This is a genomic window from Ruegeria sp. CL6, from assembly GCF_056536465.1.
This window is the reverse complement of record NZ_JBQFPR010000011.1, coordinates 1-57,671: the sequence shown is the minus strand read 5'-3', so window position 1 is coordinate 57,671 and position 57,671 is coordinate 1. Positions and strand designations below refer to the sequence as shown.

At 55.6% G+C, this 57,671-nt stretch carries 47 protein-coding genes and 1 tRNA gene (1 of these 48 running past the window's edge); 27 read left to right on the top strand and 21 right to left on the bottom strand.

Annotated elements, in window-relative coordinates; all coding sequences use genetic code 11:
* From ACR0LH_RS20475 to ACR0LH_RS20455, 5 genes are all read right to left on the bottom strand, one after another.
* Positions 1–33, bottom strand: the start of a protein-coding gene (locus tag ACR0LH_RS20475; RefSeq protein WP_170355771.1) for an amino acid ABC transporter permease. It extends 828 nt beyond the left edge of the window; 33 of the gene's 861 nt are visible here — the first part of the coding sequence; its start codon is at positions 31–33; its stop codon lies off the left edge, out of view.
* Entirely contained in the window at positions 34–858 is an 825-nt protein-coding gene (locus ACR0LH_RS20470; RefSeq protein WP_480722264.1) for an ABC transporter substrate-binding protein, read from the bottom strand.
* 435 nt (positions 859–1,293) lie between these two features.
* Positions 1,294–2,397, bottom strand: a complete 1,104-nt coding sequence (locus ACR0LH_RS20465; RefSeq protein ID WP_480722263.1) for a GFA family protein — start codon at positions 2,395–2,397, stop codon at positions 1,294–1,296.
* Between the two features lie 411 nt (positions 2,398–2,808).
* Entirely contained in the window at positions 2,809–3,012 is a 204-nt protein-coding gene (locus ACR0LH_RS20460) for a hypothetical protein (protein WP_058283652.1), read from the bottom strand.
* A 236-nt stretch (positions 3,013–3,248) separates the two neighbouring features.
* Positions 3,249–4,016, bottom strand: coding sequence for a helix-turn-helix transcriptional regulator (locus ACR0LH_RS20455; RefSeq protein WP_480722261.1), 768 nt, complete (start codon positions 4,014–4,016; stop codon positions 3,249–3,251).
* A 153-nt stretch (positions 4,017–4,169) separates the two neighbouring features.
* On the opposite strand from ACR0LH_RS20455, the gene ACR0LH_RS20450 reads away from it, so the two are divergent.
* The 5 genes from ACR0LH_RS20450 to ACR0LH_RS20430 are packed head-to-tail and all read left to right on the top strand — an operon-like array spanning position 4,170 to position 8,964.
* Positions 4,170–5,270 carry an ABC transporter ATP-binding protein gene (locus tag ACR0LH_RS20450; protein ID WP_480722260.1) on the top strand — a complete coding sequence of 367 codons (1,101 nt, stop codon included), beginning with the start codon at positions 4,170–4,172 and terminating at the stop codon, positions 5,268–5,270.
* 34 nt (positions 5,271–5,304) lie between these two features.
* Entirely contained in the window at positions 5,305–6,468 is a 1,164-nt protein-coding gene (locus ACR0LH_RS20445; RefSeq protein ID WP_480722259.1) for an ABC transporter substrate-binding protein, read from the top strand.
* Positions 6,469–6,506: 38 nt separating this feature from the next.
* A complete protein-coding gene (locus ACR0LH_RS20440) occupies positions 6,507–7,358 on the top strand; it encodes an ABC transporter permease (RefSeq protein ID WP_480722258.1) in 852 nt (283 codons plus the stop codon).
* Between the two features lie 7 nt (positions 7,359–7,365).
* Positions 7,366–8,187, top strand: a complete 822-nt coding sequence (locus ACR0LH_RS20435) for an ABC transporter permease (RefSeq protein ID WP_170355768.1) — start codon at positions 7,366–7,368, stop codon at positions 8,185–8,187.
* Positions 8,188–8,205: 18 nt separating this feature from the next.
* Positions 8,206–8,964 carry an SDR family NAD(P)-dependent oxidoreductase gene (locus ACR0LH_RS20430; RefSeq protein ID WP_480722257.1) on the top strand — a complete coding sequence of 253 codons (759 nt, stop codon included), beginning with the start codon at positions 8,206–8,208 and terminating at the stop codon, positions 8,962–8,964.
* A 457-nt stretch (positions 8,965–9,421) separates the two neighbouring features.
* Here the strand turns inward: ACR0LH_RS20430 and ACR0LH_RS20425 are convergent, their stop codons facing one another.
* Positions 9,422–11,218, bottom strand: a complete 1,797-nt coding sequence (locus ACR0LH_RS20425) for a tetratricopeptide repeat protein (protein ID WP_480722256.1) — start codon at positions 11,216–11,218, stop codon at positions 9,422–9,424.
* Between the two features lie 218 nt (positions 11,219–11,436).
* Between ACR0LH_RS20425 and ACR0LH_RS20420 the strand changes: the two genes are divergently transcribed.
* The 4 genes from ACR0LH_RS20420 (at position 11,437) to ACR0LH_RS20405 (ending at position 14,562) form a co-directional block, all read left to right on the top strand.
* The gene (locus ACR0LH_RS20420; RefSeq protein WP_480722255.1) at positions 11,437–11,715 is read left to right on the top strand and encodes a hypothetical protein; all 279 of its coding nucleotides are present in this window, start codon (positions 11,437–11,439) and stop codon (positions 11,713–11,715) included.
* 75 nt (positions 11,716–11,790) lie between these two features.
* Positions 11,791–12,384: a hypothetical protein gene (locus tag ACR0LH_RS20415; protein ID WP_480722254.1), complete on the top strand. Its 594-nt coding sequence runs from the start codon at positions 11,791–11,793 to the stop codon at positions 12,382–12,384.
* A 98-nt stretch (positions 12,385–12,482) separates the two neighbouring features.
* Positions 12,483–13,643 carry an MBL fold metallo-hydrolase gene (locus tag ACR0LH_RS20410; RefSeq protein WP_170486630.1) on the top strand — a complete coding sequence of 387 codons (1,161 nt, stop codon included), beginning with the start codon at positions 12,483–12,485 and terminating at the stop codon, positions 13,641–13,643.
* Positions 13,644–13,740: 97 nt separating this feature from the next.
* Entirely contained in the window at positions 13,741–14,562 is an 822-nt protein-coding gene (locus ACR0LH_RS20405; RefSeq protein WP_480722253.1) for an HD domain-containing protein, read from the top strand.
* Positions 14,563–15,510: 948 nt separating this feature from the next.
* On the opposite strand, the gene ACR0LH_RS20400 is transcribed toward ACR0LH_RS20405, so the two are convergent.
* Positions 15,511–17,937 (bottom strand): VCBS domain-containing protein, encoded by a 2,427-nt coding sequence (locus ACR0LH_RS20400; RefSeq protein WP_480722252.1) that lies wholly within the window; start codon positions 17,935–17,937, stop codon positions 15,511–15,513.
* 808 nt (positions 17,938–18,745) lie between these two features.
* Between ACR0LH_RS20400 and ACR0LH_RS20395 the strand changes: the two genes are divergently transcribed.
* On the top strand, positions 18,746–19,510 hold the full coding sequence (locus tag ACR0LH_RS20395; RefSeq protein ID WP_480722251.1) for an 8-oxoguanine DNA glycosylase OGG fold protein: 765 nt from the start codon (positions 18,746–18,748) through the stop codon (positions 19,508–19,510).
* Between the two features lie 474 nt (positions 19,511–19,984).
* Here ACR0LH_RS20395 and ACR0LH_RS20390 read toward each other — a convergent pair whose 3' ends face one another.
* The 4 genes from ACR0LH_RS20390 to ACR0LH_RS20375 all read right to left on the bottom strand — a co-directional run bounded on the left by ACR0LH_RS20390 (position 19,985) and on the right by ACR0LH_RS20375 (position 23,790).
* A complete protein-coding gene (locus tag ACR0LH_RS20390; RefSeq protein WP_480722250.1) occupies positions 19,985–20,659 on the bottom strand; it encodes a recombinase family protein in 675 nt (224 codons plus the stop codon).
* Positions 20,660–21,040: 381 nt separating this feature from the next.
* Complete coding sequence (locus ACR0LH_RS20385) at positions 21,041–22,105, bottom strand: AAA family ATPase (RefSeq protein ID WP_480722249.1); 1,065 nt, start codon at positions 22,103–22,105, stop codon at positions 21,041–21,043.
* Positions 22,106–22,198: 93 nt separating this feature from the next.
* Positions 22,199–23,623, bottom strand: coding sequence for a DUF6538 domain-containing protein (locus tag ACR0LH_RS20380; protein WP_480722247.1), 1,425 nt, complete (start codon positions 23,621–23,623; stop codon positions 22,199–22,201).
* 80 nt (positions 23,624–23,703) lie between these two features.
* A tRNA-Leu gene (locus tag ACR0LH_RS20375) sits at positions 23,704–23,790 on the bottom strand.
* Between the two features lie 197 nt (positions 23,791–23,987).
* Here ACR0LH_RS20375 and ACR0LH_RS20370 point away from each other — a divergent pair.
* A complete protein-coding gene (locus ACR0LH_RS20370) occupies positions 23,988–24,971 on the top strand; it encodes a complex I NDUFA9 subunit family protein (protein WP_480722245.1) in 984 nt (327 codons plus the stop codon).
* Here ACR0LH_RS20370 and ACR0LH_RS20365 read toward each other — a convergent pair whose 3' ends face one another.
* Positions 24,972–25,775: an undecaprenyl-diphosphate phosphatase gene (locus ACR0LH_RS20365; protein WP_480722244.1), complete on the bottom strand. Its 804-nt coding sequence runs from the start codon at positions 25,773–25,775 to the stop codon at positions 24,972–24,974.
* Between the two features lie 230 nt (positions 25,776–26,005).
* Here ACR0LH_RS20365 and ACR0LH_RS20360 point away from each other — a divergent pair, with 230 nt between their 5' ends.
* The 8 genes from ACR0LH_RS20360 to ACR0LH_RS20325 all read left to right on the top strand — a co-directional run bounded on the left by ACR0LH_RS20360 (position 26,006) and on the right by ACR0LH_RS20325 (position 38,246).
* Complete coding sequence (locus ACR0LH_RS20360) at positions 26,006–27,439, top strand: NAD(P)-dependent oxidoreductase (protein ID WP_170803157.1); 1,434 nt, start codon at positions 26,006–26,008, stop codon at positions 27,437–27,439.
* 23 nt (positions 27,440–27,462) lie between these two features.
* Positions 27,463–27,900 carry a GFA family protein gene (locus tag ACR0LH_RS20355; protein ID WP_170699573.1) on the top strand — a complete coding sequence of 146 codons (438 nt, stop codon included), beginning with the start codon at positions 27,463–27,465 and terminating at the stop codon, positions 27,898–27,900.
* The gene (gene gltB, locus ACR0LH_RS20350) at positions 27,897–32,429 is read left to right on the top strand and encodes a glutamate synthase large subunit (protein ID WP_480722242.1); all 4,533 of its coding nucleotides are present in this window, start codon (positions 27,897–27,899) and stop codon (positions 32,427–32,429) included. Before ACR0LH_RS20355 ends, gltB begins: the two co-directional genes overlap by 4 nt.
* Positions 32,430–32,612: 183 nt before the next feature.
* Positions 32,613–33,563 carry a Hint domain-containing protein gene (locus tag ACR0LH_RS20345; RefSeq protein ID WP_480722240.1) on the top strand — a complete coding sequence of 317 codons (951 nt, stop codon included), beginning with the start codon at positions 32,613–32,615 and terminating at the stop codon, positions 33,561–33,563.
* A gap of 39 nt (positions 33,564–33,602) precedes the next feature.
* Complete coding sequence (gene mtgA / locus ACR0LH_RS20340) at positions 33,603–34,337, top strand: monofunctional biosynthetic peptidoglycan transglycosylase (RefSeq protein WP_480722239.1); 735 nt, start codon at positions 33,603–33,605, stop codon at positions 34,335–34,337.
* 58 nt (positions 34,338–34,395) lie between these two features.
* A complete protein-coding gene (gene fzlA / locus ACR0LH_RS20335; RefSeq protein ID WP_170386802.1) occupies positions 34,396–35,061 on the top strand; it encodes an FtsZ-binding protein FzlA in 666 nt (221 codons plus the stop codon).
* A gap of 71 nt (positions 35,062–35,132) precedes the next feature.
* Entirely contained in the window at positions 35,133–36,170 is a 1,038-nt protein-coding gene (queG, locus tag ACR0LH_RS20330; RefSeq protein ID WP_480722238.1) for a tRNA epoxyqueuosine(34) reductase QueG, read from the top strand.
* Positions 36,171–36,242: 72 nt separating this feature from the next.
* Entirely contained in the window at positions 36,243–38,246 is a 2,004-nt protein-coding gene (locus tag ACR0LH_RS20325) for a hydantoinase/oxoprolinase family protein (RefSeq protein WP_480722237.1), read from the top strand.
* A 20-nt stretch (positions 38,247–38,266) separates the two neighbouring features.
* Here ACR0LH_RS20325 and msrA read toward each other — a convergent pair whose 3' ends face one another.
* The 3 genes from msrA to ACR0LH_RS20310 form a co-directional block, all read right to left on the bottom strand.
* Positions 38,267–38,776, bottom strand: coding sequence for a peptide-methionine (S)-S-oxide reductase MsrA (gene msrA, locus ACR0LH_RS20320; protein WP_170777077.1), 510 nt, complete (start codon positions 38,774–38,776; stop codon positions 38,267–38,269).
* Positions 38,773–39,222 carry a peptide-methionine (R)-S-oxide reductase MsrB gene (gene msrB, locus ACR0LH_RS20315; RefSeq protein WP_170564689.1) on the bottom strand — a complete coding sequence of 150 codons (450 nt, stop codon included), beginning with the start codon at positions 39,220–39,222 and terminating at the stop codon, positions 38,773–38,775. The genes msrA and msrB overlap by 4 nt, the downstream gene beginning before the upstream one ends.
* Before the next feature lie 99 nt (positions 39,223–39,321).
* On the bottom strand, positions 39,322–40,200 hold the full coding sequence (locus ACR0LH_RS20310) for a DMT family transporter (protein WP_480722236.1): 879 nt from the start codon (positions 40,198–40,200) through the stop codon (positions 39,322–39,324).
* A 180-nt stretch (positions 40,201–40,380) separates the two neighbouring features.
* Here ACR0LH_RS20310 and ACR0LH_RS20305 point away from each other — a divergent pair, with 180 nt between their 5' ends.
* The gene (locus tag ACR0LH_RS20305; RefSeq protein ID WP_480722235.1) at positions 40,381–41,589 is read left to right on the top strand and encodes a BCCT family transporter; all 1,209 of its coding nucleotides are present in this window, start codon (positions 40,381–40,383) and stop codon (positions 41,587–41,589) included.
* Between the two features lie 152 nt (positions 41,590–41,741).
* Here the strand turns inward: ACR0LH_RS20305 and ACR0LH_RS20300 are convergent, their stop codons facing one another.
* From ACR0LH_RS20300 to ACR0LH_RS20285, 4 genes are all read right to left on the bottom strand, one after another.
* Positions 41,742–42,029 (bottom strand): HU family DNA-binding protein, encoded by a 288-nt coding sequence (locus ACR0LH_RS20300; protein WP_068341148.1) that lies wholly within the window; start codon positions 42,027–42,029, stop codon positions 41,742–41,744.
* A 130-nt stretch (positions 42,030–42,159) separates the two neighbouring features.
* Complete coding sequence (locus ACR0LH_RS20295; RefSeq protein WP_170386791.1) at positions 42,160–43,623, bottom strand: AMP nucleosidase; 1,464 nt, start codon at positions 43,621–43,623, stop codon at positions 42,160–42,162.
* Positions 43,620–45,422 carry an adenine deaminase gene (gene ade, locus ACR0LH_RS20290; RefSeq protein ID WP_480722234.1) on the bottom strand — a complete coding sequence of 601 codons (1,803 nt, stop codon included), beginning with the start codon at positions 45,420–45,422 and terminating at the stop codon, positions 43,620–43,622. The genes ACR0LH_RS20295 and ade overlap by 4 nt, the downstream gene beginning before the upstream one ends.
* A 142-nt stretch (positions 45,423–45,564) precedes the next feature.
* Positions 45,565–46,440: a LysR family transcriptional regulator gene (locus ACR0LH_RS20285; RefSeq protein ID WP_480722233.1), complete on the bottom strand. Its 876-nt coding sequence runs from the start codon at positions 46,438–46,440 to the stop codon at positions 45,565–45,567.
* A gap of 116 nt (positions 46,441–46,556) precedes the next feature.
* Here ACR0LH_RS20285 and ACR0LH_RS20280 point away from each other — a divergent pair, with 116 nt between their 5' ends.
* Both ACR0LH_RS20280 and ACR0LH_RS20275 read left to right on the top strand, forming a co-directional pair.
* The gene (locus ACR0LH_RS20280) at positions 46,557–47,312 is read left to right on the top strand and encodes a class II aldolase and adducin N-terminal domain-containing protein (protein ID WP_480722231.1); all 756 of its coding nucleotides are present in this window, start codon (positions 46,557–46,559) and stop codon (positions 47,310–47,312) included.
* A gap of 13 nt (positions 47,313–47,325) precedes the next feature.
* Positions 47,326–48,315, top strand: coding sequence for a sterol desaturase family protein (locus ACR0LH_RS20275; RefSeq protein ID WP_480722230.1), 990 nt, complete (start codon positions 47,326–47,328; stop codon positions 48,313–48,315).
* Here the strand turns inward: ACR0LH_RS20275 and ACR0LH_RS20270 are convergent.
* Positions 48,312–49,253: a GlxA family transcriptional regulator gene (locus tag ACR0LH_RS20270; protein ID WP_480722229.1), complete on the bottom strand. Its 942-nt coding sequence runs from the start codon at positions 49,251–49,253 to the stop codon at positions 48,312–48,314. The genes ACR0LH_RS20275 and ACR0LH_RS20270 overlap by 4 nt on opposite strands.
* A gap of 77 nt (positions 49,254–49,330) precedes the next feature.
* On the opposite strand from ACR0LH_RS20270, the gene ACR0LH_RS20265 reads away from it, so the two are divergent.
* Genes ACR0LH_RS20265 through ACR0LH_RS20255 form a run of 3 tightly spaced genes read left to right on the top strand, consistent with a single transcriptional unit; the run spans position 49,331 to position 53,282 of the window.
* Positions 49,331–50,491: an acyl-CoA dehydrogenase family protein gene (locus ACR0LH_RS20265; protein WP_480722227.1), complete on the top strand. Its 1,161-nt coding sequence runs from the start codon at positions 49,331–49,333 to the stop codon at positions 50,489–50,491.
* The gene (locus tag ACR0LH_RS20260) at positions 50,488–52,506 is read left to right on the top strand and encodes an acetate--CoA ligase family protein (protein ID WP_480722225.1); all 2,019 of its coding nucleotides are present in this window, start codon (positions 50,488–50,490) and stop codon (positions 52,504–52,506) included. The genes ACR0LH_RS20265 and ACR0LH_RS20260 overlap by 4 nt, the downstream gene beginning before the upstream one ends.
* Positions 52,503–53,282 carry a carnitinyl-CoA dehydratase gene (locus tag ACR0LH_RS20255; protein ID WP_480722224.1) on the top strand — a complete coding sequence of 260 codons (780 nt, stop codon included), beginning with the start codon at positions 52,503–52,505 and terminating at the stop codon, positions 53,280–53,282. The genes ACR0LH_RS20260 and ACR0LH_RS20255 overlap by 4 nt, the downstream gene beginning before the upstream one ends.
* Here ACR0LH_RS20255 and ACR0LH_RS20250 read toward each other — a convergent pair.
* Entirely contained in the window at positions 53,279–53,911 is a 633-nt protein-coding gene (locus ACR0LH_RS20250; protein ID WP_480722223.1) for a class I SAM-dependent DNA methyltransferase, read from the bottom strand. The two genes, ACR0LH_RS20255 and ACR0LH_RS20250, sit on opposite strands and share 4 nt — an antisense overlap.
* 90 nt (positions 53,912–54,001) lie before the next feature.
* On the opposite strand from ACR0LH_RS20250, the gene ACR0LH_RS20245 reads away from it, so the two are divergent.
* Positions 54,002–54,847 carry an SDR family oxidoreductase gene (locus ACR0LH_RS20245; RefSeq protein WP_480722222.1) on the top strand — a complete coding sequence of 282 codons (846 nt, stop codon included), beginning with the start codon at positions 54,002–54,004 and terminating at the stop codon, positions 54,845–54,847.
* Between the two features lie 248 nt (positions 54,848–55,095).
* Positions 55,096–57,297: a catalase/peroxidase HPI gene (katG, locus tag ACR0LH_RS20240; RefSeq protein WP_480722220.1), complete on the top strand. Its 2,202-nt coding sequence runs from the start codon at positions 55,096–55,098 to the stop codon at positions 57,295–57,297.
* Positions 57,298–57,671: the final 374 nt, after the last annotated feature.

Genomic DNA, 57,671 nt, shown 5'->3' with positions numbered 1-57,671 from the left:
GGCCGGTCTGTTCTGCACCGATGTTTCGTCCATTTATTTAATGACCGGAACACCTGTGGCCTCGGCCAGCCACTGGGTCTCAATCGCGGCAAGTTCACCGCTTTCGGTCAGTTCCGAGATAGCAGCGTCGACACACTCCTTTAGCGGGTTGCCCTCTTCCATCAGAAGGCCGAATTGGTCGGGGCTATCTGATTGCTCCGGCGGGAATTGGCCCAGCAGCACACCGCCTTCTACAACCACTGCCGACAGATAGAGTGCAGTGGGTAAATCATAAAGAGCAGCGTCGATCTGACCGGCCATGATTGCAGCATTCACGTCGGCATTGTCGTTATAAAGTAAGGGGTCACTTGCTGGCTGAATCACATCGTTGAGTATTGGAAGCGCAGTGGTGGTGGCCACGGCCCCCCAATTCAATCCCTTGAGACTATCCAGCGTCGCCTCGGCCCCAGCATCGACCACATTTTGGGTTGTCAACACCGCCATGGCAGAGCTGTAGTATGGCAGACTGAAATCAACCATTTCCTCCCGTTCGGGGGTAATAGAGTACTGCTGGATGTTAAAGTCAAAGTTCTTTGCACCCGGTTGTATCGCTTCATCAAAGCTCGTGCGTACCCAAGTGACATTGTCCGAACTGAATCCCATTTTATCAGCGATGGCATAGGCTACCGCAGCTTCGAACCCCTCGCCGCTTTCGGGCGCGTCGTCCATTACCCACGGATAGTAGGCTGGGTTGCCTGTGGCGATGGTCAGAGTTCCTTCTACAAGGGTCTTGTCCGCCGCGCAGGCCCCATGGCCCGCGGCGTGTGCCATCGTCGCAGAGACAATCAAGGCCAGAGCTGTGCTGGAAAGCAGTTTCATCAAAGCGTCTCCCTGTTTTCTGATTGGCGACAGGTTCCTATGGGTGAAGAGATTTGTCTAGTGTGAGGACAAGTTGGACAGGGTGCCTGCGAAACTCGCGCCCGTATATCTTCGCAAATTCGTCAAAAACAAGCTCTCGCCGCTGCTGCGCGCTCTGCCATAGAACGCCGGGGGTTTGATGCCCGCCAAGCGGCTGGCGTTCTACGTAGACGAACCATGTCCACTGAGCGCATATGACTTGATCTGTTCGACCAGGAATGAAAATCCAATACGAAACCAACCTCACGTGGGAAGTGTCAGATGAAAAATCTTGTTCTAGCGTGCTGCTTTGGAACCATTTCCCTAGCGTTCATAGCGTTTCCGTCGGTCGCACAGCCTAGGTTAGGCTGGGCGGATCATACGGTAGCAAGGTGGGCAATGCGGACAAACCTGCCGTTACTCATTGTTCTTTGCTGGACCAATCGTCTTTCCCTCTAGCCTGTTAGCAACGCGATCCTCCGAAAAAGGTGGAGTAGGTCCGGAACTTGGCTCGCCCACAGCAACCCAGCGAGATGCCATGCGCGGATCTTCTTCTGTTCTAATTCTGGGTAAGTCGTCGTGTATGTCGACCCAAGGGATTTGACTTTCGACACCATAGTGAAGCTCAGGCGGAAAATCAGCTGGATTGTCGAGCGTCCCCACACGGATCGAATAGTATCCGATATCTTTGATGTCGGTATAAATGCTCGTCCCGCAATTTTTGCAAAATGCGCGCTCAGAAAGCTTTGAGGAAGCGTACAAACCCGGTTCTTCGCCTTCGAATGTCACATTTTGCTTCTCAAAAATTGCCCATGCATTCAATGGTGAACCAAGAGCCAGCTGACAGTGTCTGCAATGGCAAAAGCCAACTGCAACTGGCTGAGACCAAACCTGGTATCGAGTGGCTCCGCAAAGACATCCACCTGCAGTGATCGGTTCACGTTTTGCAGCTGTGAGGAACGGCCAGCCAATCGGCTTGGTCTCTTCACCTGCAGCCGTCAAAGTCGAACGATAAGCTCGGACAGGCTGAACAATGTTTTTTAACTTTCGATGACCTAGGTCTACAAAGGGATGCTCAATTTTGTCTTTGACCTGATCAAACACGCTGCCCGAGATGCAAAGCTCACCTGGTTTGGCAATTTCTTGAAGGCGTGACGCCTGATTCACGCCGTCCCCAAAAATGTCTTCTCCAATGACAACAATGTCGCCAATGTTTACACCGATGCGAAAAGTTATTTTCAAGTCGTCGGTGAAGCCGGCTTCCCGTTCCGCGATGACTTTTTGGATTTCCAACGAGCAGGCAACCGCATCTGCTGCCGTAGGAAACTCAATCAATAGGCCGTCACCCATTGATTTGACGACACGCCCGTGATGCGCTGCGACCCGGCGCGAAGCGATGCCGTCGAAGCACACTCCGAGCCGCGCAAGAGTTCCCTCTTCATCAATTTGCATGAGACGAGAGTAGCCAACGACATCGACCGAAACGATGGCAGCAAGCTTTCTGATCTTCGGCTTTGGCATTTCGGCAAGTTACGTCAGATTAGAGAAGTCGCATAGTGTGCATCGTTAATTCTAGCGATGAAACGCTTGTAAAGCTGTTTGACCTAGCCATCCAAAAAGCCATGACCGCTTATCGACCCCAAAGTAAAAGAGATCTCCCGACTGCTTTGGGCTCGGTGCGGTCATTCGCCGAAATGTCGCGAGCGACCGCTGTGCGGACAAAGCGGTCTATGGTTCACCAAACAAATCGGTTAACCTTGGGTTTACAGTACACGTTTGTGGAGAGTGAGAAGGATTAGTTGTCTTCACTTCCGGAAGTATAGTGTCTCAATTGGCACCGTTATTGTATGCTGAGCAGGACGTTATGGCTCACGGGCGTCCAGATACCCTCCGGTTTAGCCCTTTTGCGTGTCAGATGGTATCGTCCCAAAATTAGGTTGTTGGTTGCTCGGGTGCATCACCCAAAGCCAGCAGCAAAAGGATAGCCAAAAGGGGTGATCCAACCAGACCGATCAGGAACCAGATCAAACCGGATCGGTTGCGCCGCCCTGCCATCGTGATTGGCAGGATATAAAGCCAGATCACGACAACCAGCAAGATGAGCATAAAAATCAACTGGATAACTGGTGCGTCCATGAAATTTTGCCTTTCGTATCTTGACGCCATTTTTAAAACGGCTGATCCGGTTAGGTAGACGATGGCCCGAAAGCGTTTTCGGGTATTAATTTAGCCCAACATGGGTTCCGGGCGTCCCAACCCTCTCCCTTTGGGTTCCTTGGCTATCAGACAGTGCCGTCCAAATGTTTGGTGTTTTCCGGGTCACAAGGTAGCAAGGTCGGCAAAACGGATAAAGTGGGTGTTCAAGGAGCCTTTTAAAGCGCCTTTTCAATGAACTTTGAAAAAAGCTCACCCTGCGAGTTGATCCTAAGTTTCGCGTAAATGTTGCGTCTGTGGATGCGGACTGTGCCTGGAGAGATGCCGAGAATTGTGCCAACAGCTTCTGCCGAATGGCCCTTCAATGTGAACTCAACGACTTCTCGTTCTCGTGGCGTCAGAACGCCATCGCCAAATGCCTGGAATGCTAGATCGACGCGACGACTAACGCCATTCGCTGCGGCGCCGCGGGCCATCGTTGGAAAGTCACTCCAATGTTTGCAACAGGCTGCCCGAACGAGCGGCCATAGAGCGAGCAAATGACGAATTTCCTTGGCGGAAAAAGGCTTCTCTGCTCGCATGAGCGAGACCACAACCATCCCAGCGCCTGGGATATCGATAAAGTAGCCAATCTCCTCTGCTAACCCAGTCCTTTTGTAATAGCTGCGATAGTATTCGCCCTGATAGAACCTGTCCGGTGCGATATCGCGCATGCGGTACAGACCCGGTGTTATTGGTTTTGTCGCGGCCAAAAAAAATGGATCAAGTACGTAGGGCCCGGCTTGGTAATCCTCAACAAATATACGCCGTTTGCTTTTGGGGAAATCGTCGTGAAGGTCTATTGGTGCTTCGGTTCCGACATGGCCAAACACCACCGTAAAATCAAATGGTGCGACCTGCCGTAAGCCATCTGCCAAAGCACATGGAAACTCTGGGGTTCCGATCTTCTCCACGACCCTGCCGGCCTCTTCCATCCAATCGTACACACGCCGCTCCAGATCTTCGAAAAGAACCTCTATACCCCAATTGTGGTATATACAGTTATTCCGAGTTATTGTTACTTTTTCCTTGTTTGAGTGGTATGCCAACAAATGCCAAAAAATCAAGCAGAAGGAACACGGCAGTATATGAGCTTTGACATGAGCGTCACCATGCAGACGATTGCGGAACTCCGAGGAGTGACCAAGACCTTCGGGAATGTGGTCGCTGCCAAAGACCTGAATCTTTCCATTGGGAAAGGAGAGTTCCTGTCATTTTTGGGCCCATCTGGTTGCGGCAAAACCACTGCGCTTAGAATGTTGGCGGGTTTCGAGAAGCCAACCGAAGGTCAGGTTTTGCTCGATGGAGAAGTCGTCAACGACTTGGATGCGCACCATCGCCCAGTCAATATGGTGTTTCAGCAGTACGCTCTTTTTCCTCACCTGAGCGTGTTCGACAACATCGCGTACGGCCTGCGCCAACAACGACCGCGCGTAGACAAACAAACAATCGCGACAAAGGTTAAGCAGGCGCTGGAAACTGTCCGTCTTGGTGGATTTGGCCCACGTCGCATCTGGGAGATGTCTGGTGGTCAGCAGCAACGCGTCGCTTTGGCGCGTGCGATCGTAAACGAGCCCAAGCTTTTGCTGCTCGATGAGCCAATGGCTGCTCTGGATCGAAAGCTTCGAAAAGAAATGCAGTTTGAACTGCAGAACCTGCAACGACAACTGGGAATAACTTTTGTCCTCGTCACGCACGACCAAGAAGAAGCGCTTTCAATGTCCGACCGAATTTGTGTGATGGAAGGCGGCAGTATTGTGCAGGTAGGCAGCCCACGCGAACTCTATGACATGCCCCGCAGCCGTTACGTGGCTGGATTTGTAGGCACCTCGAATTTCTTTGATGCAACTGTAACAGACTCAGCAGCTGACCAAATCACTGTGCGTTTAGCGAGTGGCCAAAAGGCGCACGGAACTCCGGAGATTCCAATAGATGCAGGGCAGGAAGTGTGCGTTAGTATCCGTCCTGAACAGATCACGCTGACCCGCGCGCTACCCGCAGCTGAAATCGCTCTGCCAGTTACCATTCAAAATCGGATCTTCCTTGGGGAGCACACAGAATACCTTGCGCGCAACGAAGCACTGGGTGATTTCCACGTACTTGTGCCAAGGCAAGCGGAATTGAACGAGGGGACGTTCAATGCAGGAGAGCAGGCCTTTGTTTCATGGGGCGAAGGCGCACTGCTGATCCTGGAAAAATAACAAATCCCGCAATCCAACAACAGAGAGGTTCACGATGACCAAGGATAATGGGACTATTTCCAAGCAGAAGTTCATGGAAGAGCTTCGCCGGTACCAAAAGGGTTCGGTTACACGGCGACATTTCTTAGGCGTGACAGGTCTTGGGATGGCAACGGCCGTTCTAGGCACGGCCATGCCTGGGTTGCGTCCACGCCCGGCATTTGCTGCCGGAGACATTGGCGACCGAGTGATCCTCGCCACATGGCCGAACTACCATGACGAAATGAACTTTGAAGCTTTCACGGAAGCCACTGGCGCCCATGTTCAGGTCAATGTTTTTGGTTCGAACGAAGAGATGTTGGCAAAATTACAGGCTGGAGGGTCTGGCTGGGACGTTTTCGTTCCAACCAACTACACGATCACTACGTATGTGGGTGAAGATCTGATCATTCCGCTCGATACGTCCAAACTGCCAAACTACGACGCAGGTTCATTCGAACAGCGCTTTTCCGATGCCGGTTCTGTCGATGGCCAGCTTTACGCGGTCCCAAAAAACTGGGGCACGACCGGCTTTGCAGTGAATACTAGCAAGCTTGACGGCGCTCCGACTCCAACCACATGGAAAGAGTTCTGGGACCTTACTATGGAAGGTTACTCAGGTCGGACAATGGTGCATGATTACCAACTCACCACCATCGGTAATGCCCTGAAATACTTCGGCTATTCCTTCAACTCGGTCGATGAGAAAGAACTGGCGGATGCAGAGAAATTGTTGCTGGATGCTAAACCGCATCTGTTTGCAATCTCGTCGGATTATCAGCCACCGATGCGTAACGGTGACGCCTGGATGACGATGTGCTGGACAGGTGACGGCAAGCAGATGAATGTCGACATGCCTGAAATCGCCTACGTTCTGGGAACTGAGGGCGGTGAACTCTGGTCCGACTACTACGCTATTCCTAAAGGCGCACCCCATATGGATGCCGCTTATGCCTTGATCGACTTTCTGCTGAACCCGGAAGTTAATGCGAAGGAAGTCCTCGCTCATGGCTATCCATCGGCTGATGCTCGCACCAATGCGTTGCTGCCGAAGGAACTGCTGGAAGATCCGATCCTTTATCCGGCAGCTGACCTTCTGAGTGCGCTCGAGTTCGGCGCGGCGGCTACGCTAACCGATCCAAACCGCGCCGAGTTGCTCGCCCGCTTCAAGTCGGCCTAAGCGGCAAGGCCGCCAATATCGGAAAAGACGAGGACAATATGACCGAACGAGGCAGAAAAGCACTGTTGCTGGCACCGGCAGGAATATGGCTTTTGGTAATGCTTGCCCTTCCTCTGCTGGTCGTCTTCGTCTTTTCCTTTGGCGAACGGGGTGCCGCCGGAGGCTATGTTCCAGCGTTCACGTTGGAACAATATGCCAACCTTCCTGCGCGATGGACGGCGTTTAAGAACACATTGATCCTCGCACCTCTGGGGACTATCGCTGCGTTGGTAATTGCCTATCCGCTCGCCTACTTTCTTGCGGTGCGTTGTTCACCAAAGTGGAGAACTTCGCTGTTGATCCTAGTGATCGTGCCGTTCTGGACATCGATCCTGATCCGGTCATACGCATGGATTTTCATCCTTGGGGGGCGTGGCTTGCCCGCTTTTCTGGAGTCGATCGGCATCGATGATATCCGCCTGATAAATACGCCGTTCGCTGTGCTTGTCGGGATTGTATATGGGTATCTACCTTTGATGGTTTTCCCGATTTTTGTAAGCTTGGACAAACTGGATAAACGCCTTCTGGAAGCATCGGCTGATCTCGGCTCTACCCCATGGCGTACGTTCCGTCAGGTGACACTTCCTCTGTCGGTACCTGGTATCGCAACTGGCTGCATGCTGGTCTTCATCTTGCTGATGGGCGAATTTCTGATCCCAGCGATCTTGGGCGGCGGAAAGGTCTTTTTCGTCGGAAATGCGCTGGTGGACCTGTTCCTGCAGTCTCGGAACTGGGCGTACGGATCGGCGGTCGCAATGACTCTGGTTGTCGTAATGCTTGTCACTGTATCAATTTACATGAAATTCATCTCGCGCCTGGGCGGCCAGCGCGAAGATGTCTCGCTGATGTGAGGGTCCGATGCGCTTATACGCGATCTGCGTCTACCTTTTTCTATATATTCCAATCGGCATCATCGCGCTTTTCAGCTTCAATGCCGGACGACACGCAAGCCAGTTCATGGGGTTCTCGACCCAATGGTATGGCAAAGCGCTTAACAACCCATTTGTTATGGACGCGCTCGAGACCAGTCTGCTTGCGGCATTCATAACTGCTTGCCTCGCATCCACACTCGGAACCATGGCGGCCATCGCTTTACAAGGGGTTAAGGGATGGCTCCGAACTTTGTTCGATGCGATGATTTATATTGCGATTATGATACCCGGTATCGTCATCGGCATCGCGACACTCATTGCCCTGGTCACCGTATTCGGCTGGCTAAACCCGCTTCTTGCAAGCCTATGGCCCGATGGAGCAAATCCCCCGCAACTTTCCATGGGGATGCCCACGCTTGTCGCCGCGCACACCATGTTCACGATGGCGCTGGTCATAATCATCGTACGTGCAAGGCTATCGGGTATGGACCGTGCCCTCATGGAAGCTTCGGCTGACCTCTTTGCGACGCCTTGGGGCACCTTTCGGCAGGTGACGCTGCCGTTGATAGCACCGGCAATTTTGGCGGGCTTCCTGCTCAGCTTCACTTTCTCATTTGATGATTTCATCATCGCGTTCTTCGTAGCCGGCTCAGAAACAACCCTGCCAATCTACATATTCTCATCCATCCGGCGCGGCGTAACGCCCGAGATCAATGCCATCGGCACTATGGTTATGGGCGCGTCGCTCTTGTTGCTCGTTGCAGCGCAACTGCTTTTGCGCCGAGGCGCCTCAAAATCGAATAGTTAAATAAAGGAGCCAAGTGACATGCGGCTTGCAGGTAAAGTCGCGCTCGTGACGGGCGCGGGATCAGGAATTGGTCGGGCGGGTTCAATGGCAATGGCACAAGAAGGCGCGCATGTCATGGTAACGGATCGCGATGTAACACTTGCTGAAGCCACTGTGGCCGAGATCGTTGCGCAGGGGAATCAAGCGTCTGCCAAACAGCTTGATGTAACCGATGACGATGCCCTTACCAAAACCATAGACGAAGCAGTTAAAACCTTCGGTCGGCTTGACGTCTTGCACTCTCACGCTGGGTTGCAGATCGAAGGAACGCTGGAAGAAGTGGAACCAGATGGAATGGATGCTTCTTGGGCATTGAATGTCCGCGCTCACTTCATTGCAGCGCGTGCAGCCGTCCCTCATATGAAATCATTGGGTGGAGGCAGTGTGATCGTCACGGCCTCCAATTCTGGGGTTCAATACGACCGGGGTATGATCGCCTATGCGACTACAAAGCACGCAGCTGTTGCGATGGTCCGGCAGATGGCAGCCGACTACGCTATCCATGCAATCCGTTTCAATGCCCTTTGTCCAGGATTTGTAGACACCCCCTTCAATGCAGGCTTCGAAAATCAGATGGGTGGCCGTGCCAAACTGGAAAGCTACATCGAGCAGGCGATCCCTATGAGTCGGTGGGCGACAGTTGAAGAGATTGGCCATGGGATTGTCTATTTAGCTTCGGATGAATCCGCTTTTATGACGGGACAAGCCTTGGTTATCGATGGCGGTGAATGCATTTAGTGATGGGCTAGACCGCTAAAGAGAATGTCTATCGCCGCATTTCATTTTTTGCGAGCCCATTTCAGTCCGCTTTGGGCTCGAAGCAGTCACTCTCTGCGGTCTGTCTGAACGACTGCTCGAGCGGACAAAATGGCCATTCGCGTTCACTGCCGTGAGGTCCGGTTGCTGCCCGAAGCGGACCTCACGATGACGCCTGCTTTATCAAGCCAGGTTCCAATGGTCCCTACAGATTGCACCTGAAATCTCATTTACATTGAGTACATTGAATAATGTTCCATCCTGGAACCACTATCCGGAAGATTTGCTTGTGAGATACCACGAGCAATTTGAGTTGCTTCGTCAGCACATTTTTTTGATCCATTCTCTACACGAGCTGGCTGCGACCTATAAGATATGCAAGCGAACCTGAACAAATGAGAGTGCTCTTGAATCGACCAGAGCCGGTAACCGCAAGTCGTCATCGAGTGTTGGCCAGCGATTTGGCCTTTTCGTACTCGTCCAGCAAAGGTTGCATCATTTTGGGATCATACATCACCTTTTCCAGCCACCGTCGGAGCGGAAAGGTCTCACCTTCGGCGATCATGGCGGCGAGGCTTTCGAGAATTTCCGTTTCTTGGTCGATTTTCCCGATCGCTGCATTTCCAGCGGCTTGGTATACCATCATGTGAGGACCGAACGGCCCTTCGAGATCCAGGTTTTCCTGCAGTGTGGCCAGACTCTCTGGATAGTTTCCAGCGTGGAATTGAGAAACGCCCAGAATGTTCCTATAGGGTCGTCGAATGCTGAGGGGATCCAGGCTTAACGCGCGCTGCAACGGTGTTATTGCCTGCTCTGGCTTGCCTGCGTACAGAAGGAACATGCCCAAATAACCATGAGCCAAACTTGAGCTTGGCTCTTGCTCGACTGCGCGTTCACCGAAATCAATTGCGGGTTGCGGATTGCCCATCAAGATTTCGAGAATACCCAAGGTCAAAAGTGCACGAACATTTGCCTGATCCTTTTCCAACGCGCTTTCAGCGTATTGTTTGATCAGACCCCGCGTTTCATCCGTGTTTGCAGCAAGTCCAAACCAAGTTCTGTGTGCTTCCGCAAAGGCCAGACCGGCATAACCGTGCGGGGCGTCTGGTTCCAACCGCACCACACGCTGCAACAAGGTGTGTGCCGCGTCAAAACGCGATGGGTCGCTTGGCGGGTGAATGATGTCCAACGCCTGCTGGTACAGGATCCGGGCATCCCGGCGGGTCCACCGCGCATCCTCCATTCTCGAAGTCAGTTCGGGGAACAATTCGATAGAAAAGGTCGAACTGATCTCGCGCGAAATCTCGGTCTGAGTTTCGAACCGGTCTGTCGTTTTATAGTCGAACCGTTTGGCCCAAATTTCGCCCCGGCTGTCTACGTCAACGAGGCCGATGTTTAGCCGATAGCCATCCGTCATGGTCTGCAGGCTGCCCCTTAGAACATGGGTCGCACCCAGCTTGCGCCCCTCGTCGATCAGATCGATGGCTCCGTCGGACAGTTCGGCTGTCGATGCGTACGAGATCACGCGCAAGCCCTGCACCCGCGCCAGATCTGTTGTAATGTCCTCGGCGATGCCACGGGCCGCTACGGATGTAACAGCGCTGTTTCCCAATGGATTGAACGGCATCACGGCAACGACAGGTAAATCCCCCCAAAGGTCGTTGTCCGTGGTCGCCTGATCGGTAGACAGGCTTTCAGTTTCGAAACTTTGGAACAGCATGAAAGCTGTCACGGCCATCAACAGCGTCAACAAAAGCAACACGACCCAGTTCGGAGCCCGCCAGCCGCTTCTGCCGCGCCGGCCTGTCCGATCTGGCTTATCGGAAGGCGCCGAAGTTTCATCCCGAAATTCGAACGACGGCACATAAGACCCTTTGGGAATGGTAATCACCAAGGGATCGTTGCTTCCATCTGTCAGGTAATAGTGTTCCAACTCACGCCGCAAGCGTCGCGCTTCAAGGCGTACAACCGGATCTGAGGTCGCGTCGAAATCCTCGGATCGGCCCAGAACGGAAACGCCAATCGAATACCCTTTCACCCGGTCAGCGCGCCCGGCCAGTGTTTCATCAACGATGTATTTGAGGAACGCGCGTCGGCGTTCATTCGCACCAAACTGAGAACTCTCAAACATACGGTCGAGCTGTTCGTCTATGGTCGCCTGTTCCAGAGGCGGCGCTGACTTCCGCTCGGATAGCTGACTTTCCATCGCAGTATCTGTCGGCTGTGTTCGTTCCATCCAAACTAACTAAACGATACCCGGGTTATTCGGACCACGTCCAGTATTACATTCATACAAAAGAATTTTTAAGGTTCAGAACACGTTCGGAACATGTTCGTTACCCCAGTCCACAGTCCTCGGATGTTAATTTGGTGTCTCCAGGGAGTGTCTGGGCAGACAGACCGTGGAAACAGATTCTCACTGACGGCCAATGGCCTTTGACGGGGGGGGAGCAAGTGGAAAACTTTCTTGCTGCCGGATGTTTCGAATTGGTGAAAAAATCGCCCAGCGATGAATTCACAATCGTGTCTTTGTCGCGGAGTGATCCAAAATTTCAGGCGATTTGCCGCGACTTCGGCGAGGCAGTGACCGCCTTTCACAGCTTTCAAGCTGAAGGAGAAAACGGGCGAGCCCGCGCGACCGAATACAATCAGATCTGCGAAGAACTGAGGCTCGAACTGATGGAATACGTAAGCTTGGCCAAGGTCCGACCCAAGGCACAAGACCACAACTGAAGCGGCACGACTGTCGCCCGAACAGACAGCTTGTCCGACGCCGTGACCTGAATTCCAACAAGCAAGGAGACGGGAATGACTAAACGAACCTGCCAGACGCTATTCTTCGTATGTCCAATGGTTCTCGGCTTCATGTCCATCGCACAGGCGCAAGACGATGATGGCCAGGAGTGCAAGGCATTGTTCGTGCACAATGCCGGTTCAGTGTCGATGACCGCTGACACGATCACGATGACAGATGTCAGCCCAATCGTCACTTTCTTTTGCGACAGGCCGGTGCGGTATGCGGGTGTGCAAAGCATACAGGGCTTTCTGGACATGGTGTCCGAAGGCGACGACAGCTTTGCTGTGGACCCGCCCAACGCCATACTGACCATCGTTGCGGATGGTGAACCGCCCGTTGATGTGGTCGTGGAGTTGTCGCAACGGCCAATGAACGATCAGGGAACGATGACCTATCCCGGCGTCAAGGTCATCAAGGGTGAAATACCACAAGCCACAGGCCCGGGCACGTTGTTCATCGACCATTTCGGTCGACCAATGTCGCCGGGATCGGTGGCAGGCGTGCATCGCCGGCACGACCGCCGCGAGGTTCGTCACTGTGCCGCCGACAACCCCGATAATCCGAACGATCTTTGCAACTGCGGGCCCGGCCTCGTCTGCAATTGAGACACGAAGGGCACATCAAGAATTCTGAAAGGAGGCCTGCATCAGGGGATCCGATTCCTCTGATCATAAGCAAAACATCAAAAGCTAGGGAGGAAGTTATGTTTTCAATTCTTGGCAACTACCCGCGAAAACTGGTCCGGGGAACCGCCGTCGCATTCGCAGCTAGCGCCGCGTTGTGTACCGCTGCCTGGTCTCAGTCCTATGAGGAAAATCTTGCTGCGGGCGCCGCCGAAACGGAACAAAATTATCTGAACGTTCCTTTCGTAAAACCCGAAGATTTCAAAACTCCCTATACGAGTCCGGCCTACTGGCCGACCAATTACCCGCGTGGCCCGATTGACCGGTCGCCAGCGGATTCCTCAACCAAAGTGATCACCCTTGGAACGGGCGACCCGCCACCCAATCCCTACCGTTTTGGTCCTGCTCACGCGGTGATCATAAACGGGTTTCCATATTTTGTTGACGCCGGCGAAGGCTGGTTCAGGTCACTTGGGAAGGCCGTCCTTTCTCAGGGCGCAATGGATCTGGCAACCGTTTTTGATCTACAGAACATCAAGTATATGTTTCTGACCCATCTGCACGAAGATCACACGGTGGGATTGCCATCCTTCATATCGGGCCCGTTCAAGTTTGGCCCCGGCCCCGACAAGAAGATATATGGACCCGAGGGCGTTGACGAGATGATTGCCAATATCAACGCGGCTTGGCGGCTCGACAGGAACGAAATGTTCCAGGGCTCGACGACCCAAAAGGCCGACGGAGCAACCGCAATCGGCGTGCCGGTCTGGTCATCGACCGATCCCAAAGGGCGGCTAATTTACGAGGACGACAACGTAACGGTCGAAGCATTCCCAACAGAGCACGGTTTTCTTCATCATACCTATGCTTATCGGTTTACGGCCAAGTCGGACGGGCGCGTTGTCGCGTTTGGCGGCGACGGGCACTACTCTGAAGGTCTTGTCAACGCGGCAAAAGACGCTGACGTTCTGGTCATTGAAAGCATAACGAGAAAGAACATCATGTTTGTGGTCTGGGGTGGTGACACGGAAGACGAAAAAGTGAAGATTATTGGTGCCTACCACATGTTTCCAGAAGACATGAAAAAGGTTCAGGACGACAGTGGTGTCAAACAGATCGTCATGACGCACGTCCAAAACTATAACGACCCCGAGCATTTCGACCGTCTGAGTGTACTGAAGGAAATGCAGGATGCTGGCGTCACGAACATCCTTATGGCCGAAGATGGCGACATCTACTGAACGGACGGCCAGCCTAAAGGGAAAGCCCTGCCGGGCTTTTCCGCCAAAAGCACCAAAATGCAGCCTTTGATCACAGACGTGATCTGTGCATCCGGCAATGTTCCAAGGCTCCGCGCAACAACCGTATGTCAATCATCTAATAGAAGTGATGAAATACGTGGCGGATGCCACTCAAGGGCGTGACGTTGAACTACTTATGGCGTCACTTCTACACGATGTTTTGGAAGACACGCCCATTACTTTTGAAGAACTCCAGCAACTGTTTGGAAGCAGGGTGGCGAAAGTTGTCAACGATAACACAGACACCATGGAGCTCTCCAAGGATGAGAGGCGAGCCCGACGAAAAATAAAAATGTCAGAAAATACATCTGAAGCACGCTTGATCAAGTTGGCTGACTTGACTTCAAACTTGAGAGCAATATCAGCTTCGCCGCCCGCAGGCTGGACAAACGCAAAGCGGCTTAGCTACGCTAATGATTGTTTGAACCTCGTGAATATTGCTCGTGGAACAAACGCAAAATTAGAAGCCGCGTTTGACGAGGTGCTTTCCGGCCTTCAAAATCACTTATCAACCAGTACTAGCGTGTCCCAAGAGCCTGAGTGTTCATTGGACTTTGTCGTCGGTCAAAGTGTATTTTTGGTTCATGTCCCAAACACCCATATAGAGCCTGTTCCGGATAAATGGGTAGATATGCTTTTTCGGATCACTGAGACTGATTTTCCCTCTGTGTCAGTACGAAGATGGGATTCTATGTTCGATGGGGTGAGGCGAGAAACACTTGTACTACGCCTCCGTAGCGATTCCTCTGATGATATCGTTGCTTTGGGGCAGCGTATCGCAAGGACATTTAATCAAAGCTTTGTAGGTATAGAGACAGATTCAAAGTACATCCGAGTCTACAATGATGACACTGGCTAGGTTCCCAAAAGGCCCTAATTTTGGCGAAAATAGCGGCTGGCCCTCTGTCCGATAGTAAAAAGCTACCTGTCAAGTCGGTCCGCTTTGGGCTGATAGCGGTCAAATGTGCTTGTCGCATCAAATCGAGTGAGAGCCGGCAGCTTTGGGCTCGAAGCAGATATCTGATTGGTTTGGCCAATGAATGCTTTGCGTTGTGACCAGTCAGTGAAAAATTAACGGATATGAGTCTGCAATTTCTTGTCGGCAAGGGAATCGCCCATCAGAGCGCCAAAATCATCCGTGCCTTCCAATGCGACAACAACGTGCAGTGCCTAACCCTCAACAGATATCAAGCAACAAATAGAAGGTGGTCAATAGGGTGGATAGAAAAAGTCTCAATTAGCTCATCACATTGATAAAATTAATATTTTTCGGGGAATTTGGTGCCCAGGAGAAGCATTGCTGTTGAAGGTGTTGATGCGTAAGTATTTGGAAATAAACACTATTGCAACTCAGTGTTTTCCTGCGTGTCGCTTTTTGTGTCACCTTTTTTGACCTTTGTAGCCTGTGCTCAAATCTTCTGGGAACTCGGATGTAAACTGGCAATTCGAGCGTGAAGTTATTCGGCCTTATAGTGAAGGCATCAACGGAACCTTCACCCGCAAACTACCCCAAAACCTGTGTCCACAGGATGGCCTCGGGTTCGCACCGCAGGTGGGTTCGCGAATATAGTTTCTGAAGGAATGGCCGACTCACCTTTTGTGTCCGCCTCCGCAAGAAGAAAGGCATCACCAGCCGTACGTCCAGAAGGGCCTCTTGATTGGCCGGGTCTCATTAGAGAAAGCTGACCTGCCGAAGAATCTTAGCGGATCGTCAACAGGTTTGGGCAGATGTGGTCCTCCGATCAGTTCGCTTTACTAAAAGATGGCGATGGACACGGCCTTAGTGTTCAGTGAGTCTCGCTAACGTCTACGCAATCCAATAGTCGCCCAAATCAATGATGCCGTCATCACTGATCTCGTCCACCAGTTGGGCACCCGTGATTACGTAACTCTCTCCGGAATTCGGAACACCGTCTGCATCAGCGAACGTTGCGCCGATAATGACGTCGTCTAATCCATCGTTGTCGAAGTCTCCTACGGATGAGACCGACCAGCCGCTGTAGTCTGTTAAATCAATCCCTTTGATGGTGATCCCCTCCGATGAAGTAAGTGCAGAAAGGTCTATAACACCGTCATCCGTTTTCTCATTGGACAAAGCGGAACCAAATATGACGTATGTCTCACCAGCTGCAAACGAGCCATTTTGACTGACCAGCCGTGCACCGATTATCAAGTCGCTGAGGCCATCGCCATCAACATCACCCGCGGAAGCAACCGAAACACCGCTTTGGCCGAATACATCCAAACCCTCAATTATGACGCCGTCAGAAGCCGAAATTGATGCTAAATCAAGAACACCATCGCCAGACTTTTCTGCCTCAAGAGTGGCCCCATAAACCAGATAACTCTCGCCAGCACTTTGGCTCGTGATACCGTCAGCACCGGGCGCACCTATAATCACATCGTCTTTACCATCACCGTCAACGTCGCCGGCAGACGAAACAGAAAAACCGCTACCATCTCCGGCATCAATGCCAGCAATCAGAACTCCTTCATTAGCAGCAAGTGTCGCGAGATCTAAAACTCCGTCATCTGTCTTCTCACTGGTTAGAGCGGACCCGTATATGAGATAACTCTCACCTGCCCCACTCTGACCATTCGGATCAGCCCTTCGTGCGCCGATGATTACATCACCAAGGCCATCTCCATCCACATCGCCAGCCAATGAGACGGAATACCCACTCCAGTCGCCACCATCCACGCCCTTGATCAGGACGCCTTCGGATGTCGAGAGAGTCGCAAGATCAATTGTTCCATCTCCAGGCTTCTCAGCGGCCAGTGTAGACCCGTAAACAAGGTAACTTTCACCAGCATCTACTATGCCGTATGGATCAGCATGCCATGCACCGATAATAACATCATCGAGACCGTCTCCGTCGATATCGCCCGCCGAAGAAACGGAAATGCCGCTCTCGTCGAATAGATCAATTCCCTTGATAAGCACACCTTCAGTTGAAGATAAAGCGGCCAAATCGATAACTCCGTCTGCGCTTTTTTCGTCCGTCAAGGCCGAGCCATATATGAGGTAAGTCTCACCTGTATTTCTGACGCCATCTGCATCAGCGAGGCGAGCACCGACGATTACATCATCTAAACCATCTCCATCCACGTCGCCGGCATTTGACACTGACCAACCGCTGAAGTCGGCTGTATCGGCACCCTTCAGCAAGACACCCTCTGCTGCAGCCATACTTGCCAGATCAAATTCAAAGTGGTCCGCCTCCAAGCCTGCCAAAGCCGCACCGAAAACAACGTAGGTTTCACCTGCTTGCGAAGCGGCGTTGGGTGCACCGATGATGATGTCATCCAGTCCATCGCCATCAACATCGCCCGCTGAAGCAACGGACCACCCACTGTTATCTCTGAAATCAATCCCCTTGATAAGAACTGGCGAGAGAGAGTCGCTGACACCGGTCAACGTGACCTCGATAGTTGCGGTTGCTAAGGACCCGTCAGGAGAAGCTGTGGTGTACTGGATATCGAATTTCTTGATCTCGCCCTCGGCAAGGCTGTCAACATCCGCGCCATTGGCGTCGAAAGTAGCAAAGCCATCTTCTGAAACGGTCATTGTACCGAGCGACAGTCCGTCAATCGAAATAGATGCCTCGAAGCCCGTCGTGGTTCTTGCGAACTCTGAGCCGTCTGGGTCGATCACGCTTGTAACAAGGTTGACCGAACCGTTGGTGTCATTGCTCAAAACATTGACGCTAGCTGACTCATTTTCCAGAAGGAACAAAAAATCATCGTCAGCTACTCCATTGGACTGGTCGCCCAATTTCAAAGATCCATTTCGAGACCCGTGGGCGTTACCGACTGAAGTGTATCGGATCGCAAAATCCGAGAGGTCCAGCATATTGAGTGTGAGATCAACCGTTTCATGATCGAGTATAAAGCTTGTTTCTTGGATGTCGTCGGTTGAAAGCCCTTTGGTTCCGAACTCAATTCCTACATCAAAAGCCCCAAGTAGGTTGGAAACAGTGCCAATAACATTGGCGTCCTGCCCCAGTGAAGTGACGCTGTCTTCTTCTGTTAGCGTGTGCGTCACGTCATAGCCAGTTACGGAAAGCTCTGAAACATCAACATCACTCAAGTCGAAGAATAGAGCGCGCAGGTCTCCGATAGCACCGGCGCCCAGAACCATGAGATCAAACTTTAAGGTCCCTTCGTCCGTCTCTGTAACTGTGACCCTCGTTTTGACCTGACCTTCAATGATAAAGGAAATCGAACGTGCCATCGTACCCCTCCCAAAGCAGCCAAGGGCAAAAACATAGCAAACTTACTATGTGATGTGCTTGATCTACGTCAAATGACACGCTTCTTAATTTTAAGTTATTGAATAACTTACATATTGTAGCCCTAGAGCAAGTTCGATCCGAACGGGGCAATCCTGCCTTTGGAAACATTGTGTTTCGCAAATCAGGTCAATCTGGAGGCTAATAATGCATACAGGAAATTCGCGGCTCGGAGGACTTTGATGCGGTCACTCAAGAAGACGGTCAATTGGGGCGATCATCAAGAACGTCGTTCTGGCCGGGACGCTTTTCTATCCAGAGTATACTTAAGAAGGTCTCGCTCATATGAGCAGCGGTATTCCTGTGAGCCACGAGATTCAACCAAAGTTGCTGAAGCGCATCCGCTTGGGAGAACACATAAACCTGATCCTTCAAGGCCCCTGTCGAGGGTCTATGAGGGGAAGTGTCGGCGACGCCTGCCAACCCTGTAACGCCTATCTCATCGCATCCAAAAGCAGCGGCATTGAGAACACATCTGACAAGAAGTCAAGATCTTACGTAAATGCTTGTTTCACCATTTGTGTCACCTCACTCGAGGGCGAAGTTGGGCAGTGTTACCAACTAGTTCCAAAAGAAAGAATCTTAAATTACTCCTCATCTTTAGCCTCCGCCTGCGGAAGGTGAATTTGGCGGCCACATACTCTTCGTTTTACAACAACATTATGGGGTAGGACGGCACCTTTGGAGAAAGCGATTGCAGATTCTTTGGGTTGATGAAACGCTCGTCTCAAACAACTTGAGCAGGCTACAATGAACCTCGTGACACCCATTTCAGTGAATTGGCGCAAACCTTCTCTAGAGGCTTTCAAAGCGAGCCTTAATAATAAGCTTGATGCAGATGATGTTGGCGGCAAGAAAGGTCGACCCTTTGGGCGAGAATTGGTGGGAGTGGATCAAGATCAGCTGCCCTCCGGATTGGTTAAGCGGAGCGAAGTCTTTGCGCTGGCAGCGGATGCCACAGTGAACACCGCCACAGTCTGTGCAGCCGCGATGGCTTGGGGCGGCATGAACATGCGGTTCCACCGAGAGTTTTTTAAGCTTGGAGACGATGGTTGGTTGAGCGTAGCCGATGGCATTCGCAGCGGCAAACTAAGCCGAATGGTTGCATATGATTCTTTTTGCGACTTGAGGAAGAAGGGCAAGCTTTATGGAGTTGGTCCGGCGTATTTCACAAAACTGCTTTATTTTCTCACTCCACGTGGTCGGGGAGATTGTTCCCAAGGATACATTATGGATCAGTGGGCTGGATGCTCCATTAATCTTCTTCGAGGCGAAGAAGTCGCCTTAATGAACGTCGCCAAGATTTGGCACCGTGGCGACTCTAAACCTAGATTCACTTTTACTGTTTCTGATGCAAATACAGGCGCCAACTACGAGGCTTTTTGCGCTACAGTAGACAGCTTGCGAGAATTGTTTGAACTTTGCCCTGACAAAATTGATCGTGCGCTTCTAGGAAATGGAGGAAAGAAAAAGTCAGATTGGCGTCAGTACGTGATTGATCATCGCGATATGTAACTTTCCAATATTGAAGTCTGGATGGTGAACGTACAAGTGCTGCCAACTGGTTGTATTAAGTTCAGTATCGGTCGATTTCTTATCAGTTTGCCATTAGGCGGAACAACAAGCTTCTGACAACTTCGATGTGAACGAAGTGTTCCCATGGCCATTCACAGGCTCAAAACACAGACTTACATTCAACAAACCGAATTCGCCGGCATTGTTGATCCACAAGCCCTCTGAATTCTCATTTGGTCGGTTGATCGCTCTACTTGTGGCCGGTTCACTGGCTTAGTCTATCGCAAGGTTACTTTATCAAGCTACCAAGGTTATTAGTAAGACGATGGAGGCAGGGCTGATCAAATTTGCAGACGAGGAACATCCTCGTGCAGGCTATCATCCGATTTGGGCCTGACTTGCTTTCTTGATCCATTCTTGATCCTCGCTAACTGAAGTATAGAACGAAAGAGAAACAAGTATCAGGGTCTTCCTCTACTCAATACCACTAAGCGTATTCAGTCTTTCAAGCGTTCTCTGAACTTGTGAAGCCTGCCAGCTACCACCCCTAGCTGTAGGCACCCCAGAAGCGTTTAGAGCGTTCGCTATGGCCCTTAAGCTAAGCCCCTGCATTCTCAGCGGCAAAATCACATTAGCGACCTTATCAGCCCTTTCCTTGGCTCTCCGCTGAACCTCTACGTTACGCTTATTGGTTTTATCCCGCAGCCCGCCAAGCTTAACTCCCTTAGCCTTTACCTCTGCAAGTGCGGCTTTAGTTCGAACTGAAATGAATTCCCGTTCCTGCTCTGCCAATGCTGCGTAGATATGCAATTGGAATTTATCAGCGCTGGGCATTGAAGCGACCCGAAGCTTGATCTTTGGGTCGTCCATCAGCGTGGCAATGAATGACACCTTTCGGCTCAAACGGTCCAGCTTTGCCACCAACAGTTCAGCACCTGTTGCCCGTGCCAGCTTCATAGCTTCCTGAAGTTCCGGCCTGTCATCGCTCTTACCCGACAAAATGTCCGTAAATTCACCGATAACCTCGAAGGGTTCCTCGGAATAGGTTTCTAGGAAAATCCCAATGTCTCTTTCCTGCGCAGCCAGACCCAAGCCGGAGCGGCCTTGATCTTCTGTGCTTACCCGCTTGTAGATGATGTACTGCTGCATTTTTTGTCCAATAATTTGACTTTACAATCGATTGTAAGAAGCGTCGTTGCGAACCTCAACGTAGGTTGTGAGTGTTACATAGGGCTGCTTCAATTCAGTTTTGTACCTCCGCCATTCCTTCCGAAGTTGTCTTTGCCCCACTAAGAGGGGGTGGGGGTTTGAGAATACGACTTCAAAAAACAGGGGGGTTATTTTGGTTCTTATTGTTGTTGGAAATTGTCCGGTCCGTTCGATTAAAGAGGGTTCGTAGAGTCCCAGAGACGCCGATGAACGGGTGTCCTGTGTCCCGTCCCTTTTAGGTATATGGACAAAGGACATGAGCCACAAACCCCTGTGAAGGAGGGCTAACGCCCCCCTCCTGAACACCTGCAAAACTGACCTTCAAAAAACTTCGTCCAGCACCCTGCTATCAGTTTCTGGAAATTCCCTCTCTGTGTCCGCTGAAGTATGCCATTTAGGGTTTCGGAGGTCTTTCGCCTTTTTGAAGCACTCCCTTTTTTCCACTTCAGTTATGACACCCAAGGCGATGAGGCGTTTGAGCCTGTTGTCTACCGTCGTTTTCCCTATCCCCAACGCCGCACCTATTTCTCGGAGTGATGTGTACTGAAGGCCCGTCAGAGCCAAATATACTTCGTCGTCCTTTGGGTCTTCCGGAACATCCTCGGATACCTTCCAACCATCGGCATCAAGGGTCCAAATCCGGTTGGCTATGCGATGATCTCCTTTGCTCCGGTACTTGGTAAACTCGGCTCGGAACTTCGCTTGGCCCGTGGCTGACACCTTGGGTTTCTTCAGCCCCAAGATGATTTCAAACGTAGCCTCAAGGGCTGTCGAACCTCTCATGCTGTGGCCGCCTTTGTTGGCGTGGTGAACCAAAACCGTAGAGACTCCCTCACGCTTCAGTTCCAAGAACAGGTCTTGGACCTTTTTGAAGGCGGTGGCGTCGTTCTCATCGTCCAAGCCGCTGGAAAGGGTGGTGAAGTTGTCCAGAATGAGCAGGTCATAATTGCCCCGAACTTCGTTTATCAGGTGCCGTTGGTGGTCTGGGTCTGTAATGTCATAAAACGACGATCCTAACTCTTGGTCCTGTCTGGCGATGATTGTCAGGTTTTTCAGAGCTGCCTCAGTCTGCTCAGTGGTGGTTAGAATATCCATGTCCCGGACCATCATCCGAAGCCGCTCCTGAAGGTCTCTGATATTCATTTCGCCGTCGATATACAGAACCCGTCTGGCCTGAGGTGCAACCCAGTCTCCCAGTGTACCGCCCCCTGCCACTGCTAAAGCCATGCTCAGGCTGAACATGGTTTTCCCAACGCCCGTAGAGGCCCAGAGTACGCATGTTTCCTCATTGCGTAGCCATGGCTCTAAGATCATTGTTCGTGGGGAAAACTCCCTATTCAGCAAATCGCCTGTGGTCGCTGACTTCAGTTTTGAAAGTTCATTCACGTGTGTTCCTTTCCATATCCGTATGTTCTACGGATTTCGTGTTTTCGGTTTTCTGGGGTGGGCAGAACTCAACCAGCCGTGGCAGATGGTGTTTCAGCCAGTGCTCGGCAGCTGACTTGGGATCAAGTCGGCATGGACGATTTTCTGTAGATGCTCAGCCAGAACACTAGCCGAGTAACCCTGACCGTAGTTCGCCCCCATTCCCTTGGTTTGCCAGCCGCAGATTGCGTCTTGGATTTCCTTTGGTACTTGGGCGTCTCTCAGCCTGTCTTGAACGGTATGGCGAAACGAATGCGCCGACTTTTGATCCTTCCTGTCCAACGGGAAAGACCTCAACCAATTATTAATTGTGTTTGAGGCATAAGTGGCCTTGTTCGTGTGTGGTGAAACTCGAAAATCGATATAGCGTGGGAACAGATACCCGTTCTGGGCATGATCTTTGGCCCTTCTCACAGCCCACAGCCCGGCGCCGACAAGCGGCACCAATCTCTCTGACCCTTTTGTCTTCAGGCTCCGTGCCTCATTTGGGCGCACCATTAGGTATGGGGATGGTTCGCTCAAAACGGCGTCTTCGACCCTCAAACCAACTGCCTCTGCACAACGCATTCCAGTTTCGGAAAGCAGGGCAATAATCCACCTAATGTCATCATCCGCTTTAAGGCATTCGGACTGGATCAGCCTTAATTCTTCGGTAGAGAAAGGAAGCCTGTCTTTGCTGTCTTCGCCTAAGTTCGGGATGTTGATGGCGTCGAAGATTCCCCGGTTCTCGATTTCATGTTCGCGACAGATGGTATTGAAGATCGGCCTGATGTCATTCAGTCGCCTCTTAACGGTATCGGTCTTGTTGCCCTTTCGAAGTAAGTGGTCTCTGAACTGGTTGGCGTGAGAGCGGCTATACTGGTCAATTGGCAGGTCGCCGCAGATGGAGATAAACTCAGAGACGACCGTGGCGCGAGTTCTTCCCTTCTTTGCTTGTGGGTCTTCACCCTTTAGTTCCTGAAATTCCTTTAGGGCTTGAGATAGAAAGACAGGCACCTTCGCTCCGTAGAACAGTTCAGCAGCCTGTCGATGAACCGGAGGAAGACTTTCTCGCCAGTTCGGTGTTTGATCTTCAGAACCGGCAATCCCCGCTTGGAGGTATATTTCATCCAGAAATGTATCTGGATCCAAGTCATACCTTGCATACTCTACGTGCTGACCCGGTTTCAAACCATGTGCATCAAGGAGGGCCATGGCGGCAGCGATTGTGTCTGGGCTTTCAGTGACTTCGCCGTTTCTTAAACGATCCCACAGCGCATTTTGCCGTACGGTGTGCTCGTTGGCCTTTCGAGTGGCTTCTTTGAGGCACTTGGTCTTTAGGCTGAAGTGGTCCTCACCCCTTTTTCCGACGTTCGGGTAGTGCCTTAGTAAGTCAGATGGGATTCGTCGTCGGTAGTAATAAACTCCGCCCTTCTGTTTCTTATAAACATATTTCACCGAAACCATTGTTGCCCCTTTTGTAGAGATGATTAGAGGCATTGTGTCACCTCATGTGTCACCTTAGGGGTGTTGTAATTTTGGTTATCTTTTTGTTTTGATAGAATTTTTGAGAGAGACATTGGTGCCCAGGAGAGGACTCGAACCTCCACGTCCATACGGACACTAGCACCTGAAGCTAGCGCGTCTACCAATTCCGCCACCTGGGCAGGTGTCGTGGAGGGGCGTTTAAGCCTACTGGCGGTGGGCGTCAACCAGATTCGGGAAGTTTTTTGAAAGTTTTTTGACTGACGTCCGAGGTCGACGGAACTGGGCCTCGATTTCCGAAATGCGCGGCGTTATTGCGCCTTGTTTGCTTGGGTTTTGAGGGGTAGATCGTGTTAGACCCATCAGCAGGAGCCCTCGCATGTCCAAACTGGTCACGATTTATGGCGGATCCGGATTTGTCGGCCGATACGTCGCCCGGCGTATGGCAAGTGAAGGGTGGCGTGTCCGGGTGGCCGTACGGCGACCAAATGAGGCCATGTTCGTCAAGACATACGGTGTTGTGGGCCAGGTTGAGCCCATTCTGTGCAATATCCGCGATGACGCCTCGGTTGCGCTGGCGATGCAGGGCGCAGATGCCGTGGTCAACTGCGTCGGCGTGCTGAACGAGCTGGGCAAGAATGAGTTCGACGCAGTGCAGGCCGATGGTGCCGAGCGTATTGCGCGGCTGGCTGCGCAGCAGGGGGTCGCGCAGATGATGCATATCTCAGCGATCGGCGCGGATGCAGAGTCGGACAGCCAGTATTCTCGAACCAAGGCGCAGGGTGAGGCCGCAGTTCTGGCACATATGCCGGGCGCGGTTATCTTGCGCCCTTCGGTCATATTCGGGACCGAAGATCAGTTCTTCAACCGTTTTGCGGGCATGACGCGGATGAGCCCGTTCCTGCCTTTGGTGGGTGCAGGGACAAAATTCCAACCTGTTTTCGTGGACGACGTGGCCAAAGCCGCCGTGAAGGGTGTTCTGGGGCAGGCTCCGGCTGGCGTGTATGAACTGGGCGGGCCAGAGGTAAAGACTTTCCGGGCATTGATGCAGCAAATGCTCGACGTGATTCACCGCCGTCGGGTCATTATCGGAATGCCATTCTGGGCGGCGCGGATCATGGCCGGCGTTCTGGACATCGTGAAATTCGTCAGTTTCCAGCTTTTCCCAAACAATATCCTGACCCGTGATCAGCTTAAGAACCTGCGGCGCGACAATGTTGTATCGGAAAGTGCGATGGGATTCTCCGATCTGGGTATTGAGCCGACCACTTTGGAATCGGTGTTGCCTGAATACCTGTGGAAATTCCGCCCCTCGGGTCAGTATGACGACATTCAGAATTCAGCGAAGAACCTGAAGATCTGATCAGCTATAGGCGATGATCAGCAATGCTGCGCCCAGTACGACACGATAGATCACGTAGGGCGTGAAGCTGACGCTTCGCAACAGGCGCATCATCAAGGTCAGGGCCAGCAGCGCCGAAATAAATGAAAAGAAGGCGGCGATAGCCCCGTCAATGGCCAGTTGCGCATCGGCCTCGCAGATCACATCGACCGACAGCAAGGTTCCTGATGCCAGAATTGTCGGGATCGACATCAGCATGGCGATCCGTGCGCCGTCCTCTCTGGTATAACCCAAGTGCCGCGCGCCCGTGATGGTGATCCCTGACCGCGACGTACCCGGTAAAAGCGCCAATACTTGCCAAAGGCCCATGATGGCTGCGTCTCTGATGCCCCAGTCTCCGGCCTTTTTTGTTTGCGGCCCTTTCTGATCCATCCAATAGAGCAACAGACCAAATCCCAGCATCGTCCACCCGATTACTGCAATCGAGCGCAGTGATTGGCTGAGGCCGGTTTTGAACAGGATGGCACCGACGATGATGGTTGGAATCGTCGCGATGATAAGGCCCATGGCCAGACGCGCCTCGGCAGAATCGGTGCGCCCGGCCAAGGCCCGAGGCAGGCCAGAGGCGGCTTGCTTCACCTCGGACCAGAAATACAAAACCACCGCGCCCAGCGTGCCGACATGTACCGCAACGTCAATGGCCAGCCCCTGATCGTCCAAGCCGGTCAGGCTGGGCAAAAGGATGAGATGTCCAGAGGATGAGATCGGCAAAAATTCGGTTATACCCTGAATTATTGCTGCGAGAATCAGTTGAAAAAGGCTCATTTACCTGCCCGTGCCGCCGTCACGTATTCTTTGCGACCAATGGGTATAAGTGTGGTGCCGAAAAGAAAAGCGCGCAATTAGGTCCGAATCGGAACTAAAAAGATAAAGTTTTTTCATTTGGCTGGCCGATCCTGAGGATATTTTTCAAAGTAGGTCAGTATAATTGACTTTTCATCTGATCATGTATCTCTTAAAGAAGCTCGACCAAGCCAATTCATGGAGTCTGACCTGTGGCCAAGCAACCGATGCTGAAATTTGTGCAAGTCGATCGCGCCATGCCCGAAAAGCGCGCCGCGGACGCGCGCAAGGAAGACTTTGACGAAATCTACTCGGAATTTGCCTCGGCCAAGGCCGAAGAGCAGGCCAGCCGCTGCAGCCAATGCGGTGTGCCGTATTGTCAGTCGCATTGTCCGCTGCACAACAACATACCAGACTGGCTGCGCCTGACCGCGACTGGCCGTTTGGAAGAAGCCTATCAAACCAGTCAGGCCACCAACACCTTCCCCGAGATTTGTGGCCGCATCTGCCCGCAGGATCGCTTGTGCGAAGGGAATTGTGTGATCGAACAGTCCGGCCACGGCACTGTCACGATTGGCACGATCGAGAAATACATCACCGACACCGCCTGGGACAAAGGTTGGGTGAAGCCAGTCGTACCGGGTGCAGAGCGTAGCGAAAGTGTGGGCATCATCGGTGCTGGCCCCGGTGGTCTGGCCGCTGCTGATATGCTGCGTCGGTCGGGAATTCAGGTCACTGTTTATGACCGTTATGACCGTGCGGGCGGGTTGCTGATGTACGGCATTCCGGGTTTCAAGCTGGAAAAAGACATCGTGCAGCGCCGCAATGATCTGCTGGCCGATGGCGGAGTTGAGTTCGTTTTGAACTGCGACGTCGATGCCGCGAAATTCGACGAAATTCGTGGGAAGCATGACGCGGTGATCATCGCGACGGGCGTCTACAAGTCTCGCGACCTGTCCATGCCGGGCAGCGGTCTGGCCGGGATCGAAAAGGCGATCGACTTCCTGACCGCCTCGAACCGCAAGAGCTTTGGGGATGCTGTCGAGGATTTCGACAATGGCCGCCTGAACGCCGAGGGTAAGAAAGTTGTCGTGATCGGTGGCGGTGATACCGCGATGGATTGCGTTCGCACCTCGATCCGTCAGGGCGCGACCTCGGTCAAATGCCTGTATCGCCGCGACCGCGCCAACATGCCGGGTTCGCAGCGCGAAACGCAGAACGCCGAAGAAGAAGGCGTGGTCTTTGAATGGCTTAGCGCGCCAAAAGGCTTTACCGGAGACGACAAAGTGTCTGGCGTGATGGTGCAGAAAATGCGTCTGGGTCAGCCCGACGCCACCGGTCGCCAAGCCCCGGAGGTGATCGAAGGTGCGGATTATGTCGAAGATGCCGATCTGGTGATCAAGGCGCTGGGGTTCGAGCCAGAAGACCTGCCCACCCTATTCGGCCAACCAGACCTGCCCGTGACTCGCTGGGGCACCGTCAAGGCTGCGTTCCAGACCGGTGAGACCGAGATGGACGGCGTCTATGCCATCGGTGACATCGTGCGCGGGGCCTCTCTGGTCGTGTGGGCGATCCGTGACGGTCGCGACTGTGCCGATGCGATCATCGATCGATTCAACGCCAAGGCTGCGGTCGCAGCCGAGTAAGCCCAGCGATCAGGAGGGGCAGGATGCCCGAGTTGCAAGGCCAATGCATGTGCGGTGCAGTCACTGTAACCGCGACCCCGGCGCAGGACGCGCTGGGTGCGTGTCATTGCGATCAATGCCGCCGCTGGACCAGTTCGATGTTGATGACCTTTCCAACCGAACCCGGCTATGCCGCGTTGGGACCGGTTAAGACCTTTACGTCGTCAGACTGGGCTGAACGAGCATTTTGCAGCGAATGTGGCTCTGCACTTTGGTATCGGATCACTCTGCCGGGCGAGATGCACGGACATACACAAATGGCGGCTGGCCTGTTTGAAAACGCCGCAGGCGGCCCGCTGAAACTAGAACTCTATATCGACAAAAAGCCCGAAGGGTACGCGTTTGTAGGCGAGCGCCGGCAGATGACCAAAGCCGAGGTCGAAGCCATGTACGCCCAACCGCAAGAAGGAGACAGCCAATGACCAAATATGATGCCGATTGGGTGCGCGCCGAAGAAACCAAACGTCAGTGGATGGCGGAAAACGGTCTCTATTCCGAGGAAGAAGAGCATTCTTCCTGCGGTGTGGGCCTTGTTGTATCCGTTGACGGAAAGCCGTCGCGCAAGGTTGTTGATGCGGGGATCGACGCTCTCAAGGCGATCTGGCACCGGGGTGCCGTGGATGCAGATGGCAAGACCGGCGATGGCGCTGGTATCCACGTGCAGATCCCTGTTCCCTTCTTTTATGACCAAATCCGTCGCACCGGGCACGAGCCCAATCTGGATGAGCTGATCGCGGTTGGTCAGGTCTTTCTGCCACGTACAGATTTTGGCGCACAGGAAAGCTGCCGGACCATCGTGGAAACCGAAGTTCTGCGCATGGGTTATTACATCTACGGCTGGCGTCACGTGCCCGTCGATGTGACCTGTCTGGGTGAAAAGGCCAACGCGACCCGGCCAGAGATCGAGCAGATCCTGATTTCCAATTCCAAAGGCGTGGATGAAGAAACCTTTGAGCGTGAGCTTTATGTTATCCGTCGCCGCATCGAAAAAGCAGCCTTGGCCGCGGGGATTTCCGGGCTGTACCTGGCGTCGCTGTCGTGCCGCTCGATCATCTATAAGGGCATGATGCTGGCCGAGCAGGTTGCGGTTTTCTACCCCGACCTGATGGACGAACGGTTCGAGTCCGCCTTTGCGATCTATCACCAGCGCTATTCGACCAACACCTTCCCACAATGGTGGCTGGCGCAGCCTTTCCGCATGTTGGCCCATAATGGCGAGATCAACACGCTGAAAGGTAACGTAAACTGGATGAAAAGCCATGAGATCCGCATGGCGTCCTCGACCTTTGGCGACTATGCCGAGGATATCAAGCCGATCATCGCAGGTGGATCGTCGGATTCGGCCGCATTAGACTCGGTTTTTGAGGTTCTGGTGCGCGCGGGTCGTTCCGCGCCCATGGCGAAAACCATGCTGGTACCGGAAAGCTGGTCCAAGCAGGCGGTCGAGCTGCCGCAAGCGTGGCGCGACATGTATTCCTACTGCAACTCGGTGATGGAACCGTGGGACGGCCCCGCAGCCTTGGCCATGACAGACGGTCGCTGGGTTTGCGCCGGTCTGGACCGCAACGGTCTGCGCCCCATGCGCTATGTCGTGACGGGTGATGGTCTGGTTATCGCCGGGTCCGAGGCCGGGATGGTGCCGATTGATGAGGCTTCGGTGACGGAAAAAGGCGCTTTGGGTCCGGGTCAGATGCTGGCCGTGGATATGAAGCGCGGCAAGCTCTATCGCGACAAGCAGATCAAGGACAAACTGGCGCGTGCCCTGCCGTTTGGAGAGTGGGTCGGCAAAATCAATGATCTGGATGAATCACTTGCGGGTGAGACCGAAACCGCGAAGTTCAGCGGTGAGGAACTGCGCAAGCGTCAGATCGCGGCTGGATATTCGGTTGAAGAGCTGGAGCAAATCCTCGCGCCGATGGCCGAGGATGGCAAGGAATCCATTGCCTCGATGGGTGATGACACCCCGTCGGCAGTTCTGTCCAAGCAGTACCGCCCGCTCAGCCATTTCTTCCGCCAGAACTTTAGCCAGGTGACCAACCCGCCGATCGACAGCCTGCGTGAATACCGCGTGATGTCGCTGAAGACTCGGTTCGGAAACCTGAAAAACGTGCTGGATGAAGACAGCAGCCAGACCGAGATCATCACCTTGGGCAGCCCCTTTGTCGGCAACGCCCAGTGGGAGAAGCTGGTCGAGACCTTCAACTCACCCCTCGCCGAAATCGACTGTAGCTTTGAGCCTGGTCGCGGTGCTCTGAACGCTGCACTGGCCCGTATCAGAGCCGAAGCAGAAGAAGCCGTGCGTTCGGGCGCTGGCCATCTGGTGCTGTCCGATATGAACTCGGGCGAGGGCCGCGTGGCGATGCCGATGATCTTGGCAACCAGTGCTGTTCATTCGCATCTGACCCGTCAGGGGCTGCGGACTTTCTGTTCGCTGAACGTGCGCTCGGCCGAATGTGTCGATCCGCATTACTTTGCCGTGCTGATCGGGTGCGGCGCGACCGTTGTGAACGCCTATCTCGCCGAGGACTCGCTGGCCGACCGCATTGATCGCGGCCTGCTGGATGGAACGCTGACGGAAAACGTGGCGCGCTATCGCGAGGCAATCGACCAGGGTCTGCTGAAGATCATGGCCAAGATGGGCATCTCGGTGATTTCCTCCTATCGCGGCGGTCTGAACTTTGAGGCCGTTGGCCTCAGTCGTGCGATGGTGGCCGAATATTTCCCCGGAATGACCAGCCGGATTTCCGGTATCGGCGTGACCGGTATTCAGGCCAAGGCCGAGGAAATCCACGCCAAGGGCTGGGACAGCGGTCTGGACGTGTTGCCCATCGGTGGTTTCTACAAGGCGCGTAAATCTGGTGAAACCCACGCGTGGGAAGCGACCTCGATGCATATGATGCAGATGGCCTGTGATCGCGCGTCCTATGAGTTGTGGAAGCAATATTCGGCCAAGATGCAGTCGAACCCGCCGATCCACCTGCGCGACCTGATGGATTTCAAACCGCTGGGCAAGCCGGTGCCGATTGAAGAGGTCGAGTCGATCACCTCGATCCGCAAACGGTTCGTGACCCCGGGCATGTCGCTGGGTGCGTTGTCGCCCGAGGCGCATAAGACGCTGAACGTGGCGATGAACCGGATCGGAGCGAAATCTGACTCGGGTGAGGGCGGCGAAGATCCGGCGCATTTCGTGCCAGAGCCGAATGGCGACAACCCCTCGGCCAAGATCAAACAGGTGGCCTCGGGCCGGTTCGGTGTGACCGCCGAGTATCTGAACCAGTGTGAAGAGCTTGAGATCAAGGTCGCCCAAGGTGCAAAACCCGGTGAGGGTGGCCAGTTGCCGGGCATGAAGGTGACCGACCTGATCGCGCGTCTGCGGCACTCGACCAAGGGCGTGACGTTGATCTCACCGCCGCCGCATCACGACATCTACTCGATCGAGGATCTGGCGCAGCTGATCTACGACCTGAAGCAGATCAACCCGCGCTGTAAGGTGACGGTCAAGCTGGTCGCGTCCTCGGGCGTGGGCACGATTGCGGCAGGTGTGGCCAAGGCGAAAGCGGATATTATCCTTATTTCGGGTCACAATGGCGGTACGGGCGCTTCGCCCGCGACCTCGATCAAATATGCCGGTCTTCCGTGGGAGATGGGCCTGACCGAGGCGCATCAGGTTCTGGCGATGAACAACCTGCGCGACCGGGTGACCCTGCGCACCGATGGCGGGTTGCGGACCGGGCGCGATATCGTGATGGCCGCGATGATGGGGGCCGAGGAATACGGCATCGGAACCGCCGCCCTGATCGCGATGGGTTGTATCATGGTGCGTCAGTGCCAGTCGAACACCTGTCCTGTTGGTGTGTGTACGCAGGACGAATCCCTACGCGCCAAGTTCACCGGCAATGCGGATAAGGTCGTCAACCTGATCACCTTCTACGCGCAGGAAGTGCGTGAACTGCTGGCTAGCCTCGGTGCGCGCTCGATTGATGAGATCATCGGGCGGGCCGATCTGCTGGCGCAGGTCAGCCGGGGTTCGGCGCATCTGGACGATCTGGACCTGAACCCGCTGCTGATCACCGTCGATGGCGCGCAGGACATCGTTTATAATCGCCGCAAGGATCGCAACGCGGTGCCTGACACGCTGGATGCCGAGATCGTGCGCGACGCAGCTCGGTTCCTGAAGGATGGTGAGAAGATGCAGCTGTCTTACGCGATTCAGAACACGCACCGGACGGTGGGCACGCGGGTTTCCAGCCATATCGTGCAGAATTTCGGCATGCGGAACACGTTCCAGTCCGACCACCTACATGTAAAGCTGCAGGGCTCGGCCGGTCAGTCGCTGGGGGCGTTTGCGGCTCCGGGGTTGAAGCTGGAAGTGTCCGGTGACGCCAATGACTATGTTGGCAAGGGTTTGTCGGGCGGCATGGTCATCGTGCGCCCGCCGCAGGTCAGCCCGCTGAAGGCAGATGACAACACGATCATTGGCAACACCGTTTTGTACGGTGCCACCGACGGCCACCTGTTCGCGGCAGGCCGTGCGGGTGAACGGTTTGCGGTGCGGAACTCGGGTGCCAAGGTGGTGATCGAGGGCTGTGGCTCGAACGGGTGCGAATACATGACCGGCGGTGTTGCGGTGATCCTCGGGGACATTGGGGCCAACTTTGGCGCAGGCATGACGGGTGGCATGGCTTATCTGTATGATCCCGAAGGCAAGGCGCAGGCGTTGATGAACATGGAAACGCTGGTGACCTGCCCAGTGACTGTGGACCATTGGGAAGCAGAGCTGAAGTCGCTGATCGAGACCCATCACGCCGAAACCCACAGCCGCAAGGCCGCGGACATTCTGCAGCATTGGGATGTAGAAAAAGCCAACTTCCTGCAGGTCTGCCCGAAAGAGATGTTGAACAAGCTCAGCCATCCCTTGACCAACGAGGCAACAGCCGTTCCCGCGGAATAAGCTGCCTGAAATCTGAACAAATAAACCCGCGTGTCATCAAAAACACGCGGGATTTCCTATTTCTCTGCAATTCCTACGGTTTTCTTGTGTTATCCCTGTATTCGGGCCTAGTTCGGATCATAACGTTTTGAGGGTTTGCAGCCTTGCTGCGGCCCGGCTTTACGAGTTCGCAGGAGCACCTAAATGCCCACGACCTATACAGACCAGTTCTATGTATTTGATCCCGCCAACCCGGATGCAACGGGGACGGTTCCGGGATCAACTCTCACCGTTCAGAAGTTCGACATCGTGGACCAGAACGACAACGGTCTGGTCAATAGGCTGAATGGCGACTCGGTCGACGGATCGGACATCCGATCATCCTTTTTTGACGATGTGGTCACCATCCAACTGTCGGATGGGACGCAGATCACCTACACGGGCGTGACCTTCTATCTTGCCGATGGCCGCGAGGTCTTTACCCCAACGGACGGGAAGGTTCTGCAGGATGGAACCTTTGTCAGCTCATCGGTCACGGATTTCAGCGATACGGGAAACTCGTTTGGCTCGGTCAGCATAGCCAATGATGATCTGGGGCCGCCGTGTTTTACACCGGGAACCCTTATCGACACTCCGAACGGCCCTCGGCGGATTGAAGTGCTGAAGCCCGGAGATCAGGTAACAACGGCCGACAACGGAGCGCAGCCCTTGCTGTGGGTGGGTAAAACGACTGTGCCGGCCGAGGGAAAACTGGCCCCCATTCGATTTGAGGCCGGGGTCTTGGGCTTGGATCACCCTCTCACCGTATCCCCTCAGCATAGAATGTTGATAGAGGATTGGCGCGCGCCTTTCCTGTTTGGCCATTCCGAAGTTCTCATTGCAGCCCATTGTCTGACCAACGGGACTACGGTCAAACGCGTCGAGGGCGGCCAGGTTGAATATATTCACCTGCTATTTTCACGCCATGAGATCGTTTTTGCCAATGGCGCAAAGACAGAAAGCTACTACCCCGGCCACGCGATTGCGCAGGCGGACAAGGACATTCAAGCTGAGATGCTGACCCTCTTTCCCGAGTTGCGACGGAGAAACTCGGGTTTACCAGAAACGGCCCGCCCGGTGGTGCGCCCCCGCGAAGCGCGCACAATCGCCATATAAACCGTTCCAAACTCGTGCTCCGCGTCGTATAGCAACTGCATGGCAAAGAAAGCAGCACGCAAATCGAGCGGTAAGAAAAGCAAGGCGTCCAAATCCAAGAAAACGATGATCCCACGCGTCCGCCTCTGGGTGGGCCGGATCGTGTTGGCAGCGGTCGCTTTCGTGGTGGCTTTGGTGCTGCTTTATTCTGTGGTCAATCCGCCGATCACACATACGATTTGGTCCGAGTGGCGGCGTCTGGGCAAAGTTGAAAGAGACTGGGTGCCGATTGAAGACATCTCTCCGGTCATGGTGCGGTCTGTTGTGGCGGCTGAGGATGCGAATTTCTGCCTGCATTGGGGCTTTGACGTAGAAGCCATTCGCGATGCGCTTGAAGATGGCGGTACGCGCGGGGCGTCGACGATTACCCAGCAGATGGTGAAGAATGTCTTTCTTTGGCAGGGGCGAAGCTGGGTCCGCAAAGCGCTGGAAACCACGATCACCCCGGTCGTTGAAATCTTTTGGAGCAAGCAGCGAATTGTCGAAGTTTACCTGAACGTGGCCGAGACTGGAAATGGGGTTTTTGGCGTAGAGGCGGCAGCCCAGAAAAACTTTAATGTACCAGCTTCGCGACTGTCGCCGGTGCAGGCCGCCCGTATAGCCGCCATCCTGCCGTCGCCGCGCAACAAGTCGGTCACGGACCCCTCGGTTCGGACGCGCCGTCGCGCTGCAGCGATCCTGGATGGAGCGGCCACCATTCGCGCAGATGGTCGCGCAAATTGTTTCGAGGATTGAAACCCACGGCCTCGCAAGGCTAAAGCAGAAGAGTATTCACTGGTTCGATTGGAAGATCATGGCGCGTCTGTTTCACGTTCCCCTGTCCCCTTACTGTCGCAAGGTTCGCCTGTCTCTGGCGGAAAAGAAGATCGAAGTAGAGCTGGTGGAAGAGAGGTACTGGGAAAAAGACCCGGACTTCCTACGCCGAAACCCGGCGGGAAAAGTTCCGGTTCTGCGGCTGGACGGAAAGATCATGTCCGAGAGCACAGCCATCTGCGAGTATATCGAAGAAACACGACCGGAACCTGCGCTTTTGCCTAAAACACCGGAAGACAGGTACGAGGTTCGGCGTCTGGTTGCGTGGTTTGACGACAAGTTTCACCAGGAGGTCACCTCGAAGCTATTGTATGAGCGGGTGAACAAGAAGGTTACCGGCGAGGGCTATCCGGACAGCAAGAACGTCAAGGAAGGTGCCAAGGCAATCAAGTATCATCTGGATTACATGGCCTGGCTGTTGGATCATCGCCGCTGGCTGGCCGGAGATCAGATGACGCTGGCGGATTTTGCAGCGGCTGCGCATCTGTCGGCGCTGGATTATATCTCGGACGTGGATTGGAACCGATCCGCGGCGGTGAAGGATTGGTACGCCAAGATCAAGTCACGCCCTGCGTTTCGGTCGATTCTGGCGGATCAGGTGCCGGGTTTCCGGCCACCGCCTCATTACGCTGATCTGGATTTCTGATAGGGTAGCAGGGGGGCTGTCTGCCCCCCATCGCGCCGGGGCGCGATTCCCCCCGAGGATATTTGGGCCAGATGAAGAACGGATCGGGTTTGAAGGACAGGTTGGTGGCGCAGGCCCTGAGTGAGGGGTTTGTGTCCTGTCGTATCTGCCGCCCTTGGGATGTACCCGAGGTGCCCGCTCGGTTGGAGGCGTTTTTACAGGCCGGGTACCACGGGCAGATGGGGTGGATGGCCGAGCGGACCCATTGGCGCGGTGATCCGGCAGCTTTGTGGCCCGAGGCGCGCTCGGTGATCATGCTGGCCGAAAGTTATACGCCCGAACATGATCCGACCGAGGTATTGCAGCACGCGGAACGCGGGGCGATTTCTGTTTATGCGCAGAACAAGGATTATCATGATCTGGTCAAAAAGCGCCTCAAACGGCTGGCGCGGTGGTTGATCGCCGAAGCCAGAGGAGAGGTGAAGGTGTTTGTCGATACCGCACCGGTGCCGGAAAAGGCGCTGGGCCATGCGGCCGGGCTGGGATGGCAGGGGAAACACACCAATCTAGTTAGCCGAGACTGGGGGAATTGGGCTTTCATAGGGTCTGTTTTCACCACTTTGGAATTGCCATCAGATATGTCGGAGGTTGATCATTGCGGATCGTGTCGGGCCTGTCTGGATGTGTGCCCGACTGACGCTTTTCCGGGTCCGTATCAATTGGACGCGCGGCGCTGCATTTCTTATCTGACCATCGAACACAAGGGTCCGGTTGATGAAGAGCTGCGCGGGAAAATGGGAAATCGAATATATGGTTGCGATGATTGCCTAGCCGCGTGTCCCTGGAACAAGTTTGCCGTCGCCGCAAGCGATCTGAGATATGCGGCGCGTCCCGAGTTGAAGTCTCCGCCCTTGGCGGAACTGGCTGGTTTGGATGACGCGGCGTTTCGCGAAAAGTTTTCGGGGTCGCCCATCAAGCGGATCGGGCGGGATCGCTTTGTGCGGAATGTTCTATATGCAATCGGAAATTCCGGATTGCCGGAATTAAGGCCAGCTGCGGCGCGGCTGGTCGACGATCCCGATCCGACGGTGGCCGATGCCGCGCGCTGGGCGGTGAAACAACTGGCTTGAGTGCCGCAAACGGGGTGGACGTGTCGCTGCGAACCGCTACACCGATCTTCAGCGAACAGTGAGGAGGTCCCGATGGCGTTGGCTTTGGGGGTGGATACAGGCGGAACCTATACGGATGCAGTCCTTATTCGGGACGAAAAGGATGTGATAGCCTCGGCCAAATCTCTGACCACACGGGCGGATTTGGCGATCGGTGTGGGCAAAGCGATCTCGGCCGTGTTTGAACAGGCGCAGGTCTCGCCGGATCAGATCTCGATGGCGTCGCTGTCCACGACGCTGGCCACCAATGCCCTTGTCGAAGGGCAGGGTGGGCGCGTTGCGCTTGTTTACATCGGGTTCAAACAGGCGGATCTGGACAGGCACGGGCTGAAGGATGCCTTGAAAGGTGATCCGGCCGTGGTACTGAACGGGGGTCACACGCATGCCGGGGCTGAGGCTGCCCCTCTGGATACCGAGGCACTTTTGTCCTTTTTAGACTCGCATGCAGGTGTGTCGGGGTTTGCGGTGGCGGCGCAGTTTGCGACGCGGAACCCAGCGCATGAGCTTGAGGCCGCCCAGATCATTGCAGAAAAGACAGGTGCGCCGGTTACGTGTTCGCATCATCTGTCTGCCAAGCTGAATGGCCCAAAGCGCGCCGTGACCGCTGTGTTGAATGCTAGGCTGATTGGAATGATCGACCGGCTGATCGGGCGCGCGCAGGATCAACTGGTAGAGCTTGGTATTTCGGCGCCGATGATGGTTGTGCGCGGTGATGGCGCCTTGATGAGTGCGGAACAGGCTCGGGACCGGCCGATCGAAACCATTCTGAGCGGACCCGCTGCGTCGATTGTAGGGGCGAGTTGGCTGACCGGGGCCGAGAACGCTTTGGTCTCGGACATCGGGGGTACGACTACGGATATAGCGTTGATCCGGGATGGCAAACCGGCGATTGACCCAGCCGGAGCGCAGGTGGGCGGCTTTCGCACAATGGTCGAGGCCGTGGCCATGCGGACGCATGGGCTGGGCGGTGACAGTCAGGTGCATGTGAGGACCGAAGGCTTGGCAGGCGGCGTGTTCCTTGGACCGCGGCGGGTTTTACCTGTCTCGCTGATTGCGGCAGAGCATCCCGAAGTTGTTCATCCGGTTCTTGATGCACAACTACGCGCGACAACGGTGGGTGAGCATGACACGCGTTTTGCACGTCGCGTTCCGGGCCTTCATGCCGAAGGTTTGGGGCCACGGGAAGACGCGGTTTTGGAAAGGCTCGGGGATCGGGTTGTGCCATTGTCGGACTTGCTGAAAACCCGGATGGAAAGCGGCGCGTTGACGCGGCTTGTGGATCGCGGGATCGTTCAGGTCAGTGGCGTCACCCCGTCTGATGCGTCCCATGTGCTTGGGCGACTGACCTCGTGGGACACAGAGGCGGCGCGAAAAGCGCTGGAGTTGATGGCGCGCAAGCGAGTTGGAACCGGGGATGCCTTGGCTGTAACACCGGAAGCATTAGCCGAGATGATCGTGGCTCAGCTGACCGAGCAGACCTCTTTGACCTTGTTAGAGACTGCTTTTGCAGAAGAAGCTGAGGATTTTGGGCTGTCTGCAACAGACCTGGCTCGCCATGTTCTGACGCAAAAAGGGTTGGATCGGCACCGCGGTTTGCTGGCACTGGATGCGGCCCTGAATGTGGATGTGATCGGCCTTGGGGCGTCGGCGCCCAGCTATTACCCAGCGGTAGGAGAGCGGCTGCATTGCAAAATGATCCTGCCCGAACACACCGGCGTGGCCAATGCGATTGGCGCTGTGGTGGGCCGGCTGACGTTGCGCCGATCGGGGACCGTAACGTCACCGTCAGAGGGGCGCTATAGGGTGCACCTTGAGACCGGGCCGCAGGACTTCACCGAATCCCAAGAAGCATTGAAGGTTTTGCAGGCTGCCCTGAAAGACCAGGCTGAAAGCGAAATCCGTCAGGCGGGTGCTGAAGATATCCGGGTGATCGTAGACCGCGATATCCGGACCGCCCGAATTGAGGCTCAGGACGTTTTTGTTGAAGCAACCGTAACGGTCGAGGCCAGCGGCCGCCCGAGGGTGGCGTCAGGTTAGCCCCAGGTTGGGGCCAACCACTATTCGGCCGCGTTGCGCTTTGGCAGAACCCAGTCGGGGCGCGGGAAATGGCAGGTATAGCCGTTCGGGATACGCTCAAGATAATCTTGATGTTCCGGCTCAGCCTCCCAGAAATCGCCTACGGGTTCGACTTCGGTAACGACTTTGCCGGGCCAGATGCCACTGGCGTCCACGTCTGCAATCGTGTCCAGAGCGACCTGTTTCTGGTCATCATCCACAAAGTAGATGGCGGACCGGTAACTCATGCCGATGTCGTTGCCTTGTCGGTTGACCGTGGTCGGGTCGTGGATCTGGAAAAAGAACTCCAGCAGGTCGCGAAAGGTGATCTGCGCAGGGTCAAAGAAAATCTCGATCCCCTCGGCATGGGTGCCGTGATTGCGATAGGTGGCGTTTGGTACGTCACCGCCGGTGTATCCCACACGGGTACTGGATACGCCGGGCAATTTGCGGATCAGATCCTGCATGCCCCAAAAGCAGCCACCTGCAAGAACGGCGCGTTGTTCGGTCATTGGGTGTCCTCCACATGAATCAGGTATTCGCCATAGCCTTCATCCTCCATGTTATCGCGATGGATAAACCGCAAGGAGGCCGAGTTGATGCAATAGCGCAGCCCGCCATGTTCGCGCGGGCCGTCGGGGAACACATGCCCAAGATGGCTGTCCCCGTGTTTCGACCGGACTTCGGTTCGGATCATACCCAGTGTTCGGTCGGTGAACTCCTCAACGTGTTCGTGCACGATGGGCTTTGTAAAGCTGGGCCAGCCGCAACCGGATTCGTATTTGTGGGTCGAGGCAAACAGCGGTTCGCCCGAAACGATGTCGACGTAAATCCCCGGTTCCTTGTTGTTCAGCAGCTTGCCGGTTCCGGGGCGCTCTGTCCCGCTGTTCTGGGTGACGTGGTATTCCTCGGGTGACAGGGCAGCGATCGCCTCGGGGTCTTTGGTATAGCGGGTCATTGGTCCTCGGGACGTGTGGAAATGGGTTTGGCCTAATAAATGGGGTTTGAACGACGAAAGCAAAGGGGGTTTTGCCTTCCTCGCGCAGATGTGCGGGTATCAGCCCGGTTTTGGCGCGGGTTGCCGGGAAAGCTGAACGGCCAGAATTCCCAATGTGGTCACCCCAACGCCGACTGCATCCAGTGGCCCCAATTTCTCGCCCAGTAATATCGCGGCGATTGTGACGCCGAAGACGGGGTTGAGGAAATGAAACGTAGCAGCCCGCGTTGCTCCGATCCGGTCCAGCAGCAGAAACCAGATCAAGGTCGCAAGCAATCCGGGGAATAGCGTCGTGTAGGTAAAGGCCAGCGCCAGCGGTATCGTTGGGTGAATGTAGATCGTTTCAAAGACCGGTGCGGCCACAAACAAGACAGCGGACCCAACCAGCATCTGCAACCCCACAACCATCATGAAATTTCCACCCGAAGTCGCACCGCGAACAGCAAGCGTAGCGAAAGTCAGCGCCAGTGCGCCGAGACCGCAGAGCATGACACCGAACATATCCACACCGGTGCTGATGCGGCTGCTCATGATCAGGGCGACTCCGGCGAATCCGGCAAACAAACCCGCGATACCCGTGAGTCGTAACCGTTCGCCCAACAGCAGCCAGCCCGCGAGCGCGACCAATAGGGGCATGGTCGAGGCGATGATCGCGGCGACCGAGGCCTCGACCGTCTGCATGGCATAGAAGTTCAGACCCAAATAAAGGGCATTTTGGCAAATTCCGAACAATATGGTGGCGTACCACTGCGACCGGGTCAGGCGCCAGCTTTGGCCCATGACCCTTGCGATCACGACGCCGATAAGCCCTGAAATCAGAAACCGCAGCGCGAGTGAAAACAAAGGCGAAGCGTCCGCGACAATGATCCGCGCCGAGGTAAAGGCCGACGACCAGATAAACGCAAATGTCAGCCCCATGGCCATGGCGCGCAGGTCCATCGCCGCCCCTTCCATCTATTTTCGAGCACTGTTCCCCAATTTGTCGAAAGCTGCAACAAGCGCCACTTCTTGCGTTAAAAAAGACACAGCCATGTCGCGCCACTTTCAGAGGTGTCGTTTTTGTTGATTGACCAGCCAATAAAAGATAGCAGCATCCAAACCTGACACATCAAGGGAGATATGTTGGTGCTATTGGAATACATACTGTCGTTCGGCGTCCTGCTGGCCTTGGGTCTGGTCGCGTTCTTTGTGGTAAAGTGGTGGAATCTGCGGATCGTTGGTGTGACACCGGTGCATTTGTTCACCTTCATCGCGATCCTGTTCACGTCCGGCCTGGACGTCGGTCTGATCATGTTTCCACTGACCGAGTTCGGCGGCTATGCCGAGGATCCGGCCTACGCTTTTGCCAACCCCCTGGCGATCGAGTTCGGGTTCTGGGGCTTTTTGATCTGGGCGTTCTACTTCCTGACGGCTTTCTATTTCTGCGTCATAGAACCTCGTGTGCAGTTCTTTGAAATCCCCTTGGTCAAACTTATCAACAACGTGGTGATCATCGGCACCTGTGCCTTCACGGCCAGCCTGTTCCTGATCTACCTGCCCGGCTACATCCCCGAGATCGGCGACGGTGAAACAGTCATCCCGGCTTTCTACGCGGTTGTTTTCGCGGTGATCCTGGCCGCGGCCTATTCCTCGACCGACCTGAAATACGTTCGCATTCTGTCGGTCGGCTCAACCTTTCTGTTCCTCGCTCTAATCCTTGGTATGTGGGCCGCGGCGGGTATGGGTGTATCGGGTTTCTTGGAAACCAACAGCAATATCGGTGCCTATTTCGCCAACATCCACAAATTCGTCCTGCCGCTGACCGACTATCACGCCTTCTACCTGTTCTGGTGGTTCGCATGGTCGATCATGATCGGTCAGTTTACCTCGCGCTTTGTCGGTGGTCTGACCACGTGGCAACTGCTGGCGGCGTTGCTGATCTTCCCGTCGATCCCGCTGGCGATCTGGTTCTCTGTTCTTTACTACTACCACCTAAACGAGATCAGCACCGCAGGCATCACCAACATCGCGATGGTAATCGTTGGCGTGACTTTCGTGATCAACTCGCTGGACTCACTGATCCGTCTCTATACCGACAACCTGAACATGACGGTCCAGCGTCTGGGCAAGCTGGGATATATCGGCGGAAACGTGGCACTGCTGTTCGGCCTGACCGTGTTGTTCCAGAGCCAATGGTTGCAGATTCAGTGGATCGGAGCAGTGGTCGTGGGCCTCTATCTGGCTTGCGTGGTCTATATCCTGATCGCCAAACGGCGCGAGGTACTAAGCATCACGGCAATGCCAGAAGACCGCAATTTGGACTTCCACAAAGTGGAAACGGTTCACTGATCCAAGCCCGTTCTGCGTCACGAGGGTGCCCAAATGGGCACCTTTTTTCTTTTCCGGGCGCGCCGTTGGGCGGGTCTTGAGAAAATAGGCCAGAGCAAAGAAAAAGGGCCACCTGCAGGCGACCCTCAATCACTTTGCGGTACAGGCTGGGATCAGCCGTTCACGCTGTCCTTCAGAGCTTTTGCAATGGTCATCTTGACCACTTTGTCAGCTTCTTTCTTGAACTGTTCACCGGTGGCTGGGTTGCGCACCATACGCTCGGGGCGCTCGCGGCAGTAGATTTTGCCAACGCCGGGCAGGGTCACTGCGCCGCCGGCGGATACTTCGCGGGTGATCAGGCCGGTGATGGCCTCAAGCGCGCTGTTGGCGGCTTTCTTGTCTGTCCCCATTTCCTCAGCGAGAGCAGCAACCAGCTGAGTCTTTGTCATAGGCTTTGCCATTTCTTGGTCTCCTTAACGTGCCCGATAAATAGGGCCTCACCGCGTAACTGTAACGGGATATTGTGGCTGAACACAACGAATAGTAGCGCCGAAAACCCTAAAAATATGGGGAAAACGTTGCTTTTTTGCTTCAGAGAAAGGCCGTTTCATCGAAAGAACGCAATTTCCGGCTGTGCAACCGTTCCAGTGGCATGCCGCGAAGATGCTCCATCGCTCGTATTCCGATCGCCAAATGACGGCTGACCTGTGTGGTATAGAACGACGAGGCCATTCCCGGCAACTTCAATTCCCCATGCAGCGGTTTGTCTGACACACACAGCAAGGTGCCGTAGGGGACGCGGAACCGATAGCCATTTGCAGCAATGGTTGCGCTTTCCATATCCAGCGCGATGGCGCGCGACTGGCTGAGGCGTTGCACTGGCCCGGACTGGTCCCGCAGTTCCCAGTTGCGGTTGTCGACCGAGGCGACGGTGCCCGTGCGCATGATCCGCTTCAGTTCATATCCCTCAAGTTCCGTGACCTCGGCCACGGCCCGTTCCAGTGCCACCTGAATCTCGGCCAGCGGAGGGATCGGGACCCAGACTGGCAGGTCATCGTCCAGCACTTTGTCTTCGCGCAGATAGGCATGCGCCAGAACAAAATCGCCCAACGCCTGCGTGTTTCGCAGACCAGCGCAGTGACCGACCATCAGCCACGCATGAGGCCGCAGAACCGCGATGTGATCGGTAGCGGTTTTGGCATTCGACGGCCCAACCCCGATATTGACCAGCGTAATGCCTGACCCGTCCTCTCGTTTCAGGTGGTAGGTTGGCATCTGCGGCAGTTTGAGCGGTTGTTCCAGAACTCCATCCGCCGTGGTGATCTGCACATTTCCGGTCGATACGAAGCTGATATAGCCACTATCGGGATCGGCCAGTTGTTCGCGCGCGTAGTTCTCGAACTCGGACACATAGAACTGGTAGTTTGTGAACAGCACGTGGTTCTGGAAATGGCTGGGATCGGTTGCCGTATAGTGGGCCAGACGCGCCAGCGAATAATCTACCCGTTGGGCCGTAAACAAAGACAAGGGGCCATCCTCGTCTTCGTGATCGTGAACACCGTTTACGATGTCGTCATTTGTGGTGGTTAGGTCCGGAACATCGAAGACGTCGCGCAGTGTGAAACCGGCTGCACCCTGATGGGGAACGACCAGATCGGGATTGTTCGCCACCGCGAAATGAACCGGGATCGGCGTATCTGACGCTCCGATCGTCACCGGTTGATCGTGGTTCTTGATCAGCAGTGCGATTTGCTGGGTCAGGTAGGACCGGAACAGATCGGGCCGCGTGACGGTGGTTGCATGCGTTCCGGGTTCGGAAACATGGCCAAAGCTCAGACGGCTGTCGACCTGCGCATAAGACGAGGTCTTGATCCGAATTTCAGGGTAAAAAGCCCTATACCGTTCGGTCGGCGTGCCTTGTTCCATCGCCTGGGCAAAGCTGTCGCACAGAAAGCGCGTTGCCTGTTCATACAGTTGCTCTAGCCGGGCAACGGCAGCAGCAGGGTCGGTAAACTTCTCGGCGCTGGGCACGTCGGGTGTTTTTATTATTGTCATGCAAGTGGTTCCAGAAGGTCAATTTTTTCAAATGTGCGCACGTCGATCAGCCCGAGGTCGGAAATCCGCAATTCAGGGATCACGACAAGGGCCAAAAGCGAGTGCTGCATATAGGCATTGTTGAGGGTACAGCCGCAGGCCTGCATCGCCTCGACCATTCGTTCAGCCTTGGCCGCCACGTCAGCGGCGGGACTGTCGGACATCAGTCCGGCAATCGGTAACTCGACCAATGCCAATTCCGCACCATCACGGAATATGGTGATCCCGCCCCCAACTTCGGCCAGCCGGTTCGCAGCCAGGGCCATCTGAGCGCGGTCGGTTCCCACAACGATCATGTGGTGGCTGTCATGCGCCACGGTGGACGCCATGGCCATCTTGCCCTGATATCCGAACCCCGAGACAAAGGCGTTCGTGACCCCTCCGGTCGCGCGATGGCGTTCGACCAGCGCGATCTGGCAGACCTCACCTTCGCCTTCCACCAATCCTTCGATGATCGGCAACTCGGCCTTGAGCGCCTTGGTTGGCGCCTGATTTTCAACGACGCCAATCACGTTTGCCTGCACACGATTGGCCCCGGCGGGCGCCTCGATCTCAAAATCACCAGCGGCGAGCGTATGTCCCAGATGGACGGTGTTCCGTGCGGTCTCGGGCCAGTCGAGATGCGGGCACTCCACCGTGATTGTCCCGCCTTCGGCCACAACCTGACCGCGGGCGATGACCATTTCAATCGGCAGTTCGGTCAGGTCAGAGCTGAGAATGATATCTGCCCGCCGTCCCGGAGTGATCGAGCCGATCTCTCGTTCAAGTCCGAAATGCGTGGCCGTGTTGATCGTGGCCATTTGCAACGCGATCAACGGATCGCACCCGCAGGCGATGGCATGGCGCACAACCCGGTTCATATGACCATCATTGACCAATGTCCCCGAGTGGCAATCATCCGTGCACAGGATGAAATTCCTTGGGTCCAGCCCTTTCTCGGTAACGGCTGTGATTTGGCTTTCCACGTCGAACCATGCCGACCCCAACCGCATCATGGATCGCATACCTTGCCGAACCCGCGCGATTGCGTCCGCTTCACAGGTTCCTTCATGATCGTCTGCCGGACCGCCTGCGACGTATGCCGCGAAATCAGGCCCTAAATCAGGCGAAGCATAGTGCCCGCCCACTGTTTTCCCTGCATTTTGCGTTGCTGCGATCTCGGCAAGCATCTTGGGGTCGCCATTGATCACGCCGGGAAAGTTCATCATCTCACCCAGCCCGATTATGCCGGGCCAAGACATCGCTTCGGCAACGTCTTGCGCGGTGATCTCATAGCCCGTGGTTTCGAGACCGGGCGCAGATGGCGCGCAGGATGGCATCTGGGTGTAGATATTCACGGGTTGTAGCAGCGCTTCGTCATGCATCATCCGCACGCCGTCCAACCCCAGCACATTGGCGATTTCGTGCGGGTCGGTGAACATGCTGGTGGTTCCGTGCGGAATGACCGCACGGGCGAATTCGGCCGGTGTCAGCATCCCCGATTCGATATGCATATGGGCATCGCACAGGCCGGGCAGCATAAAGCGACCGTTTGCCTCGATGATCCGGGTATCGGGTCCGACGCAATGCGAAGCGTCCGGTCCAACAAAGGCAATGCGCCCGGACGCAATGGCGATGTCGTGATCCGGCAGAACTTCGCGGCTATGCACGTTTACCCACGATCCGCCGCGTATGATAAGGTCAGCGGCCTCGCGCCCTGCGGCGACGGCGATCAAACGGGGGGCGACATCGGGCCAACTTGGGAAAGGTGTGTATTCCATGGCCCAACTTTCCCGAATGCCGGGAAAGGTTCAACCCCTGCCGAACAGCTATCATAAAACCGTCACGCAGCGTGTCAGCGCTGCCCGGCCCAACCAGAGAAGATGCCCCCTGCGGGCATTGCCGATGGGCGGGAGCGTTCCGTTATGCTTGAAGATCACTTTCAATCTCGCGGCGCACCCAGTCGGCAAAGGCCAGCGCACCGGGTGTTTCTTCGGCCTGAGGCGACAGCAGCAGGTAATAGGCTTCGGGCATCGCCGCGCGATGATCAAAGGGCGCGATGAGCTTGCCCTCGTCAATTAACCTGCGGGCGATGGTATCATGCGACAGGCACAGCCCGCCGCCTGCCATCGCCACCGAGAGGCTGACCAGATAGGTTGTCGAGTAAGTGATGGGCGGTTTTTCCCATATTAGACCCTGTTCTTCGACCCAACTTTCCCAATTCGACAACAGGTTCGAGCAATCGAACAACGGATGTTGCTGCAATGTTCCCAGCGTGACCTGATACTCCGGCGCGCAGACGGGATAGTAGTGATCGGTCCTCAACAGCTCGGTTCGCACCGTATCGGAGGGACGCAGAGAGTATCGGATTTCAACCGCAGCGCCCTCGGCCATTTCCCGCGGTTCCCAGAGTTCGGTAAAGATGTTCAACTGAACCTCGGGGTGCTGCGCCCTAAACTTTGGAAGTCGCGGGGCAAGCCAGTTCACCGCAAAAGTTATGTTGCTCTGAACCTGCACTGCATTCTGCTGCGTGCCGGTGACGGCCTGTGTGCCCCGAGCCAGAGTTCGGAACGCATCACGCACGACCGGCAGGTAGGTTATTCCGGCTTCCGTCAGTTCCAGTGCGCGCGGCCTTCGCAAGAACAAGGGCTGACCCAGATAGCCCTCGAGCGACTTGATTTGCTGACTGACCGCGCTTTGCGTCATGTTCAGGTCCCGCGCGGCACCGGTGAATGACAGATGGCGTGCTGCGGCCTCGAACGTCCGCAGCCACCCCAGCGGAGGAAGAGATTTCTGCATTGGCATAACTCAAGCATAAGTTTGACTAATGGATTACTTGCGTTTTTTTCGTTGGTCAAACTTCCACAGCGAAGGCAGGCTTTTTGCAGTCCAAAGCCACCCGACAGGAGCCTGACATGAGCGTCACCAATCTGCGGCCCAATATCGACCACTGGTCCGAGCGCGTTGACCTTGCCGCGACTTTCCGGTGGACGGAACGGTTGAACATGCATGAGGGCGTGGCCAACCATTTCAGCCTGGCGGTCAATTCAGACGGAACGCAGTTCCTGATGAACGCCAACCAGATGCATTTCGCGCGGATCAAAGCGTCGAACCTGTTGCTTCTGGATGCAAACGACCCGGATGTCATGACCCAGCCCGGCGCCCCCGACCCGACAGCATGGGGATTGCACGGGTCTATCCACAGACGCTGCCCCCATGCGCGCTGTGTGATGCATGTCCATTCCATTTTTGCGACGGTTCTCGCCTCGCTTGCTGACAGCACCTTGCCGCCAATCGACCAGAACACGGCAACTTTCTACGACCGATATGTGATAGATGAGGAATTTGGCGGACTGGCCTTTGAAAGCGAAGGTGAGCGCTGCGCTGCCATGTTTTCGGACCCCAAAAAGAAAGTCATGATCATGGGCAATCACGGGGTGTTGGTCATCGGCAGCGACCCGGCGGATGCCTTTAACAGACTCTATTATTTTGAGCGCGCAGCCGAAACGTACATTCGTGCGCTTCAGACCGGGCGGCCTTTGCGCGTGTTGTCGGACGAGATTGCCGAAAAGACCGCGCAAGAGCTGGACGATTATCCCGATCAGGCCGAAGCGCATCTGCGAGAGATCAAATCTCTGCTGGATGCCGAAGGTTCAGACTACGCCACATAAGCAGGAGGCCGCGATGACCAACGCGTCTCAGGACCCCGAAGCTGCCCGTTGGCATTACCACCCTGACGGGCCGGTGGGATTGAACCCATTGTTCAACTGGCCGCCGCGTCCCGCAGCCGTTTTGCAGTGGTATAGTGGCGCTTGGTTGCAGATCACGTCACTGACGCTTTGCATGGTTCTGGCGGTGACGGCTTACGTGTTTTTCTTCCCTGCGCTGGAAACGATGCAGAGCTTCGCGCCCGGCTGGATGTTCCGCATTTGGTTGTTGAACATGGTGCCGCAGATCCTGGTCGCGGGTGGCCTTCATTGGTGGCTGTACATGCGCAAAGGGCAGGGCATGTATAAGAAATTCGATCGACGGGACCTGACTCGCAACAACGGCAACTTCACATTCCGCAATCAGGTCTGGGACAACATCTGGTGGACGCTGGGTAGCGCGATGACGGTCGCCACCGTTTATCAGTGGGTGATCTACTGGGCGATGGCGAACGGATACGTGCCGACCGTGACATGGGCCAGTGCGCCGGTTTGGTGCGTGGTGTGGATGCTGTTCATCCCGATGTGGTCAGGTCTGCATTTTTACTGGGTTCATCGGCTGGAACATCACCCGAAGCTATATAAACACGTCCATGCGGTTCACCATCGTAACGTGAACATCGGGCCATGGTCGGGCATTTCCAACCATTGGTACGAGAACCTTTTGTACTTCACGACCTATTTCATTCACCTGATCGTGCCGTCGCACCCGCTGCACCTGCTGTTTCATACCTATTTCCAGCAGATCAGCCCGGTGCTGTCGCATTCAGGGTTTGAAAAGCTCAGGGCCAGAGACACGGATGCCGCCCGTGCCGGGGATTTCTTTCACCAACTCCACCACCGGTATTTTGAGTGCAACTATGGCACGTCCGAAATCCCGTTCGATAAGTGGTTTGGCACCTATCATGATGGATCGGCTGACGCGACGACCCGAACACGTGCATTCAAGAAGCAGATGTATACCTAGCTGGCTCGTAACGCGCGTGGCGTGACGCCGAATTCGGCCCGAAATGCCCGGGTCAGCGCGCTGGGATCATCATAGCCCGCCCGCAGAGCGACTTCTGCAATCGTCAGGTCGGTTTCGGCGACCAGCTTGCGCGCAAGGTTCAGGCGCAGGCGGCGGTAGACTTGCGCTGGCCCCGCGCCCAGTTCCGCGTGCATCCGAACGGACAGAGCCTTGTGCGAACGTCCAACGCGGCGGGCAATTTCGGTGATAGCCAGCGGCGCTTCCAGATTCTCCTGCATCAATGCCAGCGCCTTGTTCACGTACCCGCTGGTCGCCCCTGCTCCACCGGAATGCGAGCGTGCAGAATCGCGGGTCATGAACAACTGCGCCACCTCCAGCGCGAGGGCTTGCCCGTGATCCTGCCCGATTAGGTGCAGGACCAGATCAAAGGCGGCCATGGCCCCGGAACAGGTGATGCGGTTGCGGTCAATGACGTACCGCTCGCGCCTTGTGTCGATGTCCGGGAACCGCTCGGTAAAGCTGTTGAGTTCTTCCCAGTGGATCGTAGCGCGATGACCGTCCAACAACCCCGCCAGCGCCAGCAGCCAGCTTCCGGTGTCCAATCCAGCCAGTTTTGCATAACGACCAGCAGAAGCGCGCAACCCGGCCAAGGTGCGCCACCCGCCATGCGCCCGGAACCCGTAAGAAGGCATGACGAACAGAATATCCCCGCGGGCGTCTTGAAGGGTCTGGTGCGGTGCAACCTGCAAACCTGAAGAGGACGTCACGGGCGCACGATCCAGCGACAGGAAGCTCCAGTCATACAGTTTCTGTCCGGCAATCGTGTTTGCAGCGCGCAGTGGCTCGACCGTGTTGGCGAGGCAGTGGTTTGAAAACCCGTCGAACAGAAGCACCCCGAATTGCTGCGGTGCAGAGGGCGATTTGGTCCATTTCTGCATATCTGATGACTATTTCTGCACGATAAAAAGATCAACCCGCGTCAGGATATGTGCAACCTCAGATGTGGAGACCCCAAATGCAATACGGCCTGTCCGACGAACAAGAGATGATCGTTTCAACCGTTCGCAGCTTTGTTGAAAACGAAATCTACCCGCATGAAGACATGGTCGAACGCACGGGTGAGGTGCCGAAGGAGATCGCCGACGAGATCAAGCGCAAGACGATCGAGCTGGGATTTTATGCCTGCAATTTTCCGGAAAGTGTTGGTTGCGCGGGGTTGAACCATCTGGAATTCGCGCTGGTTGAGCGGGAACTAGGGCGGGGGTCGATGGCGCTGAACCATTTCTTCGGACGTCCGCAAAACATCTTGATGGCTTGCGAAGGCGAACAAATCGACCGCTATCTGATGCCCGCCGTACGTGGCGAAAAGATGGACGCGCTAGCGATGACCGAACCGGGTGCGGGCTCGGACGTGCGGGGGATGAAATGTGCGGCCGTGCGGGAAGGCGGCGATTGGGTCGTCAATGGCACCAAGCATTTCATCTCGGGCGCGGAGCATGCGGATTTCATCATTGTCTTCATCGCAACCGGCGAGGATCAGACGCCCAAAGGTCCCAAGAAACGCATCACGGCCTTTCTGGTCGATCGCGGTACTCCCGGCTTCACGATCCGCGACGGATACAAGTCGGTCAGCCACCGTGGGTACAAGAACATGGTGCTGGATTTTGACGATTGCCGCCTGCCCGATGCACAGGTTCTGGGTGAGGTCGATGGCGGGTTCGAGGTGATGAACACATGGCTTTACGCCACGCGGATCACCGTTGCTGCCATGTCTGTAGGGCGCGCGCGGCGGGCGTTCGACTATGCGCTGGACTATGCCGCCACGCGTGAACAGTTCGGCCAGAAGATCGGCAAGTTTCAGGGCGTCTCGTTCCAGATCGCCGATATGATTACCGAGATTGATGCCGCCGATCTGCTGACCCTCGCTGCCGCTGATCGGCTGGATAAGGGGCTGCCCTCCAACCGCGAGATCGCCTCGGCCAAGCTTTATGCTTCGGAAATGCTGGCGCGGGTGACGGATGCGGCGATTCAGGTGCATGGCGGCATGGGTCTGATGGATGACTACCCGCTAGAGCGGTTCTGGCGGGACGCCCGTGTGGAACGCATCTGGGACGGCACCAGCGAAATTCAGCGCCACATCATCAGCCGCGATCTGCTGCGGGCACTGGGCGCATGACCGCAGCGCTGGCCCGTGCGCTAACCCCTAAGTCCATCGCCGTAATCGGGGGTGGGGCGTGGTGTGCCTCGGTCATTCAGCAAGCGCGCAGGTTCGGGTTCAAGGGCGATATCTGGCCCGTTCATCCCAAGGCGGCTGAGGTTGCCGGGGAAAAGGCATACGGTTCATTAGAGTCGCTGCCGACACCGCCTGACCTAGCTTTTGTCGGAATCAACCGGCACGCCACGATTCAAGCGGTTGAGGTCCTGTCCGCGATGGGCGCAGGAGGGGCGATCTGTTTCGCCTCGGGCTTTACCGAGGCGCAGGCCGAAGACGACGCAGGCGCGGGCCTTCAAGAACAGTTGATCGCGGCAGCGCGGGATATGCCGATCCTTGGCCCGAACTGCTATGGATTCGTGAACGGGTTGGATCGCGTGGCCGTGTGGCCCGACCAGCATGGAATGCAGCCCGTGGATCGGGGTGTCGCGATCCTGACGCAAAGTTCCAACATCGCTATCAACATGACGATGCAGCGCCGTGCCCTGCCGTTGGCCTTTATGCTGACCTGCGGAAATCAGGCCCAGACCCATCAGGCCGATATTGCTTTGGCTCTGTTGGACGAAGATCGCATCACAGCCATTGGCGCGCATATCGAAGGTTTCGGTGACCTGCGCAAATGGGAGGCTTTGGCCAGCAAAGCGCGGGTTCGAGGGGTACCGATTGTTGCGCTCAAGATGGGCCGTTCTGCTCATGCGCAGGCGGCGACGATCTCGCATACGGCGTCACTGGCTGGTGGCGATGCAGGTGCGCAGGCCTTGCTGGATCGGTTGGGAATCGCGCGGTTGGACGACATTCCGAGCTTTTTGGAGTGTCTCAAGCTGCTGCATGTGACCGGACCGCTGGATAGCAACGGCTTGGGCACCATTAGCTGTTCCGGAGGAGAGGCCAGTCTTGCCGCAGATATGGCTACAAGCCGGGATCTGCACTTTCCGCCGCTGTCTTCGACGCAACGGACCGACCTGAGGGACGCATTGGGGCCAATGGTGGCTCTGGCGAACCCGCTGGATTATCACACGTATATCTGGCGCGACACTGAGGCCATGACACAGGCATGGGCCGCCATGATAGGCCCAGAGCAGAGCTTGACCATGGCAATCGTCGATTATCCCCACACGGATTCAACAGATTGGAATTGCGCAACGCAGGCTGCCTTGAACTGCGTGGCACGCTCGGGCCGCCCGTTTGCGGTGACTGCTACTTTGCCGGAATTGATGCCCGAGGATGTTGCCCAACGGCTGCTGGACGGAGGCGTAGTGCCCTTTGCAGGGTTGCACGAAGCGCTGGCGGCCGTTGAAGCCGCATCCCGATCATTCGATACTCAAGCAGACCCTGTTCTGATGCCGTCCTCTGCCGATCCGGATGTCATTCTGACCGAGGCTGAGGCGAAACTAGCCCTCGCGAAATTCGGTGTACGAGTGCCGAAAAGCGTCGTAACGCAGCCTGAACTGGCGCGGCAGTCGGCCGAGAAATTGGCGGGTCCATTTGCGGTCAAAGGTGTCGGTCTCGCGCATAAATCCGACCAGGGGGCCGTTCGGCTGAATGTGAACCCTGAGGACGTGGCCCGCGCCGCGTCCGAGATTGGAACGGCGGAGATTCTGATCGAAGAAATGGCGCCAAGCGGGGTTGCTGAACTGCTGATCGGCGTGACGCGCGATCCGGCTCATGGCTACGTGCTGACGATGGGCGCGGGTGGAGTGCTGACGGAAATTCTGAGGGACTCGGTCTCTTTGTTGATCCCGTCGTCGCGTCAGGCGGTCTGCAAGGCGCTGGGCAACTTGGCCTGCGCACCCTTTCTGGCGGGTTACCGCGGCCAACCGGCAGCGGACATGCAGGCGGTTCTGGATACGGTTGATGCGGTGCAAGCCTATGTCATTGCCAATGCAGCCCATGTCAGCGAAGTTGAAATCAATCCGCTCATTTGTTGCCCCGATGGGGCGGTAGCGGTGGATGCTCTGATCCGAAAGGCAAGCTCATGAACCCGGTCAAAACCAAGCGCGAGGGCGCGATCCTGCAGGTCACTTTGGACCGGCCAAAGGCAAATGCGATTGATCTGGCCACCAGCCGCGTGATGGGAGACGTGTTTCGCGACTTCCGCGACGACCCAGACCTGCGGGTCGCCATTATTACCGGTGGTGGAGACAAGTTCTTTTGCCCCGGCTGGGATCTGAAAGCGGCAGCAGACGGCGATGCGGTTGACGGTGACTATGGCGTCGGCGGCTTTGGAGGTTTGCAAGAGTTGCGCGATATGAACAAGCCGGTCATCGCAGCCGTCAATGGCATCGCATGCGGGGGTGGGCTGGAACTGGCCCTGAGCGCGGACATGATCATTGCCGCCGATCACGCAAGCTTCGCCCTGCCGGAAATCCGGTCCGGTACGGTGGCGGATGCCGCCAGTGTCAAGCTGCCCAAGCGTATCCCTTACCATGTCGCGATGGAGCTTCTGCTGACCGGGCGCTGGTTCAACCCCGACGAAGCGAAGAGCTGGGGTCTAATCAATGAGATCGTGCCGTCTGATCAGTTGATGGATCGCGCCTGGGAGCTGGCGCGTCTTCTGGCTAGCGGTCCCCCGCTTGTTTATGCAGCGATCAAAGAGATTGTGCGAGAGGCCGAGGATTCCAAGTTCCAGGACGTCATGAACCGGATCACGAGGCGGCAATTGCCGACCGTCGATACGCTGTATGGGTCCGAGGACAACCTGGAAGGGGCACGTGCCTTTGCTGAAAAGCGCGATCCGGTCTGGAAGGGGCGCTAGACGCGCTCGAACAGGGCGATCAGGGCTGTGTCGTCCTTGTTTGGGCCAGCCGCCAGATCGCCATAGATGGGGACTTCGGTCAGAGTCAGGTTTTGAATCTGACCCTGCGCCATCTTGTGCAGGGCTTCTGCAAAACCGAACTTCTCATAGTGCTGCGCATTGATAGACAGCGCGAACTGCGCCCCGTGGCGGGCGACACGCAGCAATGCAGGAAGGGCTTCGGGCCCAAGGTGGCCATGGGTGAACGTGCCGGATGACACAACGCCGGAATAGCTTTCACGCGGCACAGGGATACCTTTGTTCAAATCAGCTTCGATCGCATCGCGGTAGATATCCTTGCGCATGGCGCGGTCCAGCATTTCGGCACTGATATCTGTGGCGTCTATCGGGCCAACGCCCAAACCGGCAAGAACGGCGCCGCACAACCCGGTTCCCGCGCCAACATCCAGTACCGGACCTTGGCCTCCGGCGCTGACAAAAGCCCGCGCGGTGTGGACATGCAGTTGATAGTCCTCGCGCGCGGCGAACCCCTCGTCGTAATCGCCGGCCCATTCTGCATAAAGCCGCTTGTGATCCTCTGGCGACTCCAGCGCATAGGCGGTGTGCAGGTCAGGTGTTTTGGTGCTCATGCCTAAAAGAAAGGCGCATTGAGGGATTCGAATCAAGTATCTCGGCACCCAAGCTTGCATCTGCCGAGTTTGCAGATCATCAAGGGCGGCATGACAGGCACTCTTTTTTCGTTTGGTCACGGCTATTCGGCGCAGGAAGTTTCCCGGCTGTTGCAGCCGATGGGCTGGCGGGTTCTGGGCACCACGCGGGACCCTGCGCAATCACCGGTTCTGAAGGCATCCGGGGCCGAACCTGTTGTCTGGCCCGGCCAGACGCCGGACCTGAACGGGGTCACGCATCTGCTGATCTCGACGGCTCCGACTGCGCAGGGCGATCCTGTTCTGGCGGCCCTGCGGGATGAGATCGCAGAGCGCGCTTCGCAGTTTGAATGGGTCGGGTATCTGTCCACCACGGCGGTCTATGGCGATCATCAGGGCGGCTGGGTTGATGAGACAACCCCACCTGCACCAACAGCCGAGCGCGGCAGGTGGAGAATGCGGGCCGAGGCCCAATGGCAGGAAATACCGGGACTGCCGACGCATATCTTTCGTCTGGCTGGTATCTACGGACCGGGTCGCGGCCCGTTTTCCAAGCTCAAACGCGTTGGGATGCGTCGCATTATCAAACCCGGGCAAGTCTTTTCCCGAATCCACGTCGCAGATATTGCGCAGGTGCTGGTGGCGTCGATGGCGGCCCCAAATCCCGGAGCGATCTACAATGTTTGCGATGACGAGCCTGTTCCGCCGCAGGATGTGATCGCCTATGCGGCCGAGCTGCAAGGTCTGCCCTTGCCGCCTGCCGTGCCTTTTGATGAGGCCGATCTGACCCCGATGGCCCGCAGCTTTTACAATGAAAACAAGCGCGTCAGAAATGACAGGATCAAGGATGAGCTTGGAGTGACGCTGCACTATCCGAATTACCGGGTGGGGCTGGAGTCTCTGATCAACGATAGCTAGCAAATGGCTGGTCGATAAGTGATAGCTTTTCCTTATCGCTTCGATCCATAAACAAAACTTATTTGCATGGTTTGAATTTGATAGAACCTGCAATGACAAGGCAAAGAGTCGCTGATCGTCCGCGCCTAAGACGCACGCCCCTTTTTTGTGCGTTTGGGCCGGATATTGGTGTCATCTATATGTGTTCTTGATCGACCGAGTTTTAACCGCGCGAACCTGCCGGAACCCAGCCAGGATTGGAGATCGTTATGGACGGAAGTGATAACCCTAAGTCGGGCGGATGCCCTGTGATGCACGGTGCTGGAACCCGGTCCAACCGAGACTGGTGGCCGAACCAGTTGAACCTTTCGATTCTGCACCAGAACACTTCGGTGTCGAATCCCCTTGGCGCTGACTTCGACTATGCCGAAGCGTTCAAGAAGCTGGACATGAAAGCGTTGAAGGAAGACCTCTACGCGCTGATGACGGATTCGCAGGATTGGTGGCCTGCTGACTATGGTCATTATGGCGGTCTGTTCATCCGTATGGCGTGGCACAGCGCCGGGACCTACCGGACAGCGGATGGTCGTGGTGGGGCCTCTACCGGGAACCAGCGGTTCGCGCCGCTCAACAGTTGGCCCGACAACGGCAACCTTGATAAAGCGCGTCGTCTGCTGTGGCCGATCAAGCAGAAATACGGCAACCAGATCTCCTGGGCTGACCTGATGATCCTGGCGGGTAACTGCGCCATCGAATCCATGGGCGGCAAGACCTTTGGCTTTGCCGGTGGTCGCGAAGACATCTGGGCCCCCGAAGAAGATATCTATTGGGGTTCGGAAACAGAATGGCTGGCCCCGACAGAGAATCCGCACAGCCGTTACTCGGGCGAGCGCGATCTGGAGAACCCGCTGGCTGCCGTGCAGATGGGTCTGATCTATGTAAACCCTGAAGGCCCGGATGGAGAGCCGAATGTTTTGGCCTCGGGCCGGGATATCCGCGAGACCTTTGGCCGGATGGCGATGAATGATGAGGAAACCGTTGCTCTGGTGGCTGGCGGTCATACCTTTGGTAAAGCGCATGGCGCAGGCGACCCCGATCTGGTTGGGCCGGACCCTGAGGCCGCTCCGATCGAAGAGATGGGCTTTGGCTGGATCAACAAGTTCGGTTCGGGCAAGGGTGACGACACCACGACCTCGGGGATCGAGGGCGCATGGACCGCGAACCCGATCAAATGGGACAACGGTTACTTCGATCTGCTGTTCGGCTATGACTGGAACCTGACCAAAAGCCCCTCGGGTGCATATATCTGGGAGCCGGTGAACGTCAAAGAAGAAGACATGGCGCCGGCAGCGCACGATCCATCCAAGAAGGTCAAAACCATGATGACCACCGCTGATATGGCGATGCGCATGGACCCGATCTATGGCCCGATCTCGAAACGCTTCCACGAGAACCCGGACGAGTTCGCAGATGCGTTCGCCCGCGCCTGGTTTAAACTGACCCACCGCGACATGGGCCCGCGCTCGAACTATATCGGGCCGGAAGCCCCGACCGAAGAGCTGATCTGGCAGGATAACGTCCCCGCCGTGGATCACGACCTGATCGACGACGCGGATGTGGCCGACCTGAAAGCCAAGATCGCGGCGTCGGGCTTGTCGGTGTCCGAACTGGTCTCGACCGCATGGGCCTCGGCGTCGAGTTTCCGCGGGTCGGACAAACGCGGCGGTGCCAATGGCGCACGCATTCGCCTTGCGCCGCAAAAGGACTGGGATGTGAACGAGCCGTTGAAGCTGTCCAAGGCGCTGGCCGCGCTAGAGGGCGTACAGGCCGCGTTCAACGATGCACAGTCGGGCAACAAGAAAGTCTCGCTGGCAGATGTGATTGTTCTGGCAGGCAACGTCGGTGTCGAGCAGGCCGCCAAGGCCGGAGGTCAGGACGTTGAGGTTCCGTTCACTCCGGGCCGCACCGATGCGACCCAAGACCAGACAGATGCCGATAGCTTTGCAGTTATGGAGCCCATCGCAGATGGCTTCCGCAATTACCAGAAAGGCGACTACTCGGTTTCGCCAGAGGAATTGCTGGTAGACAAAGCCCAACTGTTGACCTTGTCCGCGCCTGAGATGACGGCGCTTGTCGGTGGCCTACGTGTTCTGGGTGCGAACTTCGGTGACACCAAACACGGTGTGTTTACCGATCGCGTCGGAGCCCTGACCAATGACTTCTTTACCAACCTGCTTGACATGAGCACAGAATGGAAACCGTCGGGCAAAGGTGTTTATGAAGGCCGTGACCGGGCAAGCGGTCAGGTCAAATGGACGGGCACCCGGGTTGATCTGGTCTTTGGCTCGAACTCTCAACTGCGCGCGCTGGCCGAGGTTTATGGCCAAGCTGACGCAGAGGGCAAATTCGTCTGCGACTTTGTCTCGGCCTGGAACAAGGTGATGAATGCAGACCGCTTCGACCTGAAATAAGCACACGCCATGTACAATGATTGTGCCGCACGGGGAGACTCGGGCGGCATTTTCTTGACCCACTTCCTGCGGGCATACCAAGCATTGGGTACGATTCCGCCGAAAGGCCATTCGATACTGCCCCTCAAACCTTAAATTCCTGGGGCGGAAGGGGAAATTTTTAAGCTAACATGTTGTTTTTATTAAGATGTGTAGGTTTCTGTCGAGAAAAGTGAAGTTTTTTCAAAATGGGGGTTGCAGGTCTCAGACCTAATCCGTAAATACCCCTTCACCGGCGCTGGTGAGGCGCTGGGACGCGGCGGAAGCGGCGGAGACGCTCAGGAGAGACTGGGGGCATCTTGAGGGATTGATTGAGGCGGGCGCGCTGAGTGATT

Excerpts from the sequence above, each read along its gene's own strand:
- ACR0LH_RS20270 (WP_480722229.1), bottom strand. The coding sequence starts at position 49,253 with ATGCAGAAATGGACCAAATCGCCCTCTGCACCGCAGCAATTCGGGGTG.
- mtgA (WP_480722239.1), top strand. The coding sequence starts at position 33,603 with ATGGCAAAGAAAGCAGCACGCAAATCGAGCGGTAAGAAAAGCAAGGCG.
- ACR0LH_RS20470 (WP_480722264.1), bottom strand. The coding sequence starts at position 858 with ATGAAACTGCTTTCCAGCACAGCTCTGGCCTTGATTGTCTCTGCGACG.
- ACR0LH_RS20380 (WP_480722247.1), bottom strand. The coding sequence starts at position 23,623 with ATGCCTCTAATCATCTCTACAAAAGGGGCAACAATGGTTTCGGTGAAA.
- ACR0LH_RS20460 (WP_058283652.1), bottom strand. The coding sequence starts at position 3,012 with ATGGACGCACCAGTTATCCAGTTGATTTTTATGCTCATCTTGCTGGTT.
- ACR0LH_RS20405 (WP_480722253.1), top strand. The coding sequence starts at position 13,741 with ATGTTCCAAGGCTCCGCGCAACAACCGTATGTCAATCATCTAATAGAA.
- ACR0LH_RS20425 (WP_480722256.1), bottom strand. The coding sequence starts at position 11,218 with ATGGAACGAACACAGCCGACAGATACTGCGATGGAAAGTCAGCTATCC.
- ACR0LH_RS20440 (WP_480722258.1), top strand. The coding sequence starts at position 6,507 with ATGACCGAACGAGGCAGAAAAGCACTGTTGCTGGCACCGGCAGGAATA.
- ACR0LH_RS20275 (WP_480722230.1), top strand. The coding sequence starts at position 47,326 with ATGACCAACGCGTCTCAGGACCCCGAAGCTGCCCGTTGGCATTACCAC.
- ACR0LH_RS20300 (WP_068341148.1), bottom strand. The coding sequence starts at position 42,029 with ATGGCAAAGCCTATGACAAAGACTCAGCTGGTTGCTGCTCTCGCTGAG.
- gltB (WP_480722242.1), top strand. The coding sequence starts at position 27,897 with ATGACCAAATATGATGCCGATTGGGTGCGCGCCGAAGAAACCAAACGT.
- ACR0LH_RS20255 (WP_480722224.1), top strand. The coding sequence starts at position 52,503 with ATGAACCCGGTCAAAACCAAGCGCGAGGGCGCGATCCTGCAGGTCACT.
- ACR0LH_RS20445 (WP_480722259.1), top strand. The coding sequence starts at position 5,305 with ATGACCAAGGATAATGGGACTATTTCCAAGCAGAAGTTCATGGAAGAG.
- fzlA (WP_170386802.1), top strand. The coding sequence starts at position 34,396 with ATGGCGCGTCTGTTTCACGTTCCCCTGTCCCCTTACTGTCGCAAGGTT.
- ACR0LH_RS20280 (WP_480722231.1), top strand. The coding sequence starts at position 46,557 with ATGAGCGTCACCAATCTGCGGCCCAATATCGACCACTGGTCCGAGCGC.
- ACR0LH_RS20295 (WP_170386791.1), bottom strand. The coding sequence starts at position 43,623 with ATGACAATAATAAAAACACCCGACGTGCCCAGCGCCGAGAAGTTTACC.
- queG (WP_480722238.1), top strand. The coding sequence starts at position 35,133 with ATGAAGAACGGATCGGGTTTGAAGGACAGGTTGGTGGCGCAGGCCCTG.
- ACR0LH_RS20245 (WP_480722222.1), top strand. The coding sequence starts at position 54,002 with ATGACAGGCACTCTTTTTTCGTTTGGTCACGGCTATTCGGCGCAGGAA.
- msrB (WP_170564689.1), bottom strand. The coding sequence starts at position 39,222 with ATGACCCGCTATACCAAAGACCCCGAGGCGATCGCTGCCCTGTCACCC.
- ACR0LH_RS20395 (WP_480722251.1), top strand. The coding sequence starts at position 18,746 with ATGAACCTCGTGACACCCATTTCAGTGAATTGGCGCAAACCTTCTCTA.
- ACR0LH_RS20450 (WP_480722260.1), top strand. The coding sequence starts at position 4,170 with ATGAGCGTCACCATGCAGACGATTGCGGAACTCCGAGGAGTGACCAAG.
- ACR0LH_RS20310 (WP_480722236.1), bottom strand. The coding sequence starts at position 40,200 with ATGGACCTGCGCGCCATGGCCATGGGGCTGACATTTGCGTTTATCTGG.
- ACR0LH_RS20410 (WP_170486630.1), top strand. The coding sequence starts at position 12,483 with ATGTTTTCAATTCTTGGCAACTACCCGCGAAAACTGGTCCGGGGAACC.
- msrA (WP_170777077.1), bottom strand. The coding sequence starts at position 38,776 with ATGACCGAACAACGCGCCGTTCTTGCAGGTGGCTGCTTTTGGGGCATG.
- ACR0LH_RS20415 (WP_480722254.1), top strand. The coding sequence starts at position 11,791 with ATGACTAAACGAACCTGCCAGACGCTATTCTTCGTATGTCCAATGGTT.
- ACR0LH_RS20265 (WP_480722227.1), top strand. The coding sequence starts at position 49,331 with ATGCAATACGGCCTGTCCGACGAACAAGAGATGATCGTTTCAACCGTT.
- ACR0LH_RS20260 (WP_480722225.1), top strand. The coding sequence starts at position 50,488 with ATGACCGCAGCGCTGGCCCGTGCGCTAACCCCTAAGTCCATCGCCGTA.
- ACR0LH_RS20390 (WP_480722250.1), bottom strand. The coding sequence starts at position 20,659 with ATGCAGCAGTACATCATCTACAAGCGGGTAAGCACAGAAGATCAAGGC.
- ACR0LH_RS20345 (WP_480722240.1), top strand. The coding sequence starts at position 32,613 with ATGCCCACGACCTATACAGACCAGTTCTATGTATTTGATCCCGCCAAC.
- ACR0LH_RS20365 (WP_480722244.1), bottom strand. The coding sequence starts at position 25,775 with ATGAGCCTTTTTCAACTGATTCTCGCAGCAATAATTCAGGGTATAACC.
- ACR0LH_RS20355 (WP_170699573.1), top strand. The coding sequence starts at position 27,463 with ATGCCCGAGTTGCAAGGCCAATGCATGTGCGGTGCAGTCACTGTAACC.
- ACR0LH_RS20250 (WP_480722223.1), bottom strand. The coding sequence starts at position 53,911 with ATGAGCACCAAAACACCTGACCTGCACACCGCCTATGCGCTGGAGTCG.
- katG (WP_480722220.1), top strand. The coding sequence starts at position 55,096 with ATGGACGGAAGTGATAACCCTAAGTCGGGCGGATGCCCTGTGATGCAC.
- ACR0LH_RS20400 (WP_480722252.1), bottom strand. The coding sequence starts at position 17,937 with ATGGCACGTTCGATTTCCTTTATCATTGAAGGTCAGGTCAAAACGAGG.
- ACR0LH_RS20430 (WP_480722257.1), top strand. The coding sequence starts at position 8,206 with ATGCGGCTTGCAGGTAAAGTCGCGCTCGTGACGGGCGCGGGATCAGGA.
- ACR0LH_RS20465 (WP_480722263.1), bottom strand. The coding sequence starts at position 2,397 with ATGCCAAAGCCGAAGATCAGAAAGCTTGCTGCCATCGTTTCGGTCGAT.
- ACR0LH_RS20285 (WP_480722233.1), bottom strand. The coding sequence starts at position 46,440 with ATGCAGAAATCTCTTCCTCCGCTGGGGTGGCTGCGGACGTTCGAGGCC.
- ACR0LH_RS20305 (WP_480722235.1), top strand. The coding sequence starts at position 40,381 with ATGTTGGTGCTATTGGAATACATACTGTCGTTCGGCGTCCTGCTGGCC.
- ade (WP_480722234.1), bottom strand. The coding sequence starts at position 45,422 with ATGGAATACACACCTTTCCCAAGTTGGCCCGATGTCGCCCCCCGTTTG.
- ACR0LH_RS20435 (WP_170355768.1), top strand. The coding sequence starts at position 7,366 with ATGCGCTTATACGCGATCTGCGTCTACCTTTTTCTATATATTCCAATC.
- ACR0LH_RS20325 (WP_480722237.1), top strand. The coding sequence starts at position 36,243 with ATGGCGTTGGCTTTGGGGGTGGATACAGGCGGAACCTATACGGATGCA.
- ACR0LH_RS20370 (WP_480722245.1), top strand. The coding sequence starts at position 23,988 with ATGTCCAAACTGGTCACGATTTATGGCGGATCCGGATTTGTCGGCCGA.